53 protein-coding genes (2 of these 53 running past the window's edge) are annotated in these 57486 nt (G+C 63.5%); 39 read left to right on the top strand and 14 right to left on the bottom strand.

What is annotated here, in order from left to right:
• The 5 genes from FJ967_RS07845 to uraH form a co-directional block, all read right to left on the bottom strand.
• On the bottom strand, positions 1-631 hold the 5' portion of the coding sequence (locus FJ967_RS07845) for a PhzF family phenazine biosynthesis protein (RefSeq protein ID WP_140731126.1). Its footprint begins 206 nt before the window's first position; the window shows 631 of its 837 coding nt (coding positions 1-631); the start codon lies at positions 629-631; its stop codon lies beyond the left edge, outside the window.
• An 84-nt stretch (positions 632-715) separates the two neighbouring features.
• Entirely contained in the window at positions 716-1612 is an 897-nt protein-coding gene (gene xdhC, locus FJ967_RS07840; RefSeq protein WP_140731125.1) for a xanthine dehydrogenase accessory protein XdhC, read from the bottom strand.
• 61 nt (positions 1613-1673) lie between these two features.
• The gene (gene xdhB / locus FJ967_RS07835; protein WP_140731124.1) at positions 1674-4037 is read right to left on the bottom strand and encodes a xanthine dehydrogenase molybdopterin binding subunit; all 2364 of its coding nucleotides are present in this window, start codon (positions 4035-4037) and stop codon (positions 1674-1676) included.
• Entirely contained in the window at positions 4037-5518 is a 1482-nt protein-coding gene (gene xdhA / locus FJ967_RS07830) for a xanthine dehydrogenase small subunit (protein ID WP_140731123.1), read from the bottom strand. The genes xdhB and xdhA overlap by 1 nt, the downstream gene beginning before the upstream one ends.
• A gap of 3 nt (positions 5519-5521) precedes the next feature.
• Positions 5522-5896, bottom strand: a complete 375-nt coding sequence (gene uraH / locus FJ967_RS07825; protein ID WP_140731122.1) for a hydroxyisourate hydrolase — start codon at positions 5894-5896, stop codon at positions 5522-5524.
• A gap of 184 nt (positions 5897-6080) precedes the next feature.
• On the opposite strand from uraH, the gene puuE reads away from it, so the two are divergent.
• The 14 genes from puuE to FJ967_RS07755 all read left to right on the top strand — a co-directional run bounded on the left by puuE (position 6081) and on the right by FJ967_RS07755 (position 22243).
• Positions 6081-7499, top strand: a complete 1419-nt coding sequence (gene puuE, locus FJ967_RS07820) for an allantoinase PuuE (RefSeq protein WP_140731121.1) — start codon at positions 6081-6083, stop codon at positions 7497-7499.
• Between the two features lie 12 nt (positions 7500-7511).
• Positions 7512-8375, top strand: coding sequence for a bifunctional allantoicase/(S)-ureidoglycine aminohydrolase (locus tag FJ967_RS07815; RefSeq protein ID WP_140731120.1), 864 nt, complete (start codon positions 7512-7514; stop codon positions 8373-8375).
• Positions 8376-8386: 11 nt separating this feature from the next.
• Positions 8387-8878, top strand: coding sequence for an ureidoglycolate lyase (locus FJ967_RS07810; protein WP_140731159.1), 492 nt, complete (start codon positions 8387-8389; stop codon positions 8876-8878).
• Positions 8879-8888: 10 nt separating this feature from the next.
• Positions 8889-9482 carry a nucleoside deaminase gene (locus tag FJ967_RS07805; protein WP_140731119.1) on the top strand — a complete coding sequence of 198 codons (594 nt, stop codon included), beginning with the start codon at positions 8889-8891 and terminating at the stop codon, positions 9480-9482.
• A 95-nt stretch (positions 9483-9577) separates the two neighbouring features.
• Positions 9578-11563 (top strand): CocE/NonD family hydrolase, encoded by a 1986-nt coding sequence (locus FJ967_RS07800; RefSeq protein WP_140731118.1) that lies wholly within the window; start codon positions 9578-9580, stop codon positions 11561-11563.
• Positions 11564-11717: 154 nt separating this feature from the next.
• Entirely contained in the window at positions 11718-13304 is a 1587-nt protein-coding gene (locus FJ967_RS07795; protein ID WP_140731117.1) for an ABC transporter substrate-binding protein, read from the top strand.
• 16 nt (positions 13305-13320) lie between these two features.
• Positions 13321-14280 (top strand): ABC transporter permease, encoded by a 960-nt coding sequence (locus FJ967_RS07790; RefSeq protein WP_140731116.1) that lies wholly within the window; start codon positions 13321-13323, stop codon positions 14278-14280.
• A gap of 10 nt (positions 14281-14290) precedes the next feature.
• Positions 14291-15115, top strand: coding sequence for an ABC transporter permease (locus FJ967_RS07785; RefSeq protein ID WP_140731115.1), 825 nt, complete (start codon positions 14291-14293; stop codon positions 15113-15115).
• The gene (locus tag FJ967_RS07780; protein WP_140731114.1) at positions 15115-16770 is read left to right on the top strand and encodes an ABC transporter ATP-binding protein; all 1656 of its coding nucleotides are present in this window, start codon (positions 15115-15117) and stop codon (positions 16768-16770) included. The genes FJ967_RS07785 and FJ967_RS07780 overlap by 1 nt, the downstream gene beginning before the upstream one ends.
• A gap of 151 nt (positions 16771-16921) precedes the next feature.
• Positions 16922-18511, top strand: a complete 1590-nt coding sequence (locus FJ967_RS07775; RefSeq protein WP_140731113.1) for an ABC transporter substrate-binding protein — start codon at positions 16922-16924, stop codon at positions 18509-18511.
• Positions 18512-18594: 83 nt separating this feature from the next.
• On the top strand, positions 18595-19434 hold the full coding sequence (locus FJ967_RS07770; protein ID WP_140731112.1) for an alkaline phosphatase family protein: 840 nt from the start codon (positions 18595-18597) through the stop codon (positions 19432-19434).
• Between the two features lie 154 nt (positions 19435-19588).
• Positions 19589-20155: a sigma-70 family RNA polymerase sigma factor gene (locus FJ967_RS07765; protein WP_140731111.1), complete on the top strand. Its 567-nt coding sequence runs from the start codon at positions 19589-19591 to the stop codon at positions 20153-20155.
• Complete coding sequence (locus FJ967_RS07760) at positions 20152-20820, top strand: anti-sigma factor (protein WP_140731110.1); 669 nt, start codon at positions 20152-20154, stop codon at positions 20818-20820. Before FJ967_RS07765 ends, FJ967_RS07760 begins: the two co-directional genes overlap by 4 nt.
• Complete coding sequence (locus FJ967_RS07755; RefSeq protein WP_140731109.1) at positions 20810-22243, top strand: S8 family serine peptidase; 1434 nt, start codon at positions 20810-20812, stop codon at positions 22241-22243. The genes FJ967_RS07760 and FJ967_RS07755 overlap by 11 nt, the downstream gene beginning before the upstream one ends.
• Positions 22244-22254: 11 nt before the next feature.
• On the opposite strand, the gene FJ967_RS07750 is transcribed toward FJ967_RS07755, so the two are convergent.
• The gene (locus tag FJ967_RS07750) at positions 22255-22749 is read right to left on the bottom strand and encodes a hypothetical protein (protein WP_140731108.1); all 495 of its coding nucleotides are present in this window, start codon (positions 22747-22749) and stop codon (positions 22255-22257) included.
• Between the two features lie 162 nt (positions 22750-22911).
• Between FJ967_RS07750 and FJ967_RS07745 the strand changes: the two genes are divergently transcribed.
• Complete coding sequence (locus FJ967_RS07745; RefSeq protein ID WP_140731107.1) at positions 22912-23820, top strand: LysR family transcriptional regulator; 909 nt, start codon at positions 22912-22914, stop codon at positions 23818-23820.
• A 33-nt stretch (positions 23821-23853) separates the two neighbouring features.
• On the top strand, positions 23854-24033 hold the full coding sequence (locus tag FJ967_RS07740; protein ID WP_140731106.1) for a hypothetical protein: 180 nt from the start codon (positions 23854-23856) through the stop codon (positions 24031-24033).
• A gap of 24 nt (positions 24034-24057) precedes the next feature.
• On the opposite strand, the gene FJ967_RS07735 is transcribed toward FJ967_RS07740, so the two are convergent.
• Positions 24058-25080: a substrate-binding domain-containing protein gene (locus FJ967_RS07735; RefSeq protein WP_140731105.1), complete on the bottom strand. Its 1023-nt coding sequence runs from the start codon at positions 25078-25080 to the stop codon at positions 24058-24060.
• Positions 25081-25442: 362 nt separating this feature from the next.
• Here FJ967_RS07735 and FJ967_RS07730 point away from each other — a divergent pair, with 362 nt between their 5' ends.
• From FJ967_RS07730 to ugpC, 5 genes are all read left to right on the top strand, one after another.
• On the top strand, positions 25443-26798 hold the full coding sequence (locus tag FJ967_RS07730; protein WP_140731104.1) for an ABC transporter substrate-binding protein: 1356 nt from the start codon (positions 25443-25445) through the stop codon (positions 26796-26798).
• 184 nt (positions 26799-26982) lie between these two features.
• A complete protein-coding gene (locus FJ967_RS07725) occupies positions 26983-27996 on the top strand; it encodes a sugar ABC transporter permease (protein ID WP_140731103.1) in 1014 nt (337 codons plus the stop codon).
• A gap of 1 nt (position 27997) precedes the next feature.
• Complete coding sequence (locus FJ967_RS07720) at positions 27998-29152, top strand: carbohydrate ABC transporter permease (RefSeq protein WP_140731102.1); 1155 nt, start codon at positions 27998-28000, stop codon at positions 29150-29152.
• A gap of 4 nt (positions 29153-29156) precedes the next feature.
• Positions 29157-30821, top strand: a complete 1665-nt coding sequence (locus FJ967_RS07715; protein WP_140731101.1) for an alpha-glucosidase — start codon at positions 29157-29159, stop codon at positions 30819-30821.
• A gap of 29 nt (positions 30822-30850) precedes the next feature.
• Positions 30851-31963 carry a sn-glycerol-3-phosphate ABC transporter ATP-binding protein UgpC gene (ugpC, locus tag FJ967_RS07710; protein ID WP_140731100.1) on the top strand — a complete coding sequence of 371 codons (1113 nt, stop codon included), beginning with the start codon at positions 30851-30853 and terminating at the stop codon, positions 31961-31963.
• A 69-nt stretch (positions 31964-32032) separates the two neighbouring features.
• On the opposite strand, the gene FJ967_RS07705 is transcribed toward ugpC, so the two are convergent.
• The 3 genes from FJ967_RS07705 to FJ967_RS07695 all read right to left on the bottom strand — a co-directional run bounded on the left by FJ967_RS07705 (position 32033) and on the right by FJ967_RS07695 (position 32812).
• Positions 32033-32269: a DUF680 domain-containing protein gene (locus FJ967_RS07705; RefSeq protein ID WP_140731099.1), complete on the bottom strand. Its 237-nt coding sequence runs from the start codon at positions 32267-32269 to the stop codon at positions 32033-32035.
• Positions 32270-32335: 66 nt separating this feature from the next.
• Positions 32336-32542: a DUF680 domain-containing protein gene (locus tag FJ967_RS07700; protein ID WP_140731098.1), complete on the bottom strand. Its 207-nt coding sequence runs from the start codon at positions 32540-32542 to the stop codon at positions 32336-32338.
• A 72-nt stretch (positions 32543-32614) separates the two neighbouring features.
• Positions 32615-32812: a DUF680 domain-containing protein gene (locus FJ967_RS07695; RefSeq protein WP_140731097.1), complete on the bottom strand. Its 198-nt coding sequence runs from the start codon at positions 32810-32812 to the stop codon at positions 32615-32617.
• 623 nt (positions 32813-33435) lie between these two features.
• Between FJ967_RS07695 and FJ967_RS07690 the strand changes: the two genes are divergently transcribed.
• The 6 genes from FJ967_RS07690 to FJ967_RS07665 are packed head-to-tail and all read left to right on the top strand — an operon-like array spanning position 33436 to position 38616.
• A complete protein-coding gene (locus FJ967_RS07690) occupies positions 33436-33852 on the top strand; it encodes a PqqD family protein (RefSeq protein ID WP_140731096.1) in 417 nt (138 codons plus the stop codon).
• Positions 33853-33893: 41 nt separating this feature from the next.
• Positions 33894-34943, top strand: a complete 1050-nt coding sequence (locus tag FJ967_RS07685; RefSeq protein ID WP_140731095.1) for a serine kinase — start codon at positions 33894-33896, stop codon at positions 34941-34943.
• 14 nt (positions 34944-34957) lie between these two features.
• The gene (locus FJ967_RS07680; RefSeq protein WP_140731094.1) at positions 34958-35692 is read left to right on the top strand and encodes a glycosyltransferase family A protein; all 735 of its coding nucleotides are present in this window, start codon (positions 34958-34960) and stop codon (positions 35690-35692) included.
• Positions 35693-35717: 25 nt separating this feature from the next.
• Complete coding sequence (locus FJ967_RS07675; RefSeq protein ID WP_140731093.1) at positions 35718-36470, top strand: glycosyltransferase family A protein; 753 nt, start codon at positions 35718-35720, stop codon at positions 36468-36470.
• Complete coding sequence (locus tag FJ967_RS07670; protein WP_140731092.1) at positions 36470-37147, top strand: glycosyltransferase family A protein; 678 nt, start codon at positions 36470-36472, stop codon at positions 37145-37147. The genes FJ967_RS07675 and FJ967_RS07670 overlap by 1 nt, the downstream gene beginning before the upstream one ends.
• The gene (locus FJ967_RS07665; RefSeq protein ID WP_140731091.1) at positions 37147-38616 is read left to right on the top strand and encodes a nucleotidyltransferase family protein; all 1470 of its coding nucleotides are present in this window, start codon (positions 37147-37149) and stop codon (positions 38614-38616) included. Before FJ967_RS07670 ends, FJ967_RS07665 begins: the two co-directional genes overlap by 1 nt.
• Positions 38617-38663: 47 nt before the next feature.
• Here FJ967_RS07665 and FJ967_RS07660 read toward each other — a convergent pair whose 3' ends face one another.
• Positions 38664-39290 (bottom strand): alpha-ketoglutarate-dependent dioxygenase AlkB, encoded by a 627-nt coding sequence (locus tag FJ967_RS07660; protein WP_140731090.1) that lies wholly within the window; start codon positions 39288-39290, stop codon positions 38664-38666.
• A 267-nt stretch (positions 39291-39557) separates the two neighbouring features.
• Here FJ967_RS07660 and FJ967_RS07655 point away from each other — a divergent pair, with 267 nt between their 5' ends.
• The gene (locus FJ967_RS07655) at positions 39558-41750 is read left to right on the top strand and encodes a TonB-dependent siderophore receptor (RefSeq protein ID WP_246675209.1); all 2193 of its coding nucleotides are present in this window, start codon (positions 39558-39560) and stop codon (positions 41748-41750) included.
• A gap of 81 nt (positions 41751-41831) precedes the next feature.
• On the opposite strand, the gene lysM is transcribed toward FJ967_RS07655, so the two are convergent.
• From lysM to FJ967_RS07640, 3 genes are all read right to left on the bottom strand, one after another.
• Positions 41832-42293, bottom strand: a complete 462-nt coding sequence (lysM, locus tag FJ967_RS07650; RefSeq protein WP_140731089.1) for a peptidoglycan-binding protein LysM — start codon at positions 42291-42293, stop codon at positions 41832-41834.
• 90 nt (positions 42294-42383) lie between these two features.
• Positions 42384-42821 (bottom strand): alternative ribosome rescue aminoacyl-tRNA hydrolase ArfB, encoded by a 438-nt coding sequence (gene arfB / locus FJ967_RS07645; RefSeq protein ID WP_140731088.1) that lies wholly within the window; start codon positions 42819-42821, stop codon positions 42384-42386.
• 97 nt (positions 42822-42918) lie between these two features.
• A complete protein-coding gene (locus FJ967_RS07640; protein WP_140731087.1) occupies positions 42919-44529 on the bottom strand; it encodes a phosphoenolpyruvate carboxykinase in 1611 nt (536 codons plus the stop codon).
• Positions 44530-44873: 344 nt separating this feature from the next.
• On the opposite strand from FJ967_RS07640, the gene FJ967_RS07635 reads away from it, so the two are divergent.
• The 11 genes from FJ967_RS07635 to FJ967_RS07580 form a co-directional block, all read left to right on the top strand.
• Positions 44874-45575 carry a response regulator transcription factor gene (locus FJ967_RS07635; protein ID WP_010912942.1) on the top strand — a complete coding sequence of 234 codons (702 nt, stop codon included), beginning with the start codon at positions 44874-44876 and terminating at the stop codon, positions 45573-45575.
• Positions 45576-45672: 97 nt separating this feature from the next.
• The gene (locus FJ967_RS07630; RefSeq protein ID WP_140731086.1) at positions 45673-47457 is read left to right on the top strand and encodes a sensor histidine kinase; all 1785 of its coding nucleotides are present in this window, start codon (positions 45673-45675) and stop codon (positions 47455-47457) included.
• A gap of 39 nt (positions 47458-47496) precedes the next feature.
• A complete protein-coding gene (locus tag FJ967_RS07625) occupies positions 47497-47928 on the top strand; it encodes an HPr kinase/phosphorylase (RefSeq protein WP_140731157.1) in 432 nt (143 codons plus the stop codon).
• Between the two features lie 164 nt (positions 47929-48092).
• The gene (locus FJ967_RS07615; protein WP_010912939.1) at positions 48093-48494 is read left to right on the top strand and encodes a PTS sugar transporter subunit IIA; all 402 of its coding nucleotides are present in this window, start codon (positions 48093-48095) and stop codon (positions 48492-48494) included.
• A complete protein-coding gene (locus FJ967_RS07610) occupies positions 48491-48802 on the top strand; it encodes an HPr family phosphocarrier protein (protein WP_140731084.1) in 312 nt (103 codons plus the stop codon). Before FJ967_RS07615 ends, FJ967_RS07610 begins: the two co-directional genes overlap by 4 nt.
• Positions 48803-48934: 132 nt before the next feature.
• Positions 48935-49906, top strand: a complete 972-nt coding sequence (locus tag FJ967_RS07605; protein WP_140731083.1) for a transglutaminase family protein — start codon at positions 48935-48937, stop codon at positions 49904-49906.
• 36 nt (positions 49907-49942) lie between these two features.
• The gene (locus FJ967_RS07600) at positions 49943-50821 is read left to right on the top strand and encodes an RHS repeat-associated core domain-containing protein (protein ID WP_140731082.1); all 879 of its coding nucleotides are present in this window, start codon (positions 49943-49945) and stop codon (positions 50819-50821) included.
• Positions 50822-51690: 869 nt separating this feature from the next.
• The gene (gene ahcY / locus FJ967_RS07595) at positions 51691-53091 is read left to right on the top strand and encodes an adenosylhomocysteinase (protein ID WP_140731081.1); all 1401 of its coding nucleotides are present in this window, start codon (positions 51691-51693) and stop codon (positions 53089-53091) included.
• A 188-nt stretch (positions 53092-53279) separates the two neighbouring features.
• Positions 53280-55835: a PAS domain-containing sensor histidine kinase gene (locus FJ967_RS07590; RefSeq protein WP_140731080.1), complete on the top strand. Its 2556-nt coding sequence runs from the start codon at positions 53280-53282 to the stop codon at positions 55833-55835.
• 8 nt (positions 55836-55843) lie between these two features.
• Positions 55844-57355 (top strand): tRNA (adenosine(37)-N6)-threonylcarbamoyltransferase complex ATPase subunit type 1 TsaE, encoded by a 1512-nt coding sequence (gene tsaE, locus FJ967_RS07585; RefSeq protein WP_140731079.1) that lies wholly within the window; start codon positions 55844-55846, stop codon positions 57353-57355.
• On the top strand, positions 57352-57486 hold the 5' portion of the coding sequence (locus FJ967_RS07580) for a nucleotidyltransferase family protein (RefSeq protein WP_140731078.1). Its footprint extends 594 nt past the window's final position; only the first 135 of its 729 coding nucleotides appear in the window; the start codon lies at positions 57352-57354; its stop codon lies beyond the right edge, outside the window. The genes tsaE and FJ967_RS07580 overlap by 4 nt, the downstream gene beginning before the upstream one ends.

Genomic DNA, 57486 nt, shown 5'->3' with positions numbered 1-57486 from the left:
CACCGGATGCAAAGGGGTTGCGCGTGTGGAACAAGCGCGGCGTTTCGGAATAGGCGAGCAGGATTGTCACCAGCCGCTCACGCCGCATGAGGATCTGTCCGGCCTTCAGATCGTAGCGCATGGCCGCCAGCGCCTCGCGCGAGTTGAGGGCAAGCACAAGGTGGTCGGCACCTCCATGGATCAACGCCGGCGCAATGGCCGGATCGAGATCGGCCGCGGCATAGCCGAACAGGGCCAGCGCCTCGGCAATCAGCGCCGGCGGCGCCGGCTTGCTGCGTGTCGGCGGCGACTGCAACGCGGCGGCAACGTTGGCACCATCACGAAACCCTTCGACCGTGATGCTCGCCTGGTTAAGAGTGAGCGGGAAAACTCCGTCGCCGAACTGCCGGACGAGGGCGGCTCCCAAGGCGATGGTGGCGTGACCGCAGAATGGAACCTCGGTTTCCGGCGAGAAATAGCGGACCCGCCAGTTCTCTCCATCCGGCGCGGCAAAGGCCGTCTCCGAGAACCCGACTTCCGCCGCCAGACGCTGCATTTCGGCAGCGTCGGGCAAGGCATCGCCGATCAGCACTCCGGCAGGATTGCCACCGGTGTCACCATCCGAGAAAGCTGCTATCTTCAGAACGTTCATGTATCCTCGCCTCGTGCCGATACGCCGGGTGGATACCGCAAATGCATCTTTCCTGCGATCGAAAAACGGAGAGATCGACGGTGGCTAGCCAGCCATGACCTTGCGGTGCTGGACCTGATGGCCGGCATTTGACACCGCACTGTGCATGACCAATGCCGTCATGATCTCGGCAGCGGCAAGTGCCGCGATGACAGGCGGGCGCTTGTCCTTGACGGCATCGCCGCCGATGGGCGAGACGAGGCGGGCAAATTCGTCTTCAACACCGTCGGCCGACTTCAAGAACCAGTTCTTGAAGGTGGCTTTCTTGGTCTTCGAGCCGATCATGCCGACATAGGCCGCGTCGTCGCGTTTCAGCGCCTCGGCGACGATCAGGAAATCCAGCGCATGGTCATGGGTCAGGATGGCGAAGGCGGTGCCAGCGGGCGCGTTGCGCACCTCGGCCTCCGGCATCGGCGTCAGCCGCGTCTCGACGGTTTCCGGCATGCCTTCCAGTGCCTCGGCGCGGGTCTCGATGACGACGCCATGGACAGGAAGCAGCGCGATGGCCGAAGCCAGCGACTGGCCGACATGGCCGCCGCCGAAGATATAGACATGCGGCAGGTGGGCTTCCTCGGTCTCGGCCGCCGCGACCAGTTCGGCGGCCAGCGCGGCATCGATCAGGCGGATCAAAACCTCGACCCGTCCGCCGCAGCACTGGCCGATCTCAGGGCCGAGCGGCACATCGAGCGTGGCGCAGACTTCGTTGACCTCGATGCGGGCGCCCCTTGCTTTCGAGGACGAGGGAAGCATCTGCCTGGCCTTGTCGATGGCCATGTATTCGAGCTGGCCACCGCCGATGGTGCCAAGGATCGCTCCTTGCGAGACGAGCATGAAGGCGCCCTTCTCGCGCGGCGTCGAGCCTTTCGTGCCGGCCACTTCGACCAGCGCAAGCCGGGCGGCGGTGCCGAGAAAGGCTTTGAGGCTTTGCACTTTCGAGTTCATCGCTCACGTTCCCGAACAGGGAATATAGGATTTTTCGGCTGGAATTGCACCTTTGGCGGGATCAGCCGCCTGCCCTGGCCTCTTTCTTCAGCCGCTCGATCGCCATCAGCACGCGCTCGGGCGTTGCCGGCGCGTCGAGGCGCGGGCAGATCCTGTGGTCGGCGACGCTCGCCACGGCATCCGACAGCGCGTGCAAAACCGACATGCCGTGCGGCAGCGGCGGCTCACCGACCGCCTTGGAGCGATGGATCGTCGGCTCGTAAGCCTGCGACCAGTCGGTCAGCGCCACGTTGAAGATCTTCGGCCGGTCCGACGCCAGCGGGATCTTGTAGGTCGACGGCGCGTGGGTGCGCAGCCGGCCCTTGTCGTCCCACCATAGTTCTTCCGTCGTCAGCCAGCCCATGCCCTGGATGAAGCCGCCCTCGACCTGGCCGATGTCGATCGCCCGGTTCAGCGAACGGCCGCAATCATGCAGGATGTCGGCGCGCTCGACGACATATTCGCCGGTCAGCGTGTCGACCGAGACTTCGGAGCAGGCCGCGCCATAGGCGTAGTAGTAAAAGGCGTGGCCCTGGCCCTTGCTGCGGTCCCAGTGGATCTTCGGCGTCTTGTAGAAGCCGGCGGCCGACAGCTGCACGCGCGCAATATAGGCCTGCTTGATGAGATCGTTGAAGGAGACCTCCTGGTTGCCGACGCGTACCCGGTTGGGGAGGAACACCACCTGGTCGACGGGCACCTGGTATTTTTCGGCGGCGAAGTCGGTGAGGCGCTGGCGGATCTGGCGCGCCGCATTCTGCGCCGCCATGCCATTGAGGTCGGCGCCCGACGACGCCGCCGTCGGCGCGGTGTTGGGCACCTTGGCTGTTGTGGTGGCGGTGATCTTGACGCGGTCCAGGTCGATCTGGAATTCCTCGGCCACGACCTGCGCCACCTTGAGGTGAAGGCCCTGGCCCATTTCAGTGCCGCCATGGTTCATGTGCACCGAACCGTCGGCATAGACATGGACCAGCGCGCCGGCCTGGTTGGACTCGGTCTTGGTGAAGGAAATGCCGAACTTGACCGGTGTCAGCGCCAGGCCGCGCTTGATGAAGCGGCTGTTGGCGTTGAAGGCCCTGATCTCGCGCCGCCGTCTGGTATAATTGGCGCTCTCCTCCAGTTCCGCCACGATGCGCTGGATGATGCAATCCTCGACCTTCTGGTGATAGGGCGTGACGCAGCGTGCGCCGATCGCCTCCATCGGGTCGTAGAAATTCAGCTTGCGGATCTCGAGCGAATCCTTGCCGACCGCGAAGGCGACCTCGTCGATGACGCGCTCGGCGCCGACCATGCCTTGCGGGCCACCGAAGCCGCGAAAGGCGGTGTTCGACACCGTGTTGGTGTAAAGCGGCGCCGACTTGGCGTGCACATTCGGGTAGAAATAGGCGTTGTCGCAGTGGAACAGCGCACGGTCGCCGACCGGGCCGGACAGGTCGGCGGAGAAGCCGGCATTGAGGGCGAAAAGAAAATCCACGCCGAGGATATGGCCCTCGTCGTCGAAGCCGACCTCGTAGTCGATGGCGAAATCGTGCCGCTTGCCGGTGGCGGTCATGTCCTCGTCGCGGTCGAGCCGGACCTTGACGGCGCGGTGGAGTTTCTTGGCCGCGATGGCGGCGATCGCCGCGCACTGGTTGGCCTGGGTTTCCTTGCCGCCAAAGCCGCCGCCCATGCGGCGGACCTCCACCGTCACCGCATGGCTCGGCACGCCGAGCGCATGGGCGACCAGATGCTGCGTCTCGCTCGGCCCCTGCGTCGAGCAATAAACGATCACTTCGTCATCCTCGCCGGGTATGGCGAGCGACACCTGGCCCTCGAGATAGAAATGGTCCTGGCCACCGAGCTTCATGCGCCCCTTCACCCGACGCGGCGCCGCGGCGATGGCGGCAGCCGCATCGCCGCGACGCAAGGTCAGCGGCGTGGTGACCTGCTTGTCTTTGGCCGGATCGAGAGGCCAGATGCTTATCAAGGCGGGAAGCTCGTCATACTCGATCCTGGCCAGACGCGCCGCGCGGCGCGCGGCCTCGCGCGTCTGCGCGATCACCGCGAAGATCGGCTGGCCGAAGAACTGCACCTTGCCTTCGGCCAACACAGGATCGTCATGCATATTGCTCGGCGAGACATCGTTTTCACCCGGCACGTCGGCATAAGTCAGCACGTCGACGACACCGGGCGCCGCGCGCACCGCCGAGAGATCGACGCTTTTCAGGATGCCATGCGCCACCTTCGATAGGCCAAGCCCGACATGCAGCGTGCCTGCCGGCTCCGGCATGTCGTCGATATAGACGGCGCTGCCGCTGACGTGCTTGTGGGCGGAATCATGCCGCTGGTCGGTGGCGACGCCGCCAACGATCTTCTCAGCCTTGAGGTTCGGCGTGGCGTGCTTGTTCATCATGCCGCCTCGCTGCGTGAGACCTGGAAAGGCGCCTTGTTGCCGGTGGTTTCCACATAGAAACGCAGCAACAGGTTCTTCGCCGCCAAGGCCCGATATTCAGCGGTCGCCCGCATATCGGTGAGCGGCGTGAAATCGTTGGCGTATTCGGCCATCGCGGCTTCGACCGTCGCCTCATTCCAAACCTTGCCGATCAGCGCCTTCTCGACGGCCGACGCCCGCTTCGGCGTCGCCGCCATACCGCCATAGGCGATACGGATATCGGCAACCGTGCCGTCCTTGGCCAAATTCAGATGGAAGGCACCAAGGGTTGCGGTGATATCCTCGTCGCGGCGCTTGGTGACCTTGTAGACGGCGAACCTGGTGTCCTTGGCCGGAACGGGCACATGCACCGCCTCGACGAATTCGCCGGGCTGACGGTCCTGCTTGCCGTAGGCGATGAAGAAATCCTGCAACGGGATCGTGCGCCGCTTCTTGCCCTTGCGCAGCGTCAGCCTTGCGCCGAGCGCGATCAACGGCGGCGGCGTATCGCCGATCGGCGAGCCGTTGGCGACGTTGCCGCCGATGGTGCCCATGTTGCGCACCTGTTCGCCGCCGATGCGGTCGACCAGCGGCCCGAGCGCCGGGATGCGTTTGGACAGCGTCGAAAAGGCCTCGGTGTAGGTGACGCCGGCGCCGATCGATATGACGCCTTTATCTTCCGTGATGGCGCAAAGCCCCGGCAGATTGCCGATGAAGATCACCGGCGAGATGTCGCGCATGTGCTTGGTCACCCACAGGCCGACATCGGTCGATCCCGCGACGACCGTGGCGGCGGGTTCATGCTCGAAGACAGATGCAAAATCGTCGGCATCGGCCGGCACGACCAGCCGCGTCTTGCCGGCGCCGATCTCGACCCTGGCGCCGTCGCGCAACGCCTGCAGCCGTGTCGTAATGTCCCGGCGTTCCGCTGCCAGCGGGTCCTTTGTCGCCTTGCCATAGCTCGATATGGCGTGCGCCGCGCGCATGATCGCCTCATAGCCGGTGCAGCGGCAGAGATTGCCTTGCAGGGCCTTTTCGATGGCGGCGTTCGAGGGGTCCGGCGACTTCATCCACAGTCCGTAGAGCGACATGACGAAGCCCGGCGTGCAGAAGCCGCATTGCGAGCCATGGAAATCGACCATCGCCTGCTGCACCGGATGCAATTTGCCCGGCTCGCCGCGCAGATGCTCGACTGTCACGACATGGGTGCCGTCGAGCGAGCCGAGGAAGCGGATGCAGGCATTGACGCTCTCATAGACCAGTCCCGCGGCCGAAAGCTTGCCGATGAGCACCGTGCATGCGCCGCAATCGCCCTCGGCGCAGCCTTCCTTGGTGCCGCGCAGCGTGCGGTCGAGGCGAAGCCAGTCGAGCAAGGTCGCGTCGGGCGCCACGGACGTCAGCACGACGTCGCTGCCATTGAGGATGAAGCGGATTTCGTTGCGGATGTCGACCTTGGCCATGCCTCAGCTGCCCCTGTAGGTGGAATAACCGTAGGGCGAGATCAGCAATGGTACATGATAATGCACCGCCTCCGCCATGCCGAAGCGGATCGGCACGCTGTCGAGGAACGCCGGTTCGGGCAGCTTCGTGCCCTGGCCGCGCAGATAATCGCCGGCGGCGAACACCAGCTCGTATTCGCCGCTACGGAAATCGGCACCGGCCAGCAGTGGGGCATCGCAGCGGCCATCGGAATTGGTGACGACGGTCTTCAGAAGCGCCTTCGCCGAGCCGTCGATGCGATAAAGCGCGATCGACAGGCCCGCCGCCGGCTTGCCGGTCGCGGTATCCAGCACGTGGGTCGTCAGGCGCCCGCCATCGGCTTTCGACGTTTCTGCCATTGGCCGCCTCCCATCCAGGTACATCAGAACAACAGTGACGAATTGTGCGCCAATTAAAGGCGATGCATAAGTCCCGGTCGAGCGGAGCGCGACAAAAACACTTTCAAAAATTTTGAGGGGAATGCGGGAGCAGCCCTTTCGATATTCTGATCATACTTCCGGTGATGCCGGGCGCGGAGGGACGATGCGTTACACCAGGGACATGCGTGGCTACGGAGCCAATCCGCCCGATCCGAAATGGCCTGGCGGCGCGCATGTCGCCGTACAGTTCGTCGTCAACTACGAAGAGGGTGGCGAGAACTGCGTGCTGCACGGCGACAAGGCCTCGGAGGCCTTCCTGTCGGAAATCGTCGGCGCGGCGCCCTGGGTGGGCCAGCGCCACTGGAACATGGAATCGATCTATGAATATGGTGCGCGCGCCGGCTTCTGGCGGCTGCTGCGACTGTTCAGCGAGGCGCAGGTGCCGGTGACCTGCTACGGCGTCGCCACCGCGCTCGCCCGCTCGCCCGACCAGGTCACGGCCATGCAGGACGCCGGTTGGGAAATCGCCTCGCACGGGTTGCGATGGATCGACTACCGCGACCACGCCGCCGAGGACGAGCGCCGCGACCTCGAAGCGGCGATCAAACTGCATTACGAGGTTACCGGCCAGCGCCCGACCGGCTGGTATACGGGCCGCACATCGGTCAACACGGTGCGGCTGGTGGCCGAGGAGAGCGGCTTCGACTACGTCTCGGACACCTATGACGACGAGTTACCCTATTGGTTCGAGCATGGGGGCGGCACGCAGCTCGTCATTCCCTATACGCTCGACGCCAACGACATGCGCTTCGCCACGCCGCAAGGCTTCAATTCGGGCGACCAGTTCTTCGCCTATCTGAAGGACAGTTTCGACACGCTCTATGCCGAGGGCAAGGCGGGCAGGCCGCGGATGATGAATATCGGCCTTCATTGCCGTCTCGTCGGGCGGCCGGGCCGGGTGGCGGCGCTGAAGCGCTTCGTCGACTATGTGAAATCGCACGACAGGGTCTGGCTGGCGCGGCGCATCGACATCGCCAGGCACTGGCAGGAAAATCATCCGTATCAGCCCGCCGCCCTGCGGCCGTCGAAGATGGAATTCGAGACGTTCGTCCACACCTTCGGCGGGGTGTTCGAACACTCGCCCTGGATCGCGGAGCGGGCATACGAACTGGAGCTCGGCCCGGCGCACGACACGGCCGGCGGGATGCACAATGCGCTGTGCCGCGTCTTCCGCTCGGCAAGCGAGACCGAACGGCTCGGCGTGCTCAACGCCCATCCGGACCTCGCCGGAAAGCTCGCCAAGGCCAAGCGGCTGACGGCGGAATCGACCCGGGAACAGGCGTCGGCCGGCCTCGACGCGCTGACCGACAAGGAACGCGAGCTGTTCTCCAAGCTCAACGCCGCCTACGTCACCACCTTCGGCTTCCCATTCATCATCGCGGTGAAAGGCAAGACCAAGGAGGAAATCCTCGGCGAGTTCGAAGCCCGCATCGGCAACAGCCGCGGCGTCGAATTCGATACCGCCTGCAAACAGGTCGAACGCATCGCGCTGCTTCGGCTGAAAGACATGCTCCCGCAATAGGTTCAAGGCCCCATGGATATGATCAAGACGCCAGAGCGCATTTACTACGCACCGCATGGCGGCCATCCCGGCCAGAACGAGCTTTTGACCGGGCGCGCCGTCTTCACCGAGGCCTATGCGGTTATCCCGAAAGGCGTGATGCAGGACATCGTCACCAGCCCCTTGCCATTCTGGGACGAGACGAGGGCCTGGATCATCGCAAGGCCGCTGTCAGGCTTTGCCGAGACGTTTTCGCAGTACATCGTCGAGGTTCTGCCCGGCGGCGGCAGCGACCGGCCCGAACCCGACGCCGGCGCCGAAGGCGTGCTGTTCGTGGTCGAGGGCGAGCTCACCGTATCGCTCGCCGGCAGAAAGCATGTGCTGGCGCCCGGCGGCTTTGCCTTCCTGCCGCCGGCAAGCGGCTGGACGGTGCGCAACGAGAGCGGTTCCGCCGTCCGCTTCCACTGGATCCGCAAGGCCTATGAGGCCGTCGACGGCCTGGACACACCGGAAGCCTTCTTCTCGAGCGACCAGCAGGTGGCGCCGACGCCGATGGCCGGCACCGAGGGCCGTTGGGCAACGACACGCTTCGTCGATCCCGCCGACATGCGCCACGACATGCATGTCACCATCGTCACGCTGGAGCCGGGCGCCGTCATTCCCTTCGCCGAGACGCATGTGATGGAGCATGGGCTCTACGTGCTGGAGGGCAAGGCGGTCTACCGGCTGAACCAGGACTGGGTCGAGGTCGAGGCCGGCGACTTCATGTGGCTGCGCGCCTTCTGCCCGCAGGCCTGCTATGCCGGCGGCCCCGGAAAATTCCGCTACCTGCTCTACAAGGACGTCAACCGGCACGCCAAGCTCGGCGGGGCTGGCATTGGCGGTCGCGCGCGGTGACCCGCTCCATCCTGGCTCGCATCGTCGCGCGGCCGCTGACCCGCGAGGCGTTTGCCGAATTCGGCGACGTCATCGACATGGGTGGCGACAACCATTACCCGATCAATGCCGGCCGCGCCGAGCGCTACCACGATCTGGCGACCGCGGAGGCCACGGGCCCCAATGCCCGGGTGCTGATCTCGATGGTGCGCGGCACGCCTTACGAGATGCCGTTGAAGCTGACCATGGTCGAGCGCCACCCCTTCGGCAGCCAGGCCTTCATCCCGCTGTCGCCGCGCCCGTTCCTGGTCGTCGTCTGCCATGACGGCACCGACGGACCGGGCGAGCCGCATGCCTTCATCACCGCGCCTGGGCAAGGCATCAACTATTCCCGCAATCTCTGGCACGGCGTGCTGACGCCGATCGGCGAGGCGCAGGACTTTTTGATCGTCGACCGTGGCGGCGACGGCTCGAACCTCGAGGAGTTTTACTTCTCGCACCCTTACGAGATCCTCCTTCCCTGAAAGCCTCTCCATGACCGACGTTTCGCTGATCGACCGCCTGCTCGACGTCATCGAGCACGACATCGTGCCTAAGACGGCCGAAGGCGTTGCCCATGGCAACAAGCTTTTCGGCGCCGCCATCCTGCGCAAGAGCGACCGCTCGCTGGTGCTGGCCGAAACCAACAACGAGATGGAAAATCCGCTCTGGCATGGCGAGGTGCACTGCCTGAAACGCTTTTACGAGATGCCCAAGGCTGAACGCGTCGACACCAAGGACGCCATCTTCATCGCCACGCACGAACCCTGCTCGCTCTGCCTGTCGGCGATCACCTGGACCGGTTTCGACAATTTCTACTATCTGTTCAGCCATGAGGACTCCCGAGACAGCTTCGCTATCCCGCATGATCTGAAAATCCTGAAAGAGGTCTTCACTCTCGATCCCGGCGGCTACAATGCCGAGAATGCCTATTGGAAGAGCTTTTCCATCCGCCGGCTGGTGCGGGCTTTGCCGGATGGCGAACGCGGGCGGCTGGAAGCGCGCATCGGCAGGATTTCCGAGCGCTACGACGAGCTCTCCGGCGTCTACCAGGACAGCAAGGCGGATAACGAGATTCCGTTGAACTGATCGACGAACTGCGGTAGCGGCCAAGTCGCATATTCCGCTGCTCCAGTCGCGAATGGCGATTGAAAGTCGCCTCGGCACGGGGCGTTATGCCTGCCATGAAAACCATCACCGAATTTCCCCGCAAGGTCGTCGAATTTCCCGATATGGGCATCGTCATGCCGGACGGCTGCCGGCTGTCGGCCAGGGTGTGGATGCCGGACGATGCAGGCGATGATCCGGTGCCCGTCATCCTTGAGCACCTGCCCTACCGCAAGCGCGACGGCACCATCTTTCGCGACCAGCTGACGCATCCCTATTTCGCCGGCCATGGCTATGCCTCGATCCGCGTCGACATGCGCGGCAATGGCGATTCCGAAGGGCTGATGGACGACGAATATTCCGAGCAGGAGCTTCAGGACGCCTGCGATGTCATCGCCTGGGCGGCAGCGCAGCCCTGGTGCAACGGCAATGTCGGCATGATGGGCATTTCCTGGGGCGGCTTCAACTGCCTGCAGGTGGCGGCCAAGCAGCCGCCGGCGCTCAAGGCGGTGATCAGCCTGTGCTCGACCGTCGACCGCTATGCCGACGACATCCACTACAAGGGCGGTTGCCTGCTGCTTGAGAATTTCGGCTGGGCCTCGACCATGCTGTCTTACTCGTCGCGCCCGCCGGATCCGCTGATTGCCGGCGACAACAGATGGCGCGATCTGTGGATGGCCCGGCTGGAGAACCAGCCTTTCCTGTTGCCGCTCTGGCTCCGCCACCAGCATCGCGACGCCTATTGGAAACGCGGCTCGATCTGCGAAGATTTTCCCGCCGTCAAGGCGGCGGTGCTGTCGATCGGCGGCTGGCACGACGGCTATCGCAACACGATTTCGCACCTCGTCACCAACATCGAGGCACCGGTCAAGGGCATCGTCGGACCCTGGATCCACAAATATCCGCATTATGCCGGACCCAAGCCCGCCATCGGCTTCCTGCAGGAAGCGCTACGCTGGTGGGACCACTGGCTGAAGGGCGCCGAGACCGGCGTCGAGGCCGATCCCGACTATCGCGCGTATGTGATGGACAGCGTACGTCCCGCCCGCTGGCATCCGGAACGGCCCGGCCGCTGGATAGCGGAGCAGGAGTGGCCGTCGTCCAACATAGTGATTGAAGCGATCGAACTCATTTCTGCCGAGGCCGGGCCTTCAACCGTGGCCTCGCCACAGACCTGCGGCCTTGCCGGCGGCGAATACTTTCCTTTCACCTTCGGGCCGGAACTGCCCGGCGATCAGCGCCCTGACGACGGGCTGTCCGTGTGTTTCGACCAAGCTGAGCTCAGCAAGCCGATCGAGATCGTCGGCGCGCCGGAGCTTGAAATCCAGCTCGCCTCCGATCGGCCCCAGGCCAAACTCGCGGTCCGGCTTTGCGACGTGCATCCCGACGGTGCCTCGGAACTCATCTCCTATGGCGTGCTCAATCTGACACACCGCCACTCGCATGAGTTCCCCGAATCGCTGGTCCCCGGAGAGACGGTTTCGGCGCGCGTCGTGCTCGATCAATGCGCCTACCGCGTGCCGGCCGGCCATCGTCTGCGCGTCGCCGTTTCGACCGCCTACTGGCCGGCCATCTGGCCCTCGCCGGAGCCGGTGCGACTGACCTTGTCGGCGGCCACGCTATCGGTGCCGTTGCGCCCGCTGGCAACAGGCGACGAAGCCGTTTTCGGAGAACCGGAAGGCGCGACGCCCTGGGCGACCGAAACGATTCGGCCCGCCAATTCAGAACGCCATGTCGACCATGACGAAAAGACTGGGATTGTCACGCTGTCGATCACGGACGACTTCGGCGAAGTGCGCGATCTCGAGCATGGCCTGGTCAATGGCAGCGTCGTGCGCGAGACATGGACGATCCATCCCGACAATCCATTGTCGGCCTCCGGCAGGACGCACTGGACACAGACCCTGTCGCGAAATGGATGGTCGGTGCGAACCGAAACCGTCGCCGAGATGCGATCGGACGCGCAAAACTTCATCGTCAGCGCCAGAATCGAGGCTTACGAGGGTGAAAACCTCGTCTTCGAGCGCAATTTCGACGAAACAGTCCCACGCTCGCTGGTCTGAGTTCCCATACTATTGGTCCAAATGCGACGCGCCATTTACGCCACGGCATGTCGCATTCGGTCTTGCTTACCGCTTTCCCTTGCGGTCATTATTCCCCTCAACAACAAGCAAGAAAATCGACCGCAGAGTCGAACCAACAGAGTGAGGAACTCAAATGTCAAACGAACTGGAATTCCTTAGCCGGCGCGTTGCGTCGGGCAAATTGAGCCGTCGCGATTTCCTTGGCCGGGCGGCGGCGCTCGGCATAACCGCGCCCTTCGCGAACGCGCTGCTTTCGAGTGCAGCGCGCGCGGCCGGCCCGGTCAAGGGCGGCACGCTGAAAGCCGGCCTGGTCGGCGGCGAGTCCACCAACAGCCTCGATCCGGCGCTGATGATGACGCAGGTGCCGTTCGCCTTCGGCAAGTGCTGGGGCGAAATGATCGTCGAGCTGTCGCCGGACGGCAAGCTCGAGAACCGCATCGCCGAGGACATCGGCTCGTCCAAGGACGCCAAGACCTGGACGCTGAAAATCCGCGACGGCGTCGAATTCCACAACGGCAAGACGGTGACCGCAGAAGACGTGGCCGCGACGCTGGAACGCCATTCGGACGAGAAGTCGAAGTCCGGCGCGCTCGGCTACATGAAGGGCATCGAGACCATCAAGGCCAGCGGCAAGGAAGTGGTACTGACGCTGAAGGAGGCCAATGCCGACCTTCCCTACCTGCTCAGCGACTACCACCTGATCGTCCAGCCGAACGGCGGCAAGGACAAGCCGGATGCGGGCATCTCGGCCGGCCCCTACGTCGTCAAGACCAACGAGCCCGGCGTGCGCCATGGCGGCGAGCGCTTCGCCAATTACTGGCAGGGCGACAAGATGGGCCACGCCGACCAGATCGAGGTCATCGTCATCAACGACGCCACGGCCCGCACGGCGGCCCTGCAGGGCGGCCAGGTCAACATGATCAACCGCGTCGAGCCGAAGATCGTCGACCTGATCAAGCGCGTGCCGGGGGTCACCATCCGCAACCACGCCGGCCCCGGCCACTACGTGTTCATCATGCATTGCAACACGGCGCCGTTCGACAACAACGACCTCAGAATGGCACTGAAGCTCGCCATCGACCGCGAGGAGATGCTGACCAAGGTGCTGCGCGGCTACGGCTCGCTCGGCAACGACTTTCCGATCAACTCGGCCTACCCGCTGTTCACAGAGATCGAGCAGCGCAAATACGATCCCGACAAGGCCAAGTTCCATTACAAGAAGTCCGGTCATGACGGCACCGTGCTGCTCAGGACCTCGGACGTCGCCTTCCCGGGTGCCGTCGATGCGTCGCAGCTCTTCCAGCAGAGCGCGGCAAAGGCCGGTATCAAGATCGAGCTCAAGCGCGAGCCCGGCGACGGCTACTGGAACGAGGTCTGGAACAAGCAGCCCTTCTGCGCCTCTTATTGGGGTGGCCGCTCGACGCAGGACCAGATGTACTCTACCGCCTATCTGTCGACCGCCGACTGGAACGACACGCGTTTCAAGCGCCCGGACTTCGACAAGATGGTGCTGGCGGCTCGTGCGGAACTCGACGAGGCCAAGCGCAAGCAGATGTATCACGACATGGCTGTCCTGGTGCGCGACGAGGGCGGCCTGATCCTGCCGATGTTCAACCAGTTCATCGACGCGACCGGCGCCAAGGTCGATGGCTGGGTCGACGATCCGCATCAGGAGCTGATGAACGGTTACGCCCTGGCGAAGTGCTGGCTGCAGGCCTGAGTCCGGCTTTGCAGAGATGTCTTCACCCATCCTGAAACTAGTTGCCCAGCGCATTGCGCTGGGCATCCTCCTTCTGCTGGCCATCTCGGTCCTGATCTTCGCCGGCACGCAGATTCTGCCCGGCGACGTCGCGCAAGCCATTCTGGGACAATCGGCGACACCGGAGTCGCTCGCCAATCTGCGCGAGCAGCTTGGGCTGAACGACCCCGCCTATGTCAGGTATTTCCACTGGCTCGGCGGCGTTCTGACCGGAGACCTCGGCACGGCCATGTCGAGCGGGCAAGATATCGCGACCTCGATCAAGGGCCGGCTGTGGAATACGCTGTTCCTCGCCTTCTGGGCGGCGATCGTGGCCATTCCGCTGGCGATCACGCTTGGCTTGATCGCGGTGCGCTACCGCAATGGCTGGGTGGACAAGCTGATCTCCGGGCTGGCGCTCGCCTCGACCTCCTTCCCAGAATTCTTCATCGGCTATCTCCTGGTCTATTTCTTCGCGGTGAAATGGCAGATCTTCCCGGCGATCTCGACCGTCTATGACGGTATGCCTTTCGGCGAGCGCATGCAGGCCATCGCGCTGCCGGCGACGGCGCTGACGCTGGTGGTGCTGGCGCACATGATGCGCATGACCCGGGCGGCGATCCTCAACGTCATGCAGTCGGCCTATGTCGAGACGGCGGAACTCAAGGGGCTTTCGGCCTTTTCGGTGATCCGCAAGCACGCTTTTCCCAATGCCATCGCGCCGATCATCAACGTCGTCATGCTCAACCTTGCCTATCTCATCGTCGGCGTCGTCGTGGTCGAGGTGATCTTCGTCTATCCAGGCATGGGACAGTATCTGGTCGACCATGTCACCAAGCGCGACGTGCCGGTGGTGCAGGCGGTCGGCCTGATCTTCGCTGCCGTCTACATCAGCCTCAACATCATCGCGGATATCGCGGCTATCGTCGCCAATCCGCGTCTGCGACACCCAAAGTGAGGGGGCGGGCATGCTCGACATAAGACGCATCCCCATTCCCGCCCTGATCGGCCTGGTGCTGACGGCGCTGTTCGTGCTGGCCGCGATCTTCGCTCCGTGGATTTCGCCCCATGACAATGCCGAGATCGTCGGCGACGTCTGGGAGCCTATGTCGGCCGCGCATTGGCTGGGCACCGACAATCTCGGCCGCGATCTGTTGTCGCGCATGATCTACGGCGCCCGCATAACCCTGTTCATCGCCGTGCTCGCCACCGCGCTGTCCTTCTCGCTCGGGGCGATACTGGGCTTTTCGGCCGCGGTGTTCGGCGGCTGGTTCGACACCATCCTGTCGCGCCTCGTCGACCTGCTGATGTCGATCCCGACGCTGATCATGGGCCTGGTCGTGCTCTCCGTGCTGCCGACCAATCTGGTGACGCTGATCCTGGTGATGGGGATACTCGATTCGACGCGCGTCTATCGCCTGGCGCGCGCGGTCGCTGTCGACATCAACGTCATGGACTATGTCGAAGCCGCCAAGCTGCGCGGCGAAGGCAGCAGATGGATCATTTTCCGCGAGATCCTGCCCAATGCGCTGTCGCCGCTGGTCTCCGAACTCGGCCTGCGTTTCATCTATGCTGTGCTGTTCCTGTCGACGCTGTCCTTCCTCGGCCTTGGCGTGCAACCGCCGGATGCGGACTGGGGCGGCATGGTCAAGGAGAACAAGGACGGCATCGTCTTCGGCATCGCGGCGGCACTCATCCCCGCCGGGGCGATCGCGGCACTCGCGATCTCCGTCAATCTTGTCGCCGACTGGGTGTTGAACCGCACGACGAGCCTGAAGGGAGGACGCGGCTGATGGCTGACGGCAAGGCAAACTCCACCCCTCTGCTCGATATCCGCAATCTGCGCATCGAGGCGACGGTCTATCCGCCCGGCGAGGCGCCAAAGACCATCACGCTGGTCCATGACGTGTCGCTGACGCTCGAAAAGGGCAAGGTGCTCGGCCTGATCGGCGAATCCGGCGCCGGCAAATCGACCATCGGCCTTTCGTCGATGGGCTACGGCCGCGGCGGTGTGCGCATCACCGGCGGCGAGGTCATCCTCAACGGCCGCGACATCCTCAAGGGCGGCAAGGACGGTTTCCGCAAGCTGCGCGGCCGCGAGGTCTGCTACGTCGCGCAGTCGGCGGCGGCGGCCTTCAATCCGGCGCACAAGCTGATGGACCAGGTGGTGGAAGCCACGCTTCTGCACGGCACCGCGACGCGGGCGGAGGCCGAGAAGCGAGCCATCGCTTTGTTCAAGAAACTCAGCCTGCCGAACCCCGAAACCATCGGCGACCGCTTCCCGCACCAGGTTTCGGGCGGCCAGCTGCAACGCGTCATGACGGCGATGGCGCTGTGTTCCGAACCCGATCTGATCGTCTTCGACGAGCCGACCACGGCGCTCGACGTGACGACGCAGATCGACGTTCTGGCCGCGATCAAGGACGCCATCCGCGACACGCATGTGGCCGCGCTCTACATCACCCACGACCTTGCCGTCGTTGCCCAGGTCTCGGACGAGATCATGGTGCTGCGCCATGGCAGGCTGGTCGAATGGGGCGGCACCCGCCAGATCATCAAGGAGCCACGCCAGGAATACACCAACGCGCTGGTCTCGGTGCATGAGATCGAACACCAGGAGCAGAACCCCGGCGCAACGCCGTTCCTGTCGGTCAAGAACGTCACCGCCGCCTATGGCGGCGGCCAGGTCAAGGTGCTCAAGAACGTCTCGGTCGACATCTATCCGGGCCAGACGCTGGCCGTGGTCGGCGAGTCGGGCTCCGGCAAGTCGACGCTGGCGCGCGCCATCACCGGGCTTTTGCCGCCGGAGCAAGGCAGCGTCGTCTTCGACGGCCGCACGCTCGGCAACAGGCTTGCCGACCGGCCGAAGGAGGATCTGCGCCAGTTGCAGATGATCTACCAGATGGCCGACGTGGCGATGAACCCACGCCAGACCGTCGGCACCATCATCGGCAGGCCGCTCGAATTCTATTTCGGCATCCGCGGGCGCGAGCGCGACCGGCGCGTCGCCGAACTGCTCGATGAGATCGAGATGGGCAAGGGCTTCGTCGACCGCTACCCGGCCGAGCTTTCGGGAGGCCAGAAGCAGCGCGTCTGCATCGCGCGTTCGCTCGCGGCCAAGCCCAAGCTGATCATCTGCGACGAGGTGACATCGGCCCTCGACCCGCTGGTGGCCAACGGCATCCTCAAGCTGCTGCTCAATCTGCAGCAGCATGAAAAAGTCGCCTATCTCTTCATCACCCACGACCTGGCGACGGTGAAGTCGATCGCCGATTCGATCGCGGTGATGTATCGCGGCGAGGTGGTGCGCTACGGCTCCAAGAGCAAGGTGCTCACACCGCCCTTCGACGCCTATACCGACCTGTTGCTGTCGTCCGTTCCGGAAATGGAGATCGGCTGGCTGGAGAAGGCTATCAAGGGGCGGCGCATGGCCAGCGCGGGGAACTAGCAATAGCAGCCAGCAGTCCGCCAGCCAGGAAAGATAGCGGTCGTCATCCGCGTGCAACACTAGGGCGCCACACGTCCTTCGGACGGGCGTCGCCGATGTGACATGACGCTGTTTTTTTGAAGACGCTGTTTTTTTCAACAAGGGGTAGAACATGAAGACTGAACTCGACCATCTTGCCGAGCTCGCCGGCCGGGGCCGGATATCGCGTCGCGACTTTCTTGGCCGCACCGCGGCACTTGGTGTGTCCGCCGCGCTGGCAACGACATTGGCCGGAAAAGCCTTCGCGCAGACCCCGGTCAGGGGCGGCATCCTCAAGGCCGGCCTGCAGGGCGGCGAATCCACCAACAGCCTCGACCCGGCATTGAACCTCAGCCAGGTAACCTTCAGTTTCTGCAAGCAGTGGGGCGAGTTCCTCGTCCGCCTCAAGCCGGATGGCGGCGTCGAAAATCTCATCGCCGAGGAGATCGGTGCTTCGTCCGATGCCAAGACCTGGACGATCAAGGTTCGCGACGGCATCGAATTCCACAATGGCAAGACCGTCGGCGCTGAAGACGTCGCCGCCACCATCGAACGCCATGCCGACGAGAAGTCCAAGTCGGGCGCGCTCGGCATCCTCAAGAACATCAAGGGCGTCAAGGCAAGCGGTAAGGAAGTTATCGTCACGCTCGGCGACGCGGACGCTGACTTCCCCTATCTGATGGCCGACTACCACCTCGTCATCCAGCCGAATGGCGGCAAGGACAATCCCAATGCCGGCATCAGCGCGGGCCCGTACAAGGTGACCGTCAACCAGCCGGGCGTGCGCCATGGCGGCGAGCGTTTCGCCAATTACTGGCGTGGCGACAAGGCCGGGCATGCCGACCAAGTCGAGATCGTCGTCATCAACGACGCGACGGCGCGGCTGGCAGCGTTGCAGGGAGGCCAGGTTCACCTCATCAACCGGGTCGAGCCGAAAGTGGTCGATCTGGTCAAGCGCATTGCGGGCGTCAGCATCGAGAACGTGTCGGGGCGCGGCTATTACCCGTTCAACATGTTCTGCGACACCGCCCCCTTCGACAATAACGACCTGCGCATGGCGCTGAAGCTGGCCATGGACCGCGACGAGTTGCTGGAGAAGATCCTGCGCGGCTATGGCTCGGTCGGCAACGACTTCCCGATCAACGAAGCCTACCCGCTGTTTTCGGCCGACATCGAACAGCGCAAATTCGATCCGGAGAAGGCCGCGGCCGCCTACAAAAAGTCAGGCCATAGCGGCTCGATCCTGCTGCGCACATCGGATGTCGCCTTCCCGGGCGCCGTCGATGCCGCCCAGCTCTATCAGCAGAGCGCGGCCAAGGCCGGCATCAAGATCGAGATCAAGCGCGAACCCGGCGACGGCTACTGGTCCGAAGTCTGGAACAAGCAGCCCTTCTCGCTCTCCTACTGGGGCGGACGCGCGACGCAGGACCAGATGTACTCCACCGGTTATGTCTCCACCGCCGACTGGAACGACACGCGCTTCAAGCGGCCTGAGTTCGACAAGATGCTGTTCACGGCGCGTGCCGAGCTCGACCAGGCCAAGCGCAAGGCGATCTATCACGACATGGCCGTGCTGATGCGCGACGAAGGCGGGCTGATCGTGCCCTTCTTCAATCAGTTCATCGACGCCGCGGCCACCAACAAGATCAGCGGTTGGGTCAAGAACCCGAACGGCGAAATGATGGACGGCTACGCTCTCGCCGAGTGCTGGCTGAACGCCTGATGGCCGCCTGCCACTGAGAAGCGCCGCGTGTCCGTGCGACACGCGGCGCACTCGTTTCAACCGTCAACCGCATGGAGCCACCCGTGGCGCTCAACACCAAGCTGCTGCTGATCATCCTCGACGGCGTACCCTACCGCAACTGGCGCCGGCTGATGGGCAATCTCGAAGGCTGGGTGCAGTCGGGCGAGGCGCGGGTGTGGAAGATGCGCTCGGTGCTGCCGTCGACCTCGGCCTGCTGCTATGCCTCGATCCATACCGGCGTACCGCCACAGGTGCATGGCATTTTGTCGAACGAGAACCGCTTTCGAGTCGAGCAGCCTGACATCTTCTCGGAGGTCAGCAAGGCCGGCGGCAAGACCGGCGCGGTGACGCATTCCTACTGGTCGGAATTCTTCCGCTCCTATCCCTTCGATCTGGTCGAGGACATGGAATATGACGAGCCGAGCGGGCCCATAACGCACGGCCGCTTCCACACCATGACCGGCTACAATGCCCGCAACCAGATGACGCCGAGCGACGTCGACCTGTTCGCGACGCTGACCATGCTGACCAGACGCCACGGCATCGACTACGGGATCCTGCACACCTGCACGCTGGACTCGATGGGCCATCGCTTCGGCCATGACTGTCACGAGATGGACCATGCCTGCTACGCCATGGACGGCATGCTGGCGGGCTTCCTGCCCGGCTGGATCGAGGCCGGCTACGAGATCATGGTCACCGCCGACCACGGCCAGACCGACCGTGGCCACCATGGCGGCCACGATGACGAGATGCAGGATTTTGCCCTGTATTATTTCGGACGGGGCAAAGGGCCGGAGGAGGATGTGCTGCTCGACCAGTTGCAGCTCGCGCCGACGGTTTTGAGCCGGCTCGGGGTGACGATACCCGAGACGATGAAGGCGAAGCCGTTTCTGGTCTAGCTTCCCGCTCTCTGCGCGAGGGGAGAGGGAAAAAGCGCGCCTACTGGCCACGTCCCCACTCTTCGGTTAGCCTCCGCGAATTCCTTGGCGGAGGATGAACCTTTTTGGACCGATCGGCGACAGAGCAGACAGGAGCCAGGCGGCTCAACCGGCCATGACGGCGGCGACGGACACCGATCGCGCGCTTGTCGACCGGGTCGCGAAGGGCGACCGGGCTGCCGTGCGGCTCCTGTTCATGCGTCACCACGCGCGGGTCTACCGCTTCGTGGCGCGCCAGACGGGATCGGAAATGATGGCTGACGATATCGCGAACGAGGTGTTCCTCGAACTGTGGCGCCAGGCGCCGGGCTTCGAGGGACGCTCGGAAGTCTCGACATGGCTGCTCGGCATCGCCCGCTTCAAGGCGCTCTCGCTGCTGCGCAAGAAGAAGGAAGACTGGATCGACGACGAGGCCGCCGCCGCGGTGCCCGACAGCGCCGACACGCCCGAAGTCGTCACCATGAAAGAGGACAAGGCCGCCGCCTTGCGCCGCCTCATCGACGCCCTGCCGGAAGAGCACCGCACGGTGATCGACCTCGCCTATTATCAGGGACAGTCGGTGACCGAGATCGGCGAGGTGCTCGACATCCCGGTCGCGACCGTGAAGACCCGGATGTTCTACGCCCGCAAGAAACTCGGCGAGGCCTTGAAGGCCGCCGGTTACGACAGGGGGTGGCCATGAGCGCCGCTGAAAAGATGTCGCGCCGCGACGAAATGGAAACGCTGCTGCCGTTCTACCTGAACGGTTCGCTGGAAGGCTCCGACCTCGAAGCCGTCGAGGAATGGCTGGCCAGCGATCCGGCGGCGCTTGCCGCGTTGGGTGAGGCGGAAGCCGAGTTTTCCGGCACGTCGGCGGCCAACGAGGCGATCCGCCCACCGGCCGATGCGCTCAGCCGCTTCGCCAAGGCGCTCGACGCGGAGGCCGGACCGGCACGCGCGCCGGCCAGCGCGTCCTGGCTGGCGCAGGCCTGGGGCCGCTTCATGGCGGTTCCGGTCGGCGTCGCCTGGGCGACGGCCGCGGTGCTGCTTGCCCTGATCGCAGTCCAGTCGCTGGTGCAGCCCGGCAGCAAGGGCGGCAATTTCGAGATCGCCGGCGCTGAAGACGATCTGGCGAAGATGCCGTTCGCGCTGGTCAAGTTCAAAGCGGATGCGAAGATGGCCGACATTGCCGTCTTCCTCGACGCCAACAAGCTCAAGATCGTCGGCGGACCGACCGCCGACGGCGTCTTCAAGCTCGCCATTCCGGCGACCACGGCCGCCGACTACGAGAAGGCGCGTGGCCTTATTGCCGCCCAGCCTTTCGCGGAAACTGTGATCGAGGGAAGGAAACCGGCTGATGGCGGCTGAGGCGGTCATTCGATTTGCGGCGATCCTGTCGGCAGTGATGGCGATCACCGCCGTGCCGTCGTCGGCGCAGAACAACGACGCCAATCCCGACCGGACGAAAATCGATTGCAACAACGGAGCCAATGCGACGGCGGCCGACTGCGTCAAGGACGGCGGCGGCAGCAAGGACGGATCGGGGCCGGCCCAGGCCGGCGCGGTGTTTCTGCCTGCCCTGATCGTCGACCTGTTCCCCAACCCCGCTCCCGCGCCGGTGCCGACGCCACGGCCGGAACCCGCGACGCCGCCTGGCGGCAACCAGGCCAGCCCGCCGGCCAATGGGCCGATCGTCTCGCCGACCGATCTCATCGCCGTCCTGCCGCCGCGCGCCGTCACCGGCGAGTTCGTGCCCGACGAGGTGCTGGTGACCGTCGATGGCGACGCCGGCGCCGTGCAGCAGATCGCCTCTTCTTTCGGGCTTGAAGTGCGCTCGCAGCGCCAGTCCCGACTGCTCGGCTCCACGCTGGTGCGCTTCGGCATTCCCGATGGCCGCCCGGTCGGCGTGGTGCTGGCGCAACTTGCAGCCGACGGCCGCACGCGGCGCCGCGAGCCCAATCACATCTATTCGCTGCAGCAGGCGGCCGGCATCGTCAACTATGCCTTCGACCGCATCGCGCTCGACGCCAGGCAGGCTAGCGGCGAGAACGTGCGGGTCGCCGTCATCGACACCGGCATCGATGACAGCAATCCGGCACTGACCGGCGTCATCGCCGGACAGTTCGATGCCATGCCTGACGTGCCGGTCGAAAAGCGTGATCACGGCACCTCCGTCGACGGCCTGATTGCCGGCGTCGGCGCATTGGAGGGCATGGCGCCGGGGGCGAAAATCTACCACGCCCGCGCCTTCGAGGGCGGCAAGTCGACCATGGACGTCATCCTGTCGGCACTCGACTGGGCGGCGGAGCAGAATGTCAGCATCATCAATATGAGCTTCGTCGGTCCCAGGAACGACCTGCTCGGCACCGCCTGCCGCAATGCGCGCTCGCTCGGCATGGTGCTGGTGGCGGCGGCCGGCAACAACGGCCCGAAGGCACCCTATGGCTATCCCGCCGCCTTCGACGGCGTCATTGCGGTGACGGCCACCGATGCCAAGGACGCGCTGATGCCGCAGGCCAATCGCGGCGCCTACGTCTTCATCTCGGCGCCGGGCGTCGATATGGTGGCGCCGAGCGGAGCGGGTTCCGATGTCGTCACCGGGACCTCGTTTGCCGCGGCGATCGTGAGCGGCGCCATCGCCAATCTCATCCATGCCGACCCGAACCGCTCGGCCGACGACATCGAGAAGGCACTTGCCGCGACGGCCCGGGATCTGGGCCCCAAGGGCCGGGACAATGATTTCGGCTATGGGCTGCTCGACACCAAGGCGGCCGAGGCGGCGAAGCAATAGAATGCGACGGCTCAGGCGACGCTTTGCCGGGGGCGGAGCAGGAGCCAGAACGCGGCGATGTGTGTGATCATCAGCAGCGGCACGTAGATGATCGGGATCGCATAGGTGGCGCCCAACTGTTCCGCGTGCTCTGGAAGGCCAGCCTGGATGGCGTGGTAATAGTCGGCGATGAGGTCGACCATGCCTGTCAGATTGAAGGCCACGACGAATGTCCAGAAGAGTTGACGAAACCTGACCGTGAGCAGCGCCAGGATAGCCAGCAAGCCGGTGACGAAGTCTCCATAGGCGGCGAACGCGGCGAAGCCGGCAGGCAGGTTGGGGCCGACGACGCCCGGAAGCAGGAAGACAAGCCCGAAGAAGCGGAAGCTGTGCAGCGTGGCAATGGCGCGTTGAGCGGCCACCCGATCCATCGAGCTCAGCCAGGGCAGGCCATAGACGCCGAAGCAAAGCAGCCATGCGACATAGCCGAGACCGAGCTGAATCTGGAACAGTATCTGTGTCGTCATCTGGTTTCCTCGCAACAGGTGGTCGCGCGGTTTCACGCGCTTCGATCGCTGGATCTTTGTTTTTCGCAATTCCGGGCGGAAAACCGCTACGCGCTTTTTCTGGATTTGCTCTAGCTAAGCCTGCTTCCAAAGTTCGACTATCCGCTGTAATCAGAACAACCCATGAAGCAGAGCTACACAATCCGCCACGGCGCGCTGGATGGCGTCGAGGTGTTCTTGGCCGTCGCCAGGCACCGGAACTTCCGTCGTGCCGCCGCCGATCTGGGGGTGACGCCGTCCGCGGTGAGCCAGGCAGTGCGCGCGATGGAAGCGCGCCTGGGCGCGGCGCTCTTTACCCGCACGACGCGCAGCGTCGGCCTGACCGAGGCCGGCCGACGCTTCCTCGACCGCGCCGGCCCGGCCTTCGAGGAGATCATGGCCGCGGGCGAGGCCGCCCGCGATGTCGGCCAGCGGCCAACCGGGCTTCTCCGCCTGTCGGTGCCCCGCGCCGTCGTGCCGCTGATCCTGGAGCCGATGATCGCCTCGTTCTGCCGGGCCTATCCCGAGGTCGAACTGGAGATCGCCGCCAGCGACGAGATGGTCGATCTGGCGGCCGGCGGGTTCGATGCCGGCATCCGGCTCGGCCAGTTCATCGCGCCCGACATGGTCGCGGTGCGGCTCACGCCGCCCTTTTCCTTCGTGGTCGTCGGCTGCCCGGACTATCTCGAGCGCCACGGCAAGCCCGATCGCGTCAGCGATCTCGGCAAACATGCCTGCCTTCGCCTGCGCCGCGGCAACGGCGCGATCGCGCCCTGGTCCTTCACCGACGGCAACGGCGCGATCGAAGCGGCGGTTTCAGGGCCGCTGATCGCCCACGACTATCCGACCTTGCTGGGAGCTGCGATCCAGGGCGTCGGCCTGGCGCAGGTGCCCCGCCCCGTCGCCGCCGCCGCGATCAGCCAAGGGAGCCTCGAGGCGGTGCTGGAGGCCTTCGCCGGCGCGACGCCGGGCGTCTTTCTCTATCATCCCGGCAGGCGTCAGGTTCTGCCGAAGCTGCGTGCCTTCATCGATCATCTCAAGGCCGGAGATTGAGACAGAGGCCATTGCTATTGACCGGTTCTCCCGATGATCGAGGCGATGTCGGCGATCTGCGCCTCGGCCAACACGCGCTTTGGAATCATGGGAAGCGGCGCGTGGGACGAGACCAACAAGCACAGCACGCATGGCGAAAATCAAGTGGCCCATGGTTCCAACACCGGGCATTGGTCAATCTGGGGCGAACCCGGCCCCGGGGCTGGACCTTGAACGGTCAGCCCGGTGACTGAACAGTCAGCCTGGTGCTCCCGCCACCGAACCCCTGACCACCAGGTCGACCGGCCAGACCTCGCCGCGCGCACCCTCCTCCAACCCCGATATCCTAGCCGCCAGCCGCTCGGCAACGCGGGCACCGGCCAGCCGGATCGACGAGCGCGTTGTCGACAGCGGCACGGAAAAATTCTCCGGCTTCAGCCAGGGGAAGACGTCGTCATGAGCAATCAGCGAGATGTCGCCAGGGATGGAAAGGCCAAGATCGCGCGCGGCGCGCACGACGCCGAGCGCCATGATCAGGCTGGAGCAGGCGATTGCCGTCGGCGCGTCGTCCTGCTCGAGCAGGCGCCTGGCGGCACGATAGCCGTTCTCTTCGGTCATGACGACGGAAGAGACATGGCGATCGTCCAATGTCAGGCCGCTCGCCGCCAGCGCCCGGCGCATGCCGCGCTCGCGATGAATGGCGAAGGTTTCCCTGTCGTCGCCGTTGATCAGCGCCAGCCGCCGGTGGCCGAGTTGGACGAGCAGCCGGGCCGCCTCGTGGAATGCACCCTCATTGTCGATGTCGAGATAGGGATAGTCGAAACCGGAGCCCTCGCTGCGGCCGTGGACGATGAAGGGAATGCCGAGCGTGTTGACCAGCGCCACGCGCCGGTCGACCGGTCTTGGCGAGGAGATGTAGACGGCATCGACCTGCCGGTTGGCGACGATACGCCGGTAGGTCGTCTCCTGGTCGTCGGCGTCGGCCGGCGACAGCACCAGGTCGAGCTCGTGGGCGCGGGCATAGTCGCCCAGGCCGGAGAGGAATTCGACGAAATGCGGGTCGATGTCGACGGCCGCGCCCGTCGGCAGGACGTAGCCGATCATTCCGGACTTGCCCGTGGCCAGCCGGCGCGCGCTCGGATTGGGGCGATAGCCGTGGCGTTTGGCGGCGTCCATGACGCGCCTGCGGGTTTCCTCGTTGACTTCAGGGTAGCCGTTCAGCGCCCGGCTTACCGTGGTCTGCGAAAGCGCCAGCATATGCGCGAGTTGCTTGAGGTTCACGAGAGGCCTCCATGCCTCAAAGCGCTTTTAAATTGAATCGACCCAAGCGCCTTCAGGGACGCGGCCATATGGCGGAGACCATAAGCGCGCCGGAGCCAGGTTTGAAACAAAAATTGCTGTGCACTGCCAAAAAAGCATGTTGCGGCGCACTTTTCAGGCCTTGAGTGCGCTCATTTAAATCGATTAGCTCGCCTCACCTCTTGACTCTCGATCGATTCAATGGCGAGATCGGGAAAGCCAAAGCGCTTTGGAAGACTCTTCGAAAGGTTGCGGTTCCCTTGCGACTGAGTCACAGTCCTGCGGCGTCGGCGGACGGAATGGAGGTTCCGTCCGGTGTGTGTGACCCACTGGGAGGAATACCGATGAAGAAAATGCTTTTGCTGGGTGTTGCGTCTGCCGCATTCGCCCTGAGCGCCCCCGCGCAGGCCGAGCTGAAGTTCAAGCCCGGCGAGGATTCGAAATTTCACTGGGCCAATTACGAAGACCTCAAGAAGGTCGACCTCAAGGGCGAGACGCTGACCATCTTCGGACCATGGCGCGGCGAGGACGAGACGCTGGTCCGGTCGGTACTCGATTATTTCTCCGAGGCCACCGGCGCCGAGATCAAATATTCCTCGTCCGAGAATTACGAGCAGCAGATCGTCATCGACACCCAGGCCGGCAGCCCGCCCAACATCGCCGTCCTGCCGCAGCCGGGCCTGATCCAGGACCTTGCTTCCAAGGGCGTGCTGACCCCGCTGGGCGACGACGTCGCGGCGTGGGTGAAGGAGAATTACGCCGCCGGCGATTCCTGGGCCAAGCTCGGCACCTACAACGGCAAGGACGGCAAGCCCGGCTTCTACGCGCTGCCCTACAAGATCGACGTCAAGGGCCTGGTCTGGTACTCGCCCGACAATTTCGAGGAAGCCGGCTACAAGGTGCCGAAGACGCAGGAAGAACTCGCCGAACTCGAGAAGAAGATCATCGCCGATGGCGGCAAGCCCTGGTGCATCGGGCTTGGTTCGGGCGGAGCGACGGGCTGGCCGGCGACCGACTGGGTCGAGGACATCATGCTGCGTACGCAGCCACCCGAAGTCTACGACAAGTGGGTGAAGAACGAGATCCCGTTCACCGACCCGGCCGTGGTCAACGCCATCGACATCTTCGGCAAGATCGCCACCGACGACAAGATGGTCGACGGCGGCGCCAAGGCGGTCGCGGCGACCGACTTCCGCGACAGTCCCAAGGGCCTCTTCACCGTGCCGCCGAAATGCTACATGCACCATCAGGCGTCATTCATCCCGTCTTTCTTCCCGGAGGGCGTGAAGCTCGGCCAGGACGCGGACTTCTTCCCCTACCCGCCCTACGCCTCCAAGCCGGAATTGGGCACGCCGCTGGAAGTGGCCGGGACGCTGGTGATGATCACCAAGGATTCCAAGGCGTCGCGTGAGTTCATCAAGTTCCTGCAGATGCCGCTCGCGCATGAATTGTGGATGGCGCAGAAGAGCTTCGTCACGCCCTTCAAGGCGGCCAACAAGGATGCCTATGGCAGCGACGCGCTGAAGAAACAGGGCGAGATCCTGGTCGGGGCCACGACGGTGCGCTTCGACGGGTCCGACCTGATGCCCGGCAAGGTCGGCGCCGGCTCTTTCTGGACCGGTATGATCGATCTGGTCGGCGGCAAGTCCGCGCAGGACGTCGCCGCCGACATCCAGAAGAGCTGGGACGCAATCAAGTAGGCAGCGGCGCGGCCTGGAGCGGTCCAGGACTTTCCGATCCTCCACCTGGATCCGGGCCACGGCCCGGATCCGACCGGCGGTGCACGCCGGAAGCCTTCGCGTTTCGATTGTTCCGAACAACTGAAAGTCGGTGCATCCGATCGCCAGCACTCGCCTGGCCGGTCATGCGCAGGGAGAGGGACCCATGGCGGCTCAGATTTTCTCGGCAATATTCGTCATCATCATCGGCGTCGGCGGCTGTGTCGCCTATTTCTGGGGCGCCAACAAACTGCTGGACCTGATCTTCCCCTCGCGCGGAGTGTCCGGAACGGCCGCCGTCAACAATCTGCGCCGGCAGGGACTGGTGCGACCCTGGCTGTTCGTAGGCCCGGCACTGATCATCCTGACCATCTACCTGATCTATCCGGTGATCGCGACGCTGTGGCTGTCCTTCTTCGACCGTGGCGGCACGAATTTCGTGGGAGCCGCCAACTACGAATGGGCGTTGCGCGATCCGGACCTGCGAAACGCGATCCTGAACAACATATTGTGGCTGGCGGTGGTGCCGGCGGCCTGTACCTTCCTTGGCCTGATCATCGCAGTGCTCACCGACAAGATATGGTGGGGCACGATCGCCAAGAGCCTGATCTTCCTGCCGCTGGCCATCTCCTTCGTCGGCGCCAGCGTGATCTGGAAATTCATTTACGAATATCGTGGCGAGGGCCAGATCCAGATCGGCCTGCTCAATGCCATCATCCAGTATTTCGGCGGCCAGCCGCAGGTGTGGATATCGCTGCCGTTCTGGAACAATTTCTTCCTGATGGTCATCCTGATCTGGATCCAGACCGGCTTCGCGATGGTCATCCTGTCCTCGGCGCTGCGCGGCATCCCCGAAGAAACGCTGGAAGCCGCCGTCATAGACGGCGCGAATCCGTTCCAGATCTTCTGGAAGATCATGGTGCCGCAGATCTGGGGTACGATCGCGGTGGTGTGGACCACCATCACCATCCTGGTGCTGAAAGTGTTCGACATCGTGCTGACCATGACCAACGGTCAGTGGAACAGCCAGGTGCTGGCCAATCTGATGTTCGACTGGATGTTCCGCGGCGGCGGCGATTTCGGCCGTGGCGCCACCATCGCCATCATCATCATGATCGCCGTCATCCCGATCATGATCTGGAACATCCGCCAGGCCAACAAAGAGACGGGAGGGCACTGAGATGGCCGTCGCGACCGGAAATTCCTTCGCCAGCCGTTTCGGCGTCCATATAGCGGTGCTGGTCTTCGTGGTGATCTGGACCATCCCCACGCTCGGCATCCTCGTCTCGTCGCTGCGCGACAAGGACCAGATCATCGCCTCGGGCTGGTGGAACTCCTTTGCCAGTTCCAGCCAGACGGAGGCCGGGAGGCTGCCGCCCGCCTCGGCGCAGACCCAGAAGGACGGCAAATACGTCATCGAGGGCAACATCTTCGGCGATGGCGCCAAGCGGGCGATCAGCGCCTTCGGCGTCAAGGCGGCGGCACCGACACAATATCCCGCCGGCACATCGGTCGATCTCGGTGATGGCGTGAGCCTGCAGCTCAACGCCGACGGCAGCTTCGTGCTTGCCTCGCCCAAGGCCTTCGAAGGCGACCGGGGCCAGCGCGTCTACTACGCCTCGTCGGCGCCGCCGAAATTCACCACCGACAATTACAAGACCGTGATGTTTTCCGAAGGCATCGGCCGTTCCTTCATGAACTCGCTGACGGTCACCATCCCGGCGACCGTGATCCCGATCCTGATCGCGGCTTTCGCTGCTTACGCGCTGGCCTGGATGCGCTTTCCCGGACGCGCCTTGCTGATAGCGGTGATCATCGGCCTGCTGGTGGTGCCGCTGCAGATGTCGCTCATCCCGCTGCTCAGGCTCTACAATGGCGTCGGCACTTTCTTCGGCGTGCCGTCCAAGACCTATCTCGGCATCTGGCTGGCGCATACAGGCTTCGGCCTGCCTTTCGCCATCTACCTGTTGCGCAGCTATATTGCCGGTCTGCCGCGCGAGATCATGGAATCGGCCCGCATCGACGGCGCCAGCGATTTCGAGATCTTCGTCAAGATCGTGTTGCCGCTGTCCTTCCCCGTGCTTGCCTCCTTCGCCATCTTCCAATTCCTCTGGGTATGGAACGATCTGCTGGTGGCAATGGTTTTCCTCGGAACAGCGCCCGACCAGATCGTGCTGACGGCCAAGCTCAATGCGCTGCTCGGCTCGCGCGGCGGCAATTGGGAGATCCTGACGACATCGGCCTTCATCACCATCATCGTGCCGCTGATCGTCTTCTTCTCGCTGCAGCGCTATTTCGTCCGCGGGCTGCTGGCCGGCTCGGTGAAAGGAGGTTGAGACCATGCAATCGGCTTTGAAGGCGACTTCGAAACCAGATCCCGCCGTCGACCGCGACTGGTGGCGGGGCGCGGTGATCTACCAGATCTATCCGCGCAGCTATCAGGATTCCAATGGCGACGGCATCGGCGATCTCAAGGGTATCATCGGCAGGCTGCCCTACATCGCGGCTCTCGGCGCGGATGCGATCTGGATCTCGCCGTTCTTCAAGTCGCCGATGAAGGATTTCGGCTACGACGTCTCGGACTATTGCGATGTCGATCCGATGTTCGGCACGCTGGCCGATTTCGACGCGCTGACGGCGGAAGCGCACCGGCTGGGCCTCAAGGTGATGATCGACGAGGTGCTGTCACACACCGCCGACATCCACCCCTGGTTCAAGGAAAGCCGCTCGAATCGCGGCAATGCCAAAGCGGACTGGTATGTCTGGGCGGACGCCAGACCCGACGGCACGCCGCCCAACAACTGGCTGTCGATCTTCGGCGGCTCGGCCTGGCAGTGGGACACCAGCCGCCAGCAATATTACCTGCACAATTTCCTGGCCGAGCAGCCCGACCTCAATTTCCATAACCGTGACGTCCAGGACGCGCTGCTCGACGTCACCCGCTTCTGGCTGGAACGCGGCGTCGACGGCTTCCGCCTGGACACTATCAATTTCTACTTCCACAGCCAGGGCCTGGAAAACAATCCGCCTCTGCCGCCGGAAGAGCGCAACGACCAGACGGCGCCGGCGGTCAACCCCTACAACTACCAGGACCATCTCTACGACAAGAGCCGGCCGGAAAACCTCGGCTTCCTCGAACGCTTCCGTGCCTTGCTCGACGAATATCCGGCAACCGCCGCGGTCGGCGAGGTCGGCGATTCGCAGCGCGGGCTGGAAGTGGTGGCGGCCTACACCGCCGGCGGCAAGCGCGTGCATATGTGCTACTCCTTCGACTTCCTGGCGCCGGAAAAGATCAGCGCCGCCAAGGTCCGTTCGGTGCTTGAAGCTTTCGGCAGGGTGGCCAGCGACGGCTGGTCGTGCTGGGCGTTTTCCAACCACGACGTGATGCGCCCGGCCTCGCGCTGGGCCGCCGGCGAAGCCGATCCGACCGCTTATCTCAAGGTGATCTCGGCCCTGCTGATGTCGCTGCGTGGCTCGGTCTGCATCTATCAGGGCGAGGAACTCGGGCTTGGCGAGGCCGATCTGCGCTTCGAAGACCTGCAGGACCCCTACGGCATCCGCTTCTGGCCTGAGTTCAAGGGACGTGACGGGTGCCGCACGCCCATGGTCTGGGATGGCAAGGCCAGCAATGGCGGTTTCTCCAAGGCCAAGCCATGGCTGCCAGTGCCGGCAAAACACCTGGCGCAGGCGGTCAGTGTCCAGCAAGGCGAACAGGCCTCGCTGCTCGAGCACTACCGGCGCTTCCTGACCTTCCGCCGCGCCCATCCGGCGCTGGCCAAGGGCGATATCAGCTTCATCGAGAGCGAGGGCAATACGGTCGCGTTCACTCGCCGGGCGGGCAATGAGGAGATTGTCTGCGTCTTCAATCTGGGTGCTGCGCCGGCGAAGGTTGACCTCGGCGGCCGATCCCTGCAACCTTTGCCGGGGCATGGATTTTCCGGTCAGGCGAGCACCGGTTCGGTCGAGCTCGACGGTTACGGCGCCTGGTTCGGGCGCATAGGCTAAACATCTGAGGAATCACTGGGAGGAAACCAATGGCCGATGTCAATTTGAGGCAGGTGAAGAAGTCCTACGGCAATCTCAACATTCTCCACGGCATCGACCTCGATATCAAATCGGGCGAGTTCATCGTCTTCGTCGGTCCGTCCGGCTGCGGCAAGTCGACCTTGCTGCGCTCGATCGCCGGGCTCGAGGAAATCACGTCGGGTGAGCTCAAGATCGACGGCGAACTGGTCAATGACGTGCCGCCGTCGAAGCGCGGCATTGCCATGGTGTTCCAGTCCTACGCGCTTTATCCGCACATGACCGTCTACGACAACATGGCGTTCTCGATGAAGATCGGCAAGGAGAACAAGGCCGAGATCGACCGGCGCGTGCGCCAGGCGGCGGAGATCCTGCAACTGACCAAATATCTGGACCGCCTGCCCAAGGCGATGTCGGGCGGCCAGCGCCAGCGCGTCGCCATCGGCCGCGCCATCGTACGCAATCCCAAGGTGTTCCTGTTCGACGAACCGCTATCGAACCTTGACGCCGCGTTGCGCGTCGCCACGCGTATCGAGATCGCCAAGCTCAAGGAATCGATGCCCAACACGACCATGATCTATGTCACCCACGACCAGGTCGAGGCGATGACGCTTGCCGACCGCATCGTGGTGCTGAAGGAGGGCCACATCGAACAGGTCGGCACGCCGATGGAGCTCTACAAGAAGCCCGGCAACCTCTTCGTCGCCCAGTTCATCGGCTCGCCGGCCATGAACATCCTGCCGGCGACGGTCGACAAGACAGGCAATCCGACCGTCATCAGCCATGTCGGCGGCCGCAAGGCGACGGTGCCGATCGCAACGCCTGCTGCGGCAAAGGGAACGACGGTCAGCTTCGGCGTGCGGCCGGAGGATTTGTCGGTCGCCACAGGCACGGAGTATCTGTTCGAGGGGCTGGTCGACTATGTCGAGCAGCTCGGCGAGGTCCAGCTGGTCTATGTCGACATCGGCCGCGCCGACCTGCCGCTGGTGACCAAATTGCCCGGCAATGTCGAGGTCAAGCGCGGGGCGAAGCTGCGGCTGACGGCAGATGCCGGCGACTTGCACATCTTCGATACGGACGGGCGGTCTTTCGCGCTGCATGAAGCGGAAGCAAAGGCCGCTTAAGGCATAAACAGGCCTGACAACAAAACGGCGGGCAAGGCCCGCCGTTCTTTTCTGGATCGAGTCCGGCTGTTAGTGGCCGAAGAGGTTCCGGTCGCTGCCTTGGGGCGCAGACTTCTGCACGTCGCCCGACGAGTTGAGCAACTTGTAGACTGGCGAGCCGTTTTCACGGATCGAACCCGTGCGCGAGTTGTCAACCGAAGTCGCGGCCGGCAGGTTGGCGCTATTGGCGTTGAAGTTGTCGCTACCGGCGAAAGCGCTGCCGGAGAGAGCCAGAACGGCGGCGGCGGCGATGAGAATCTTGTTCATTTCAAATAATCCTGATTTCTTGAATTTTGTGGGAAGCGGGCAAGCCCGCTACCCACGGATGGACCGTTAGTGGCCGAAGAGGTTTCGATCGCTGCCCTGCTGGACAGGCGCCTGGGTGGCCGGAGCCGACTTGCCGATCGACGCGGTGGCCGCGTTGTCGGTCGACGTGATGGCGGCCTGGTTGGCACCGTTCGAACCGTAGTTGTCGCTGCCGGCGAAAGCGCTGCCGGAGAGAGCCAGGACGGCGGCGGCGGCAATGAGGATCTTGTTCATTTTAGGTACTCCTGAATTCTTGGCGTCCACCGGCGCGGCAGGATCGTCCTGCCGCCGGCCGGGGATCGATTGTTAGTTGTTGCCGAAGAGGTTGCGGTCGGCACCGTGGACTGGCGTCTGGGCAGCCGGTTCCGACTTCTTGACCGAAGCGGTGTAGGTGCTGTCGGTGGCCGTGGCAGCAGCGGCGTTCGAACCGTAATGATCGCTACCAGCGAAGGCGCTGCCGGAAATGGCCAGAAGGGCGGCGGCAGTGAGAACAATCTTTTTCATTTTTGATACTCCAGTATTTTTCCGTCCGTCTAGCGGCGTGTCTTGGGATTAAAATCGCGTCGTTCGGACAGCCCCGATGTGGGAAAGCCCCCTGACTGTTTCCAATCACGAAGTTGTTCAGCGTGGACCATGAATCCACCCCTTGAAATTAGACCAGAGCTGTCCAGTTCGGTTATTTTCCGTAGCTATATCAGCTAGTTACTGGAAACCAGCGCCTCGATCACCAACTGTATCGGAGGCTCGGCGTTCACACCGTCCTGCACGCACCGTCAACAGAAACGAACCGTTCGGTTCGATTTTAGATCATGCTAATAGTCACTTTTCGTAACCGTTGACCTTTTTCAATGCGGCCGGAGGTCAAGAAACGACGCGCAAAGCGGTCCACAATTGGGGCGGTCGGAGCCGGTCCATCGCCAGGGGTGATGCTTCGGACGCATGTCGCCGGCGAGACCGTGCTGAAGACGGCACGCGCGTCAGGCGTGCGGATACAAGCCGTCTGTGGAGCTTTGCCGGTCCGGCTTTGGCTTGCCAAGGCGAAATCGAGTGTTTACAGCCCTTACCAAGGGGTAGCGATCGCACGGTCGGCCGGTGGCCAACGGGATCGCAGTGCGGGGCCAGGAACAATGCGTCAGCCCGACGTCTACGCAGTGGCGAGCAAGGACATTGTGTTTGAGTCCTTCGACGGCGACGCCGTGGTGCTCGATCTTTCGACGGGAAAATATTTCGGCTTCTCCGATTCGGGCAGCGGCGTGTGGCAGGCGCTTTCATCGGGTGTTTCCGCCGCTGCGCTCGCCGAGACTGGGGCGATAGCGTCGGCGGAACTGGCGACCTTCATTGCGCGGCTGCTCGAATTCGGGCTGCTCGCACCCGCCGACACGGCGCCCAACCCGCTTCCGGGCGATCTCATCTCGCAGCTTGCCGCCGCGCGCGAGCCGCTCAGCGTCGACGTGCATGACGATCTCGCCGATCTCATCGTCGTGGATCCGATCCATGAGGTCGACGAGCCTCTCGGCTGGCCGGCGGTCAAGCAGGCGAACTGATTGACCTTTCATCGCGCGACCACTGGACACTGAGACTGCCCATGCCGCGCGTCACACTCGAAACCCTGCCAGACTACGCCCGCTATCTCATCGGCGCCGCGGAAAGCGCGGCGGCGGCGTTTCCGGTGACGCGCAAGTCGCGCTTGCCCCGACTGGACATCACCACCCATCTCAGCCCCGGCACGCTGGCGGATGCGCTTTGCCATGGCTTCGTCGAGGCCCGCGATGACGAGGCCGCCACGGTCGGCTGCCGGATTTTCGTCGCTCACCCGGGCATCGCCGACATGCCGATGCCGGCGCAATGGGGCGACGCCCACTATACCGAGCACGGCTTTGCGACACGGCTCGCCGAGGCGGGCTTGCGCGGCCATTTCTATCACGACCTGGATTTTTGGCAGGTCTACGATCCGCAGCGCCGGGTCGGCGTGCAACTGATGACGACGGCCGATGCCTTCCCGCCGTGGGAACCGGCCGCGCCGCTGCGCCCTTTCCTGCATTGGGAATATGCGGCGCGCGGCATGCGGCTTACCCATGCCGGGACGCTTGGCCTCGAGGGCAAGGGCATTCTGCTTGCCGGCTCGGGCGGTGCGGGAAAATCGGGAACGGTGGCGGCGGGCCTGCTCAACGGGCTGGACAGCGTCGGTGACGATTATGTCCTGGTCGACCTCGAGCGGGGCGTGAGTGCAAGACCGCTGTTTTCGACGCTGAAGCAGGATCCGCAAGGCTTTGCGCGGCTGGGGCTGAAGCAGCGGCTCACCGGGCATGGGCCGCTCAACTGGCAAGGCAAATACACGTTTCACATTGCCGACATCGCGCCCCGGCAGGTGCCTGCGAGGCTGGACATCATTGCGTTGATGGTGCCACATATCAGTGGCGGCAAGGCAAGTTCGATCGCGCCGGCTTCGCGCCGGGACGCCATGTTGGCGCTGGCACCGTCGGGCATCATGCAGATGCCCGGCGAGCGTGAGAGCGGCTTCCGCTTGTTCGGCGACCTTACTCGCCTGCTGCCGTGCTACCGGCTGTCCCTGGGGAGCGATCCCGAGGAGATCGCCGGGACGGTCTCGAATTTCCTCGCGCGGGGCATTTCGTGAAATTGAGCGTGATCATGCCTGTCTACAACCGCGAGCGCTACGTCGTTTCGGCATTGCGATCGCTGGTGCGGCAGCGCGATGCCACCGATCTCGATATCATCGTCATCGATGACGGCTCGACCGACGGCTCGGCCGAAGCGGTTCGCTCCTTCATGGGCGAGAGCGCTTGCATCCGGCTGTTCCACCAATCCAATATGGGTGTCGCCAAGGCGCGCAATGCCGGGCTGCGGCAATTGCCCCCGGGCTGCGAGTTTGTTTCGTTCCTGGATTCCGACGACATCTCGGTGGCCGGGCGCTTCAAGGCCGATCTTGCCTGCTTCGTCGCCAAACCCGGTCTGGAATTGACGTATTCGCTGATGACACTGGCCGACAGGATCGATGATGAGACGCTGGAGCCCACGGCCGATAGCCGCACCATGACGCTTCGTGGAATTTCGCTGGGTACCGCGGTGTTCAGGAGAGAACTCATCGAGCGCACGGGCCAGTTCGACGAGGCATTCGAGCAGTCCGAGGACACCGACTATCTGCTTCGTATCTTTGAAACGGGTCCGAACTATGCGTTGCTGGACACTGTGGCGATCTACTATCGCCGCCATGGCGCCAATGCCACCAGGGAGCATGGCGACAGGCTGCGCAACCATTTGCGTGCGATCCACAAGTCGATGCGACGACGCAAGGCCGACCCGTCGCTGCGCGAGGCTCCTGGCATCTTCGAGCTCAAGAGCCCCGCCAATTGGCAGATGATGTGATGCCGGAACGGTGCTGGAGTTGCCGATGCGGCTGAGCGTGATCATGCCCGTCCACAACCGCGAGACCTTTGTCGGCGCGGCGCTGCGCTCGCTGCTCCGGCAACGCGATGCCGCCGATCTCGACATCATCGTCATCGATGACGGTTCGACCGACGGATCGGCGCAAGCGGTGCGCTCGATGATGGACGAAACCCCCTGCATCCGGCTGTTCCAGCAGGAGAACGCTGGCGTGACCCGGGCGCGCAACAGCGGGCTCAGGCAGCTGACGCCGGAGACCGAACTGGTGTCCTTTCTCGATTCGGACGACATCTCGCCAGCCGGTCGTTTCAGCGCCGATGTGGAGCTTTTCCGAAAAGACGCCGGCCTCGAGCTGACCTATTCCAACATGATGCTGGTCGACAAGATCGACGACAGCGCCCTGGAACCCGCCCCCGACAGCCGGAGCATCACCGTCCGCGGCATTCATCTGTCGTCCGCGATCTTCTCGCGCCGGCTGGTCGAACGGATCGGCGGCTTCGACGAGGATTTCATCCAGGCCGAAGACACCGATTATCTGCTGCGCGGTTTCGAGATCGGTCCGCGATATGTACTCCCCGACACGCTGGCGCTTTACTACAGGCGGCACGCCGGGAACATGACAAGACAGGAAGATGTCCAATCGCGCGAGTTCATGCGCGCCATCTATAAATCCATGAAACGTCGCAAGGTCGATCCATCGCTCAAGCCGATCGAAGGTATTTTCGAATTGAAGAAACTGGCGGACTGGCGGTTCCTGTGATGAGCGAATACGGCGTCGTCATTCCGGCATTCAACGCGGCCTCGACCATAGCCGAGACGCTGGCCTCGGTGATGGCGCAATCCCTGAAGCCACGCGACATCGTCGTCGTCGACGACGGCTCGAGCGACGATCTGGCCGGGGTGATCGCGGCGCTGGACATGCCGGTGCGCCTGCTGCGGCAGGACAATGCCGGCCCCGGCAGCGCCACGACGCGAGGCATCGCGGCACTGTCGACACCGTTCATCGCCACGCTCGATGCGGACGATCTGTGGCTCCCCGACAAGATCGAGCGGCAGCTGGCGCATTTCGCCGGCTCGCCCGCGACATCGGCGGTCTTCTGCCATCTGCGCACCTTCCGCAGCGAGCGGCCGGACGATTTGGGCCCTGAGTCGGTGCCCGGCTGGTCGCGCAGCACGATGCTGATCCGCCGTGAGGTCGCAAGCGCCGTAGGCCCGATAACCGATCCGCCCGGCGGCCGCGGGGAGATGATCGACTGGATCGCCCGCGCCCGGGAGGCGGGCCTTGCCCTCGACATGATGGATGCGGTGCTGGCGCTGCGCCGCATCAGGCCCGGCAGCCTGTCCTACGGGCGCGATGCGGCGCGCGATCGCGGCTACCTGGAAGTGGCGCGGTTTGCCATGCTGCGACGGGCCCGGTCCAAGGCCGGCACGAGCTGATGGCGGGCATTCGGCGCATCGGCCGGCGTTTCCCGGACTATGGCTGGTCATGGCCGACCGGCGGACTCGACCAGTTGCTCAAGGCCGTCCTGCTGTCCGATGAAGACGCCGCCCGCGCCAAGGCAGCGGGCTGGCTGGACGAAAACGATATCGACCATGTCTCCTTCAGGGAGCATCGACTGCTGGCCGCCATCTGCGACAGGTTCGGCCGGAAATTGGCCGGCCATGCCGCCTATCCGCGTCTTGTCGGGCTGCAAAAGATGCTGTGGACCAAGTCGCGCATGGCGATGCGCGAGGCCGAACCGGCGCTGCAGGCGATGACCGAGGCCGGGTGCCTGGTGATGCTGATCAAGGGCGCCAGCCGCATCGCCCTGAACGCGTCGGCGCAACGTGGCCGGGTGGCGCACGACATCGACATACTGGTGCGGCCACGGGACATGCCGGCGGCGTTCGACGTGCTGCGCGAGCGCGACTGGCAGATCGCCACCGGTGTCAGCCCGCAATATCTGAGGACAAGGCTGGCGTCGCTGCGCTCGATGAACTTCTTCAAGGGCAATTATGGTGACATAGACCTACACCAGCTTGCCTATGACGGTTCGCAGCAAAGCGACGAGGACGACGAGGCGATCTGGCGGCGAGCGGCGGCGGCCGAATTCAGCGGCGTCGGCGTGCTGGTGCCGTCGCCAGCCGACCGCATCGCGCTCGCCATCGCGCATGGCGGACTCGACGCGCACACGCACAGCGACTGGCTGGTCGATTGCGCCGTCGCCATTCGCGCCGGCGACATCGACTGGGACGTGTTCCTCGATGTCGTCGCCAGGCGCGGCCTTGCCGTTGCCGCGGCCGTCGCGCTCTCCTACCTTGCGCTCGACATCGGCGTGGCGGTTCCGGACAAGGTGCTGGCGCGCGTGGTTGACATGGCCGACCGCAGCAGCCTTTCGCGCTGGTCGGCGGTGCTGCAGGCCAAGCCGCGAACCGATTTCGGCAGGCTGGCCTGGCTGTCGCGGGGCTTTGCCAAGCAGTTGCGATTGAGACGCAAGAGCGGACGGTTGCGGCAGGAGCCGCCGGCAAGAGCGTGGCGCGGGAGGCCGGCACGCCGCGCACCGCCGGAAGAACCCTCGCCGCCGGTCTTCTCGCAGACCATAGCCTGCCCGCGGATTGCGGGGGAGATGATGCTGGACATCACGGTCAGGATCAGCGTCCCGCCGGTCCGGCGCCGCATCGAAATGGAGATCAACCGGGACAACGACCATGTCGCGCGCCTGCGCGCGATGGCCATCAGCCGGTCCGGTGGCCAAAGGCTGCTGCGCTTTCGCGGCAAGGTGACGTTCGACGGCCAACAGCATGCCCTGACGCTGGAGGCACGGCCGTCGCGACAGTTCCGCCAATGGGACGATCAGGCGACGGTCGCCACCTATGGCGCATTGCCCTTCCATCTGGTTTCGGCGACCTTTTCGCCACTGCGCTGAGATATAGCCGCCCCCGAACTGCCGGTGCGGAGCGGAGCGCGCGTGGCCTATGCGGCCTCGCCGGGCTTCGTCACGCGCCGCAGCGTCAGATTGATCCTGCCGCCGTTCTTGAGCAGCGCCGAGGTCGAAGGATAGATGCGGTCGACGCCATGGAAGGCAAGGCGGCCCTCGCCGCCGAGCACCACGACATCGCCGCTTTTCAGCCTGAACGATTTGGTTGCGCCGTCGCGCGTCGTCTGGCCGACCCTGAACAGGCAATCGTCACCCAGCGAGACGGAGACGACGGGTGCCGAGAAATCGGCCTCGTCGCGATCCTGATGCAGGCCCATCTTTGCGTCGGGCGTGTAGAAATTGATCAGGCAGGCCTCCGGCGGATTCGGATAGCCCGACACCTGCCGCCACAAGTCGAGCAGACTGTCGGGGATGCGCGGCCATGACGTCCCGGTCACCGGATGGGTCGGCTGGTAGCGATAGCCCCGCTCCTTGTCGGTGACCCAGCCGAGCGGGCCGCAATTGGTCATGCGCACGCTCATTTCCTTGCCGGTGCGCGGCATCGCCGGCACGAACAGCGGCGCTTGCTGGACGATGCCCCTCACCTCCTCGACCAGTGCTTCCTGGACCGCGCGTGACAGGTGGGCCGGCATGTGGCGGACGCCCTTGGGCAGAACGAGCATGGAGTGGCTCACCTTGCGAATGTTCGGAGATGCAGGATGACACCATCGCATGCCGAGCGCGACCCGAAAGCCATCGTCGATTTTTACTGAGACGGCCCAACCGGCAATGCGCGGTGAATTCGTCTCGCCAAATTGGCCGAAGGCGGTTGACGAATAAAGATGACTACCATAGTCAAGATTTTGAACTTGAGTGTTTTGTACAACAATTTCGCGCTGGCGTCGGGAGGAGGCAGCGGGGAACGAACGGCGAGAGAGGGTTGAATAGAAGTGGCTTTCCTTCAAGGCTTTGAAGCGCTCAAGCGCGGTCGTATCCGGTTCCGGCGAGGGCTTGTCGTCACGACGTGTCTGTCGACGCTGCTTGGAGCCGGATATGCATCGGCGCAACAGGCCGGTCCCCAGGCATCGGGTGGCACCACCGTGCTCGAGCCGATCACCGTCAACGGCAAGGCAGGCGGCGACACTTCCCGCGAAGACGACAAGACGGTGGCTGCCAAGCGCAGCGCCGGCGCGACCAAGACGGACACCCCGCTCATCGAAACCCCGCGCTCCGTCTCGGTGGTGACGCGCAAGGAGATCGAGGAGCGCGGCGCGCAGGACATCATCGAGGCGGTGCGCTATTCCGCAGGCGTCAGCACCGGCGCCTATGGCTTCGACCCGCGCTTCGACCAGATCTATATCAGAGGCTACGACGCGACCACGCTCGGCGATTACAAGGACGGCATCCGCCAGCCCTACATCAATTACGGCACGTTCCGCACCGACCCCTATTCGCTGGAGCGGGTCGAGGTGATCAAGGGCCCGGTCTCCGTGCTCTATGGCGCGGGAACGCCGGCCGGCATCATCAACAAGGTGCCCAAGCTGCCGACCGAGGACCGGATCAGGGAAGTCGAACTGCTCTATGGCACGAAGGACAGGGCGCAGGCCGCGTTCGATTTCGGCGGCCCGGTCACCGAGGGCAGCGACGAATTCTTGTACAGGATCGTCGGCCTGGCGCGAAACGGCGACACCAATTTCGACATTGCCGACGATCGTTATTTCCTGCAGCCGTCGTTCACCTGGAACCCGGACGCCGCCACCTCCTTCACCGTCTACGGACTGGTGCAGGCCGACGAGACCGATTCCAATGTCGGCGCGATAAAGGACCCGTCGTCGGGGAAGATTCTTGCCTTCCGCGAAAGCGATCCCGATTACGACTACCAGAAGATCCGGCAACAGCAGATCGGCTACAAGTTCGAACATGATTTCGGCGACGGCATCACGGTACGACAGAACGTGCGGTATTCCCATCTCGACCTGAGGTCGCGTTATCTCGCGGTCTCCGGTTGGACCGGCACGATCGCGCATCGCTATGCGACTGCGATTCGCGACGAAATGAACGTCTTCCAGGCCGACAACCAGGTCGAGGCCAAGTTCGACACCGGCGCGATGGCCCACACGCTGCTTCTCGGCCTCGACTACACAAACCTGACCTCGTCCTTCGGCTACGGGTTCGATGCGGCCGATCCGGCTTACGATTTCGACATCGCCAACCCGACCTATGGCGTCTCCGGCCCGACGCCGGGCACCACCTTCTCGGCCTCCGACGCGGATCTGCGCCAGACCGGCGTCTATGCGCTGGACCAGGTCGAGCTGGACAGATGGCGATTCACGCTTGGCGGGCGCCAGACCTTTGTCGAACAGACGCGCGATTATGCCACCGGCGCCTCCGACGGGTTGAACAAGAACGCCTTCAGCATGCAGGCCGGCGCCCTCTATCTGTTCGACAACGGCGTCGCGCCCTTCGCCAGCTACGCGACCTCGTTCGAGCCGGTCACCAATCAATCCGCCGCGGGCGGCGTTCTCCAGCCTACGAAAGGCGAGCAGTTCGAACTGGGCGTCAAATACCAGCCGCCAGGAACCGACATTCTGCTGTCGGCGGTCGCCTATCATCTGGTCGAGAAGAACAAGCCGGTGATCGTCAACGCGAATCTCGGCACCTACCGGGCCCTGGGCGAGGTCACCAGCAACGGCCTTGAGCTGGAGGCGCGTGCCGCTCTCACGGACGGGCTGGATGTGATCGCCGCCTATAACTACAACCACGCCGAGATCACCGGTGCTGCTCCCGACTCGGCGGAGCTCGGCAAGGTTCCCGCCGTCACGCCCGAGCATGTCGCGAGCCTCTGGGCCAATTACAAATTCGACGAGGGCAGTGCCGCCCCGGGCCTTTCGGTGGGCGCGGGCGTGCGGTTGCAGAGCGCCACCTATACCGACACCACCAACACCGCCAAGAACGACGCCGCGATCTATCTCGATGCCTCGGCGTCCTATGATTTCGGCGCCGTCGACGAGAAATTCGAAGGCGTCAGCGCCGCCTTCGCCATCCGCAACATCGCCGACGAACGCGCCACGGTGTGCAATTCAGGCTATTGCTATCTGGGTCAGGGCCGCAACATCACGGCGTCGCTGAAGCGCAGCTGGTAAGAACCGAAAACGCCGCGCGCCCTTTCGGACGCGCGGCGTTTTTTGATCTGGCCGTCTCGAACGGCGTGGCCCGTGCCCAGGTCAGGGGATACGCAGGACCTGGCCCGGGTAGATCTTGTCGGGATGGGTCAGCATCGGCCTGTTGGCCTCGAAGATGGCCGTGTTCTTGGCGCCCTGGCCCTTGCCGTAGCTCTTTTCGGCGATCTTCCAGAGATTATCGCCCTTCTGGACGGTATAGAAGGTCGGCTCCTTGGCGGGGGCGGCCGTGCCGGAAGCCGGCGCGACCTGCAATTCGTCAGCCTGCACCTTGGAAACGCCCAACGTGTTGCCGACGGCGATAACCGCCTTTTCGAAGATCGACTGGTCCTTGACCACGCCCTTCAGCACCGCGGTATCGCCCTGGATGACGACTTGCACGCCATCGGTGCCGAGCTTGTGCGAATCGAGTTCCTTCTTGAGGGTGTCTGCGGTGGGTGCGGCTTCCTCGTCGCCGCCTATGCCGAGCTTCTTGCCGACGTTCTTGACGAAATCGAACATACCCATCTCTAGGTCTCCATTGCTGTGGCAATGGGGAAACCTCGCATCCGCAACGCAAAATTGAAAGCGGTTTTGCGCGCACGACTGGCGTGTTGCTTAATCGTTTTCTACCCGGCCGCGCAGTTTCTTCACCGTCGACCGGCCGGCCTTGGTCTTGAGGCGCCGCTCCACCGCCCCTTTCGAGGGCTTCGTCTTCTTGCGCGGCGGCGGCGGCGGTTCGGCGGCCTTGGCCACCAGCGCGGTCAGCCGCGCCCGCGCGTCGGCGCGGTTCTGCTCCTGCGTCCGGAAGCGCCCGGCCTCGATGACGATGACGCCGTCCTTGGTGGCGCGCTGGCCGGCAAGCTTGATCGCACGGGCGCGCACGCGATCCGACAGGCCCGCCGCGTTCTGCGCGTCGAAGCGCAACTGCACCGCCGTCGCCACCTTGTTGACGTTCTGGCCGCCTGGGCCGGACGAGCGGATGAAATCCTCGTGCAGATCGCCCGGATGGATCACGGCCTCGCCTGATATGATGATGTCGTCGTCGATCGGCATGGCGCAGTCATGGCGCGGCAGACCGAAAAAGAAAAGGCCCGATCGAAACCGGGCCTTCACTGGTACCGGGCAGCAATGACGCCAGGCGAGCCGGCGATTATTCCGCCGCTTCCTGCATGCGGGGCGCGGCCCCCAGCACCACGGCGTCGACATGGCTTTCGAATTTCTCGAAGTTGACGGCGAACATGCCGACCAGCCGCGCCGCCTGACGGTCGTAGGCAGCCTTGTCAGCCCAGGTCGAGCGCGGATCGAGAATGGCGCTGTCGACCCCGGGTACCGCCTCCGGCACCTCGAAGCCGAAATTGGTGTCGGTGCGGAATTTTGCCATCTTCAAAGAACCGTCGAGGGCCGCCGCCAGCAAGGCACGCGTCGCCTTGATCGGCATGCGCTTGCCGGTGCCGTAAGCGCCGCCGGTCCAGCCGGTATTGACCAGCCAGCAATCGGCGCCATGGCGGGCAATGAGCTCGCGCAGCAGATTGCCGTATTGCGACGGGTGGCGCGGCATGAAGGGCGCGCCGAAACAGGTCGAGAAGGTCGCTTCCGGCTCGGTCACGCCCTTTTCGGTCCCGGCGACTTTCGCCGTATAGCCGGAGAGGAAGTGATACATCGCCTGCGCCGGTGTCAGCCTGGCGATCGGCGGCATCACGCCGAAAGCATCAGCGGTCAGCATGATGATGTTCTTCGGGTGACTGGCGCGCCCGGTCTTCGAGGCATTGGGGATGAAATCGAGCGGGTAGGCGCAGCGCGTGTTTTCCGTCAGCCTGCCATCGTTGAAGTCCGGCACGCCGTCGGCGTCGAGCACGACATTTTCCAGCACCGTGCCGAAGCGCTGCGTGGTGGCGAAGATTTCCGGCTCGGCTTCCGCCGACAGCCTGATCGTCTTGGCGTAGCAGCCGCCTTCGAAATTGAAGATACCGTGCGGCCCCCAGCCATGCTCGTCATCACCGACCAGCGTGCGCGACGGATCGGCCGAGAGCGTGGTCTTGCCGGTGCCCGACAGGCCGAAGAAGATGGCGGCATCGCCAGCCGGCCCTTCATTGGCGGAGCAATGCATCGGCATCACGCCCTTTTCCGGCAACAAGTAGTTCAGCATCGTGAACACCGACTTCTTCATCTCGCCGGCATAGGAGGTGCCGCCGATCAGCACTATTCTGCGCGTCAGGTCGACGGCGATCATGGTCTCGGTGCGGCTGCCGTGGCGGGCGGGATCGGCGCGGAAGGACGGCAGATCGATGATCGTCATTTCCGGCACGAACGTCTCGAGTTCGGCCGCCCGCGGGCGGATGAGCAGGTTGCGGATGAACAGCGAGTGCCAGGCGAACTCGGCGATGACCCGGGTGGGCAGCTTGAGGTCCTCATCGGCGCCGCCGACCAGGTCCTGCACAAAAAGGTCCTTGTCCGCGGCATGGGCGAGGAAATCGGCGAGCAGCGTGTCGAACTGAGCCGGCGAAATCGCCTTGTTGTTGTCCCACCAGACATGCGGTTCGGTGGCGCCGTCGCGCACGACGAACTTGTCCTTGGGCGAGCGGCCGGTGTGCTGGCCGGTCTCGGCGACAAGCGCGCCCTGCGCGGTCAGCCGTGCCTCGCCCCGCCGGATCGCCTCCTCATAAAGGGCAGCCGCGCCGAAATTGTAGCGCACCACGCCCGAGGTTTTCAGACCGATACGGTCGATCGCGCAGGCAGGATTGCGTTTGCCGACTTCCGACATTGGGGACCCTTCTCAAGATTTGCCGCATCTTTGCCGGCAGGTTTCCGGCATGCCCGCTTTATGGGCCGAGACGGTCAGAACCAGAAAAGCCAAATGATATCAAATCATTAATCGATTTAAATATTTTGAAAGTTGTTTAAATCGTTTATATATGCAAAAATTTTCACGGTTGCCCAAAGGATTGGCCGTGTCCGTTCGTCCAATCCGTGTCGAGGTAGGATTGTGGCCGCCGGCATGCCGCTCGTGACAGCGGACAAGCCCTATGCCACATTTTGTACCTAATTTGTCCTGCAAAAGCCCCTTCTCTACGACAGAAGGGACAGCTCATGAGGGAGCCGCTTGAAATGGCAACAATCGCGCTTGTCGATGACGACCGCAACATTCTGACGTCGGTGTCGATCGCCCTCGAATCCGAGGGATATCGTGTCGAGACCTATACGGATGGTGCGTCCGCGCTGGAAGGCCTGGCGGCGCGGCCGCCGAATCTCGCCATCCTCGACATCAAGATGCCGCGCATGGACGGCATGGAGCTTCTGCGCCGGATGCGCCAGAAGTCCGACCTGCCGGTGATCTTCCTGACCTCCAAGGACGACGAGATCGACGAATTGTTCGGTCTCAAGATGGGCGCCGACGACTTCATCCGCAAACCGTTCTCGCAGCGCCTGCTGGTCGAGCGGGTACGCGCCGTCTTGCGCCGCGCCAGCGCCCGCGAAGCCGCGGCAAAAGCGCCCAGCCAGCAGGCCCGCTCGCTCGAACGCGGTCAACTCGTCATGGACCAGGAGCGCCATACCTGCACCTGGAAGGGCGAACCGGTGACGCTTACCGTCACCGAATTCCTGATCCTGCATTCGCTGGCGCAACGCCCCGGCGTTGTAAAAAGCCGTGATGCGCTGATGGATTCGGCCTATGATGAACAGGTCTATGTCGACGACCGCACGATCGACAGCCACATCAAGCGGCTGCGCAAGAAGTTCAAGGCTGTCGACGACGACTTCGAAATGATCGAAACCCTTTACGGAGTCGGATACCGGTTCCGAGAGGCGTGAATAGGGAATAGGCAGTAGGGATTGGGCCGTAGGGAATCTCAGCCATCTCTATTCCCTATTGCCTACTGCCTACTCACTAAACAGGGCCTGCTATTCGATGGCAGTTGAAGCACAGCGAACAAGACCGGCGGGCGCTGCCAGGCGGCCGTCGCGCATCATGCCGTCCTTCGTGTCGAAATTCACGGTGCCGATGCGCCGCTTCCTCGGCCATCACATCTTCTCCAGCCTGACGCGGCGCATCCTCTTCCTCAATCTCGCCGGCCTGGCGGTGCTGGTCACCGGCATTCTCTACCTCAACACCTTCCGCGACGGGCTGATCGACGCGCGCGTCGAAAGCCTGATGACGCAGGGCGAGATCATAGCCGGCGCCATCGCGGCATCGGCGACGGTCGAGACGGATTCGATCAGCATCGATCCGGAAAAGCTGCTCGAGCTGCAGGCCGGCGAAAGCCTGGGGCCCGGCTCGGACCAGCTCGACAATCTGGATTTCCCGATCAACCCCGAGCGCGTGGCGCCGGTGCTGCGGCGGCTGATCTCGCCGACCCGGACGCGGGCCCGCATCTATGATCGCGACGCCAACCTGCTGCTCGATTCGCGCCATCTCTATTCGCGCGGCCAGATCCTGCGCTACGACCTGCCGCCGGTCGACGAGGAAGAGCCGGACCTTGTCGAGCGGGTCCAGAAATTCATCTTCGATTTCTTCCGCAACACCGACCTGCCCGTCTATCACGAGCAGCCCGGCGGCAATGGCGCCGCCTTCCCCGAAGTGGTCAAGGCGCTGACCGGCAGCCCGTCGACCATCGTGCGCGTCTCGGAACAAGGCGAACAGATCGTCTCGGTCGCGGTGCCGATCCAGCGTTTTCGCGCCGTTCTGGGCGTGCTGATGCTGTCGACCGAAGGCGGCGACATCGACAAGATCGTCGCCGCGGAGCGCAAGGCGATCCTGCGCGTGTTCGGCATCGCCGCGCTCGTCACCGCCATTCTGTCGATGCTGCTCGCCTCCACCATCGCGAACCCGTTGCGCCGCCTGTCGGCTGCGGCGGTGCGGGTCAGGCGCGGCGTCAAGAGCCGCGAGGAGATACCCGACTTTTCCGACCGGCAGGACGAGATCGGCAATCTGTCGGTCGCCGTGCGCGACATGACCAACGCGCTCTATGCCCGCATCGAGGCGATCGAAAGTTTCGCCGCCGACGTGTCGCACGAGCTGAAGAACCCGCTGACTTCGCTGCGCAGCGCGGTCGAAACCTTGCCGCTGGCCAAGAATGACAATTCGCGCGGCCGGTTGATGGAGATCATCCAGCACGACGTCAAACGGCTGGACCGCCTCATCACCGACATTTCCGATGCCTCCCGCCTCGATGCCGAACTGGCGCGCGAGGATGCAGGCACCGTCGACCTGAAGAAATTCATTACCGATCTCGTCGCCGTTTCGCGTGAAACGACGCGCAACAAGAAGGCGGTCGAGATAGAGCTCAAGGTTGCCAAGCTGCCGCAGGGCGCCAAGGGCTATGTCGTCCTCGGCCACGATCTGCGCATCGGCCAGGTCATCACCAACCTGATCGAGAATGCGCGCTCCTTCGTCCCCGAGGATCATGGCCATATCAGCCTGTCGCTGGCGCGCGCCGGCAAATTCAACATCCTCACCGTCGACGACAACGGACCCGGCATCCGCGCCGACAACATCGACCGCATCTTCGAACGCTTCTATACTGATCGGCCCGCCGGCGAGGCCTTCGGCCAGAATTCGGGCCTTGGCCTGTCGATCTCCAGGCAGATCGTCGAGGCCCATGGCGGCACGCTGACCGCCGAGAACATCCCCGGCACCAAGCCCGGCGAGATCAAGGGCGCGCGCTTCGTCGTGACGCTGCCGGCGGAGGGATGATTGCCAACCGTCGAGAATTGCGACGTGCGGCCTGAGAATATGCACGCGACGGCACTGCTTATCGGTGAGCGCGGCATCTTCATCACCGGCGCGTCCGGTTCGGGCAAGACGACGCTGGCGCTGACGCTCATCGACCATTGCCGCCAGCGCGGTCTGTTCGCGCGGCTCGTCGGCGACGATCAGCTCTTCGTCGAGGCGCATGCGGGGAGGCTGGTGTGCTGTGCGCCTGCTGCAATAGCGGGGCTGGCCGAGGTGCACGGCCTTGGTCCAAAACGGCTGCCGTTCGAGCCTGCCTGTGTCGTAGACCTGCATCTTCGCCTGCTCCCGGCCGAGGCCGTCGCCCGTCTGCAGGAGGACGCCAGCGACGACATCGCCGGCTGCGCGGTGGCGCGCATCGATCTGGCCGAGCGCAATGTCCAGGCTGCCTTGCCCGCCGTGATGGCACGGCTGTCGATCATGCCATTTCTATGATCCGCGCGGTATTTTTTGCTGCAATGCGTCAAAATGGCATGGGCCGGCGCAATTTTGGGCTTGTCAACGGGCCGCGCGTCGACAAGATAGCGCTCCCGCCGCCTGGAATGGCTGGCGAACATAAAATGCGCCTGTGAAGCGGCGATGACGGGAGCCACCAAAGAATGATCGGACTCGTGCTTGTAACGCACGGTCAACTGGCCACCGAGTTCCGACATGCCGTCGAACATGTCGTCGGGCCACAAGACAATTTCGAAACCGTGGCGATCGGGGCCGACGACGATATGGAGCAGCGTCGCCGCGACATCGTCGACGCCGTCGCCCGTGTCGACACCGGCGCGGGCGTCATCGTGCTGACCGACATGTTCGGCGGCACGCCGTCCAATCTGGCCATCTCGGTGATGGAGTCCGGGCGCACCGAGGTGATCGCCGGCATGAACCTGCCGATGCTGATCAAGCTGTCGTCAATCCGCAAGGGCGACAACATGGCTGCCGCCTTGGACGAGGCGCAGGCCGCCGGCCGCAAATACATCAATGTCGCCAGCCAGCTTTTGAGCAGCAAATGAGCACGATGTCGTCGGAAAAGGACCACATCGCCAAGGATCCGATCACCAGGGAATTTCCGATCGTCAACCAGCGCGGCCTGCATGCGCGCGCCTCGGCCAAGTTCGTCCAGCTTGCCAGCGGCTTCAACGCTTCGGTCCATGTCGAGAAGGATGGCGTCCAGGTCGGCGGCACCTCGATCATGGGCCTGATGATGCTGGCCGCCAGCCCGGGATACTCGATCCGGGTCACCGCCAGCGGCCCGGAGGCGCTTGAGGTCATGGACGCGCTGGAGCAGCTTGTGGCGTCGCGCTTCGGCGAGGAATGCTGACAGCCTAGACCCGGCCCCCGATAAGGTTGCGCTGTCATCCACAACTTTCAGCGCCTAGCTTTCGGGCGACTCTATCTCCGGTTGGGCAAATAAAGGTATCAATCCAGCACTTGCGTTCAGAGGCGAGTGCGCATGATTACACGGCTAATAGCTGGATTCATCTTTGCATTGCTGCTCGGCCTGACTGTTGGCCGCCCGGCTGCTGCTGACCAATTGCCGCCCCCCGCAACTTTCGTGCGCAGCCTGCTTGATGCACCGGAAAGCGAGATGGACTTTGCCCGCGCCAAGCTGGCGGTCGACAAGTTTGTTGACCCTTCGACTGATGAAGCAGGCACGCTTGCTCAAATTGACGGGATGGTAGCGACGGTCAACAAGATGCTCGGCACACTCCCGCCGGATGCCGCTTCAACCAGCATGGAAAAGATGAAGGCCCTGCGCACGTTTCTCTACGAGGGCGGCTGGTGGAACAATGGCAGGCCGTTTCAGTACGATCTTTCCGACCCCTACGGCCAGCAACCTGGCGCACAGCTGCTTTCCAACTATCTCGCGACCCGAAAGGGCAATTGCGTCTCCATGCCGACGCTGTTTCTCATATTGGGGAAACGTCTCGGCCTCGATGTGACGCTCTCGACAGCCCCGCTGCATGTGTTCGTGAAATTCACCGACGATGCGACCGGCAAGACCTGGAATCTCGAAACCACGAGCAGCGCGGGCTTTACGCGCGATGAGTGGTATCGACAAAAGTTACCGATGACCGATGTGGCCATCACCAACGGCGTCTACCTCAAGACGCTTTCACGCCGGGAAGCGCTGTCGATTATCGCCACGCCTGTTCTCGACAATCTTATCACCACCGGCCGCTATGACGAAGCCATCGCTTTGGCCGACGTGCTGATCGATGCCTATCCCGCCAACGCCTATATATTGGTGAAGAAGGGCACGGCCTACTATCGGCTGCTCGATGCCAACATCATCAAGAAATATCCGAAGCAAAACGACGTCCCGGCCGACAAGATCGCTTATGCGAACGATCTCTACCGAGCCAACCAGGATGCTTTCGCCAAGGCCGAAGCGCTCGGATGGCGGCAACCGAAACTGAATTAGTCACCAAGGACGATTTGAGAGGGCAAGGGGGAGTTGATGATGAGATTCGGCGGTGGCGGGATACTTCAACACATACTGGCGGCCGTACTAGCCATCTCGATGGTGGTTTCCAACACCGCTGGAGCCTATGCTTCATCGGCATATGGCCCGCACTTACTGCCGCAGCAGCAGGCGCGCCACGATGTCCAGTCGGTCCGCTTCATTTCGCCCGATACCCTAGATCCGGCAACGCCGGGTGTCGGGACCAACAGATATTCCTATTCCGGCAACGACCCGGTTAACAAAAGCGATCCGAACGGCCACGTGATGATGAGCCCTAGAGCTAGCGATCCGTTGGGCACCGACCCGACTGGACGTCTTGGTGGATGGGAACGTGGCGGTATTGGGGGAGGCAGTTTTGGCGGTTTCGGAATTGGGGCAGCGCTTGGGGGAATGCTTGCCGGTCTGCTAGGTACGAGCAACCCCGCCAGCATGTCCGTAAAAGGCAATGACAATGCGGGCGGCAGCAAAACGCCCACAGGACCTGACGTTTCGGGGACAGCCGCAACACCACCCGATCCAGACAAAGATGATGGTGCCGATCAAAAGAAGACGGGCAAGGATTTCACCAGATCTCTGACTGCCGAAGATTTGGGGATTAAAGGCGATTTAAAACAATTAAAGGGCACAGTTACGATGAAGGACGGCGTCATGACCGTTAAAGTGGATATGATTGAGGGAAAAATAACAACTCCATTTAGCGTTTTTTCAAGCTTAAGATCTTATGCAAACTCCGTTGGAGCAACTTCTTTGCGTGTTGAAGCAAACATCGCCGATGACAACCTCGACTCTATTTTGACAAATAGATATAATATGACAACAGAGAAAATCGGCGATAGATATGTAAATACAATCAACATTCCTTTGAATAAGTAGGACGACGATGACAGCCAGGTCACGATCTCACCGAATACTATCGAAGCTGCAAAGCTACGAAACTGTGTCAGCGTCTTCTTCCGTACAAGGGACAGGTGACAGTCCCAGCGAGCTTGGAACTCTAATCGGTGTATACACCGCAGACCAGAAGACGGGAAATATATTCTTTTTTGAACGCGGTTTGCGATGCGCCAAATGGAACGAACCGTTCATTCTTTACAGCCAAATCTCTGATGTGACGCTTCCTAACGCCAAAGACAGCGAATACTTGGAAATCCATATGTCTACCGCAGCAGGCAAGTATCAAATAATTCCTAAAATAAAGAATGATATATTCCCAATAATGAGATTTTTAATTAGAGTTCGAGACGACATAAAAAATGGTGCAAAATTTTAATGCCTCTTAGCCGACGATCGAACTGTTTAAGCATCTGACCGAACATTCCGAGTCTAGAAAGACGGGCGGCGCGCCAAGAGATTTAAAGTCGCCCCGGGAGTTTCTATTAGGAGAAGAAATGGAAGCGTTGCGAGAGGACGGATTTTTTAACGCCGCATAGTATGCGAAACTGGATCGGTTTGACCTGGTGTGCGTAGGGCCACTCCGGACGCAGAGGTGTTCCATCCGACCGGTGAACGGCACGCGAAATTACGGGGACAGTGCACTTTTATCGGGCCGGTCTGGGCTGGCGTTTAATTCTCGGGCTAACGCGCACTCAGGACATGCAGGAATAAAGATTTCTTTATATCCCATTGTCGTCCCGACGCCGATCTGCTAGTCAGGCCGGCAATTCGCGCCCTTCGACGCGCCGACCGGCGCGGGCGCATCCGCAACCAATTCGCAAGCACATCAAATCGCACGGAGCACTGCCATGACGGGTAGCAAGGATTATGTGGTCGCCGACATCTCGCTTGCCGGCTGGGGCCGCAAGGAGCTGGACATCGCCGAAACCGAAATGCCGGGCCTGATGGCCTGCCGCGAGGAATTCGGCGCCAAGAAGCCGCTCAAGGGCGCGCGCATCACCGGCTCGCTGCACATGACCATCCAGACCGCGGTGCTGATCGAGACGCTGAAGGCGCTCGGCGCCGACATCCGCTGGGCCTCCTGCAACATCTTCTCGACCCAGGACCACGCCGCCGCCGCGATCGCCGAGGCCGGCATTCCGGTCTTCGCCGTCAAGGGCGAGAGCCTCGAACAGTACTGGGACTACACCGACCGGATCTTCCAGTGGGCCGATGGCGGCCTCTCCAACATGATCCTCGATGATGGTGGCGACGCCACCATGTACATCCTGATCGGCGCCCGCGCCGAAGCCGGCGAGGACGTGTTGTCCAACCCGCAGAGCGAGGAAGAGGAATATTTCTACGCCCAGGTCAAGAAGCGCCTCAAGGCTTCGCCCGGCTTCTTCGCCAAGCAGAAGGAAGCCATCCGCGGCGTCACCGAGGAGACCACGACCGGCGTCAACCGCCTCTACCAGTTGCAGAAGAAGGGCCTGCTGCCGTTCCCTGCGATCAACGTCAACGACTCGGTAACCAAGTCGAAGTTCGACAACAAGTATGGCTGTAAGGAATCGCTGGTCGACGGCATCCGCCGCGGCACCGACACGATGATGGCCGGCAAGGTCGCGGTCGTCTGCGGCTATGGCGACGTCGGCAAGGGCTCGTCGGCTTCGCTCAAGGGCGCCGGCGCCCGCGTCAAGGTCACCGAGGTCGATCCGATCTGCGCGCTGCAGGCGGCGATGGACGGGTTTGAAGTGGTCACGCTGGAAGACGCGGCGCCGACCGCCGACATCGTCATCACCACCACCGGCAACAAGGATGTCGTCACCCTCGACCACATGCGCTCGATGAAGGACATGGTGATCGTCGGCAATATCGGCCATTTCGACAACGAGATCCAGGTGGCGTCGCTGCGCAATCTGAAATGGACCAACGTCAAGCCGCAGGTCGACATGATCACCTTCCCGGACGGCAAGCGCATGATCCTGCTGTCGGAAGGCCGCCTGCTCAATCTCGGCAACGCCACCGGCCATCCGAGCTTCGTCATGTCGGCGTCCTTCACCAACCAGGTGCTGGCGCAGATCGAGCTGTTCAGCAAGGGCGAGCAGTATCAGAACCAGGTCTATGTGCTGCCCAAGCATCTCGACGAGAAGGTCGCACGCCTGCATCTCGACAAGCTCGGCGCCCGCCTGACCGAACTGTCGGGTGAGCAGGCAGCCTATATCGGCGTCACGCCGCAGGGTCCGTTCAAGCCGGAACACTACCGCTATTAACCAAATCCAAATTTTCTACCAGATATTGATGCCGGGCGATTGACTTTTCGCCCGGCTTTATTTTTGCGCCGAATGATTCTTCACGCCGATTCCGGCAGGCGCTATTGTTGTGATTCGCGGGTCCGGGGACGAGGGTCGGCGTACGCATCAGGGCGGTCTTGCATTCAGGCGGCGAAGAGGACCAAGACATGCCGGGGGATAACCCGCTTCGCGCGGGACAGGCCGTTTCCGGCGGCCATCAGGATTCGGAGACCACTGGCTCCGCCACGCATGGCGGGCGCCGCTCCTGGCGTGGCCGCGCGGGATTGCTGCTTGCCGGCTCCGCGCTGGCTAGCCCGCTGTTGGGAGCCGCCGCACGCGCCCAGGGCGCCGAGGTGGCGGCAGCCAGCCTTTCGATCAGCACCATCGAGGTCATGCAACTGGCTGTCTTTGCCGGGGTGATGGGAGCGGCATTCCTGTCGGCCATCGTCCTCATCCGCGAACGCGCGCGCACCTCGGCCGAAAATGTCGAGCTGAGAAGCCGCGTCGCCGATATCAGCGCCGCGCTGCGGCGCTCGGAAGCGCTGCTCAACCTGCGCGACCAGCGTGTGGTCGTCTGGGCATCGGAAAACAAGAAACCGGAACTCATCGGCACGTTGCCGACCGAAAGCGGCGCGCCGGAGGAGCGGGCCGCTTTCCTCGCCTTTGGCCGCTGGCTGCTGCCGCGCTCGGCGGCGGCGCTCGAACATGCCGTGGCGGCTTTGCGCGAGAAAGGCAGGCCGTTCGATCTGGTGATGGAATCGCAGACCGGCGCTCCGTTGGAAGCGCATGGCCGCAAGAGCGCGGCTCACGTGCTGGTACGTTTTGTCTCGCTTTCCGAGACGCAGCGCAGCCAGGCCCGGCTCAAGATCGACAACCAGCGGCTGGCCGCCGACCACGACACGATGATCGGCCTGCTCGAGGCCCTGAAGATGCCGGCATGGCTGCGTGACGAGCATGGCCGCCTGAAATGGGTCAACCGCGCCTATGCCGACGCGGTCGAGGCGGAGGGCGCCGAAGCGGCCGTGCGCGACGCCAAGGAGTTCCTCGGCGGCCAGGCCCGCGACGCCATCGCCACGCAGCACAGATCGCATCCGGTGTTCGAGCAGTCGCTTTCCACTGTGATCGAAGGCGATCGCCGCGTGTTTGCCGTGACCGATTTTGCCGGTCCCGACGGTTCGGCCGGCCTGGCCTGCGACACCAGTGCCATCGAGGCCATCCGCGGCGAATATGAGCGGACCGTTCGCAGCCATGCCGACACGCTCGACCAGCTCAACACCGCGGTCGCCATCTTCGACACCGACGAGAAGCTGCGCTTCTTCAACCAGGCTTTTCAGAAACTGTGGGGCCTCGACAGCGGCTTCCTGCACAGCGCGCCCGACAACGCGCTTCTGCTCGACCGGTTGCGCAGCGAGGGCAAGATCGCCGAACAGCCCGAATGGCGCCGCTGGAAGGAAGGCCTGCTTTCCGCCTACCGCGCGGTCGAATCGCAGGAACATTGGTGGCATCTGCCGGACGGCAAGACGATCCGCGTCGTTGCCAATCCGCAGCCCAAGGGCGGCGTCACCTGGGTGTTCGAGAACCTGACCGAGAAGATGGATCTGGAAAGCCGCTACCGCACCGCGGTTCGGGTCCAGGGCGAGACGCTCGACAATCTCGCCGAGGGCGTCGCGGTGTTCGGTCCCGATGGCCGGCTGCGGCTGTCGAACCCGGCTTTCGCCACGCTGTGGGGCGTGGACACGGAAGCCGCCAAGCCCGGCGTGCACGTATCGACCATACGCGATCTCTGCGACCGGCAAGCCGTCGAAAGCCCTTGGCCCGGCTTCGTCGCCGCCATCACCGGTTTCGACGACGAGCGCCGCGACCGCCACGGCCAGACCGAGCTCAACAATGGCAATGTGCTGCGTTACGCGGTGATTCCGCTGCCCAACGGGCAAGTGATGATGACCTTCGTCGACGTCACCGACAGCGTCCATATCGAGCGCGCGCTCAAGGACAGGAACGAGGCGCTGGAGAAATCAGACCAGCTCAAGAACGAATTCGTCCAGCACGTGTCCTACGAACTGCGTTCGCCGCTGACCAACATCATCGGCTTCACCGAGTTGCTGTCGCTGCCGGCGACCGGCTCGCTGACGCAGAAACAGCGCGAATATGTCGAGCATGTCGGCTCGTCTTCCTCGGTGCTCTTGACCATCGTCAACGACATACTCGACCTGGCGACCGTCGATGCCGGCATCATGCAGCTCGACATTTCCGAGGTGCATGTCGACCGTACCATCGCGGCAGCCGCCGAACTGGTCGCCGACCGGCTGGAGGAGCATTCGATCCGGCTCGCGGTCGATGCAGCCGCCGCGCCGAAGACCTTCCATGGCGACGAAACCCGCATTCGCCAGATCCTCTACAATCTGCTGAGCAACGCCGCCAACTACGCGCCGGAGGCCAGCACCATCCGGCTGACGTGCCGCCAGCTGGCGGACGGGGTCGAATTCTCGGTTCACGACGATGGGCCGGGCATGCCGCCCGATGTGCTGGATTCGGTGTTCCGCCGCTTCGAGCCGCGCGCCAATGGCGGCCGCCGGCGCGGCGCCGGGCTCGGCCTGTCGATCGTCAAGAGCTTTGTCGAACTGCATGGCGGCGCCGTTCGCATCGAAACCGGCAAGGACAAGGGCACGACAGTCATCTGCACCTTTCCCGACATGCCGGGCATTCGCGCCGCGGCCGAGTAGCGCGCTCGATGGCGGAACCGGTGCTGGAGCGTCTGCTCGCCGACGAGACACAAACAGCGCGGCTGGGCGAAGACCTGGCGCTGGCGTTGCGTGTCGGCGACGTGCTGGCGCTCAAGGGCGATCTCGGCGCCGGCAAGTCGACGCTCGCAAGAGCGCTCATCCGGACGCTGGCCGACGATGCCGGCCTCGAAGTGCCTAGCCCGACCTTCACCCTGGTGCAGAGCTACGACACCCGCATCCCGGTCCATCATTTCGATCTCTACCGCCTGTCCTCGCCGGACGAGCTCGACGAACTCGGCTTCGAGGAGGCGCTGATGCAAGGCGCCGCCCTGGTCGAATGGCCCGAACGGGCGGACGGCTATCTGCCCGAGACGACAGTGCTGGTCGAACTCGTCCAGCATGGCGAGGGCCGGCTGGCGCGGCTGTCGGGGCATGGCCCTGCTTTCGAGCGTGTCGCACGCTCGCTGGCCATGCGCGGCTTCCTCGACGGCGCCGGATGGGGGCAGGCGCGGCGCCGGCATTTCATCGGCGACGCCTCGGCCCGCTCCTATGAGATCGTCTCGCTTGCCGGGCAGGCGCCGCGCGTGCTGATGAACTCGCCACGGCTGGTGCTCGGCCCTGCCGTGCGCGACGGCAAGCCTTACGCCGTGATCGCCCACACCGCGCAGTCGGTGTCGGCCTTCGTCGCCATCGACCGCGCATTGCTGGCCGCCGGGGTCGCGGTGCCCAGGATCGACGCTCAGGACCTCGACCAGGGTTTCCTTCTGCTCGAACACCTCGGCTCCGAAGGCTTCCTCGACGGCAATGGCGAGCCGGTCGCCGAACGCTACGAGGCGGCGGCCGAACTGCTGGCCATGATGCACTCCAAGAGCTGGTCTCGGCACATGGAGGCGGCTCCCGGCGTCGTTCACGACGTACCGCCCTTCGATCGCGACGCCATGCTGATCGAGGCGGAGTTGCTGATCGACTGGTACGTACCGGCCATATCGGGCGGCCCGCCGAGCAGCGCTCTGCGTTCCGGCTACCATAGTGTGTGGAATGCGCTCCTCGACCGGCTGCAGGACAGCGAGTACACGCTGATGCTGCGCGACTTCCACTCGCCCAACATCATCTGGCGCGGCCAGCGCTCCGGCCTCGACAGGCTCGGCATCGTCGACGTGCAGGACGCGCTGATCGGGCCCTCGGCCTATGACGTCGCCTCGCTGGCCATGGACGCCCGCGTCACCATTGCGCCGGCAATCGAAAAACAGACACGGGATGCCTATATCGCCGCGCGTCATGCGGCGGGAGGCTTCGATGAAGCCGGCTTTCTCGAATCCTATGCAATCATGGCCGCGCAACGCAATTCCAAGATACTCGGGATCTTCGTGCGCCTCGAAAAACGCGACGGCAAACCCTATTATCTCAGGCATCTGCCGCGCATCCGCGATTATCTGAGGCGGGCGCTGTCGCATCCCGCGCTCGCCGACCTCAGGGATTTCTACAACGCGCACGGGCTGCTGGAGGAACGAGCGCTGTGACGACAAGACCTGACACCGCCATCGTCCTTGCCGCAGGGCTCGGCAAGCGCATGCGGCCGATCACCGACACGATCCCGAAGCCGATGGTCAGGATCGCCGGCAAGACGCTGCTCGACTGGAGCCTCGACAGC

The sequence above is a fragment of the Mesorhizobium sp. B2-3-4 genome (genome assembly GCF_006442315.1).
In the GTDB taxonomy this organism is placed as follows: Bacteria; Pseudomonadota; Alphaproteobacteria; order Rhizobiales; family Rhizobiaceae; genus Mesorhizobium.
This window is presented reverse-complemented; position numbering and strand designations above follow the sequence as displayed.

Bases quoted from the DNA above. Each gene is read 5' to 3' on its own strand.
- FJ967_RS07640 (WP_140731087.1), bottom strand. From the start codon at position 44,529: ATGTCGGAAGTCGGCAAACGCAATCCTGCCTGCGCGATCGACCGTATC.
- FJ967_RS07690 (WP_140731096.1), top strand. From the start codon at position 33,436: ATGCGTCAGCCCGACGTCTACGCAGTGGCGAGCAAGGACATTGTGTTT.
- FJ967_RS07795 (WP_140731117.1), top strand. From the start codon at position 11,718: ATGTCAAACGAACTGGAATTCCTTAGCCGGCGCGTTGCGTCGGGCAAA.
- ahcY (WP_140731081.1), top strand. From the start codon at position 51,691: ATGACGGGTAGCAAGGATTATGTGGTCGCCGACATCTCGCTTGCCGGC.
- FJ967_RS07815 (WP_140731120.1), top strand. From the start codon at position 7,512: ATGGATATGATCAAGACGCCAGAGCGCATTTACTACGCACCGCATGGC.
- FJ967_RS07790 (WP_140731116.1), top strand. From the start codon at position 13,321: ATGTCTTCACCCATCCTGAAACTAGTTGCCCAGCGCATTGCGCTGGGC.
- arfB (WP_140731088.1), bottom strand. From the start codon at position 42,821: ATGCCGATCGACGACGACATCATCATATCAGGCGAGGCCGTGATCCAT.
- FJ967_RS07695 (WP_140731097.1), bottom strand. From the start codon at position 32,812: ATGAAAAAGATTGTTCTCACTGCCGCCGCCCTTCTGGCCATTTCCGGC.
- FJ967_RS07600 (WP_140731082.1), top strand. From the start codon at position 49,943: ATGATGAGATTCGGCGGTGGCGGGATACTTCAACACATACTGGCGGCC.
- FJ967_RS07760 (WP_140731110.1), top strand. From the start codon at position 20,152: ATGAGCGCCGCTGAAAAGATGTCGCGCCGCGACGAAATGGAAACGCTG.
- FJ967_RS07630 (WP_140731086.1), top strand. From the start codon at position 45,673: ATGGCAGTTGAAGCACAGCGAACAAGACCGGCGGGCGCTGCCAGGCGG.
- FJ967_RS07725 (WP_140731103.1), top strand. From the start codon at position 26,983: ATGGCGGCTCAGATTTTCTCGGCAATATTCGTCATCATCATCGGCGTC.
- FJ967_RS07730 (WP_140731104.1), top strand. From the start codon at position 25,443: ATGAAGAAAATGCTTTTGCTGGGTGTTGCGTCTGCCGCATTCGCCCTG.
- FJ967_RS07675 (WP_140731093.1), top strand. From the start codon at position 35,718: ATGCGGCTGAGCGTGATCATGCCCGTCCACAACCGCGAGACCTTTGTC.
- tsaE (WP_140731079.1), top strand. From the start codon at position 55,844: ATGGCGGAACCGGTGCTGGAGCGTCTGCTCGCCGACGAGACACAAACA.
- FJ967_RS07755 (WP_140731109.1), top strand. From the start codon at position 20,810: ATGGCGGCTGAGGCGGTCATTCGATTTGCGGCGATCCTGTCGGCAGTG.
- ugpC (WP_140731100.1), top strand. From the start codon at position 30,851: ATGGCCGATGTCAATTTGAGGCAGGTGAAGAAGTCCTACGGCAATCTC.
- FJ967_RS07715 (WP_140731101.1), top strand. From the start codon at position 29,157: ATGCAATCGGCTTTGAAGGCGACTTCGAAACCAGATCCCGCCGTCGAC.
- puuE (WP_140731121.1), top strand. From the start codon at position 6,081: ATGCGTTACACCAGGGACATGCGTGGCTACGGAGCCAATCCGCCCGAT.
- FJ967_RS07680 (WP_140731094.1), top strand. From the start codon at position 34,958: ATGCCTGTCTACAACCGCGAGCGCTACGTCGTTTCGGCATTGCGATCG.
- FJ967_RS07665 (WP_140731091.1), top strand. From the start codon at position 37,147: ATGGCGGGCATTCGGCGCATCGGCCGGCGTTTCCCGGACTATGGCTGG.
- lysM (WP_140731089.1), bottom strand. From the start codon at position 42,293: ATGGGTATGTTCGATTTCGTCAAGAACGTCGGCAAGAAGCTCGGCATA.
- FJ967_RS07615 (WP_010912939.1), top strand. From the start codon at position 48,093: ATGATCGGACTCGTGCTTGTAACGCACGGTCAACTGGCCACCGAGTTC.
- FJ967_RS07660 (WP_140731090.1), bottom strand. From the start codon at position 39,290: ATGCTCGTTCTGCCCAAGGGCGTCCGCCACATGCCGGCCCACCTGTCA.
- FJ967_RS07685 (WP_140731095.1), top strand. From the start codon at position 33,894: ATGCCGCGCGTCACACTCGAAACCCTGCCAGACTACGCCCGCTATCTC.
- FJ967_RS07590 (WP_140731080.1), top strand. From the start codon at position 53,280: ATGCCGGGGGATAACCCGCTTCGCGCGGGACAGGCCGTTTCCGGCGGC.
- FJ967_RS07750 (WP_140731108.1), bottom strand. From the start codon at position 22,749: ATGACGACACAGATACTGTTCCAGATTCAGCTCGGTCTCGGCTATGTC.
- FJ967_RS07785 (WP_140731115.1), top strand. From the start codon at position 14,291: ATGCTCGACATAAGACGCATCCCCATTCCCGCCCTGATCGGCCTGGTG.
- FJ967_RS07635 (WP_010912942.1), top strand. From the start codon at position 44,874: ATGGCAACAATCGCGCTTGTCGATGACGACCGCAACATTCTGACGTCG.
- FJ967_RS07740 (WP_140731106.1), top strand. From the start codon at position 23,854: ATGATCGAGGCGATGTCGGCGATCTGCGCCTCGGCCAACACGCGCTTT.
- xdhA (WP_140731123.1), bottom strand. From the start codon at position 5,518: ATGGCCAAGGTCGACATCCGCAACGAAATCCGCTTCATCCTCAATGGC.
- FJ967_RS07765 (WP_140731111.1), top strand. From the start codon at position 19,589: ATGACGGCGGCGACGGACACCGATCGCGCGCTTGTCGACCGGGTCGCG.
- FJ967_RS07605 (WP_140731083.1), top strand. From the start codon at position 48,935: ATGATTACACGGCTAATAGCTGGATTCATCTTTGCATTGCTGCTCGGC.
- xdhB (WP_140731124.1), bottom strand. From the start codon at position 4,037: ATGAACAAGCACGCCACGCCGAACCTCAAGGCTGAGAAGATCGTTGGC.
- FJ967_RS07610 (WP_140731084.1), top strand. From the start codon at position 48,491: ATGAGCACGATGTCGTCGGAAAAGGACCACATCGCCAAGGATCCGATC.
- xdhC (WP_140731125.1), bottom strand. From the start codon at position 1,612: ATGAACTCGAAAGTGCAAAGCCTCAAAGCCTTTCTCGGCACCGCCGCC.
- FJ967_RS07805 (WP_140731119.1), top strand. From the start codon at position 8,889: ATGACCGACGTTTCGCTGATCGACCGCCTGCTCGACGTCATCGAGCAC.
- FJ967_RS07670 (WP_140731092.1), top strand. From the start codon at position 36,470: ATGAGCGAATACGGCGTCGTCATTCCGGCATTCAACGCGGCCTCGACC.
- FJ967_RS07625 (WP_140731157.1), top strand. From the start codon at position 47,497: ATGCACGCGACGGCACTGCTTATCGGTGAGCGCGGCATCTTCATCACC.
- FJ967_RS07745 (WP_140731107.1), top strand. From the start codon at position 22,912: ATGAAGCAGAGCTACACAATCCGCCACGGCGCGCTGGATGGCGTCGAG.
- FJ967_RS07720 (WP_140731102.1), top strand. From the start codon at position 27,998: ATGGCCGTCGCGACCGGAAATTCCTTCGCCAGCCGTTTCGGCGTCCAT.
- FJ967_RS07705 (WP_140731099.1), bottom strand. From the start codon at position 32,269: ATGAACAAGATTCTCATCGCCGCCGCCGCCGTTCTGGCTCTCTCCGGC.
- FJ967_RS07780 (WP_140731114.1), top strand. From the start codon at position 15,115: ATGGCTGACGGCAAGGCAAACTCCACCCCTCTGCTCGATATCCGCAAT.
- FJ967_RS07700 (WP_140731098.1), bottom strand. From the start codon at position 32,542: ATGAACAAGATCCTCATTGCCGCCGCCGCCGTCCTGGCTCTCTCCGGC.
- uraH (WP_140731122.1), bottom strand. From the start codon at position 5,896: ATGGCAGAAACGTCGAAAGCCGATGGCGGGCGCCTGACGACCCACGTG.
- FJ967_RS07800 (WP_140731118.1), top strand. From the start codon at position 9,578: ATGAAAACCATCACCGAATTTCCCCGCAAGGTCGTCGAATTTCCCGAT.
- FJ967_RS07775 (WP_140731113.1), top strand. From the start codon at position 16,922: ATGAAGACTGAACTCGACCATCTTGCCGAGCTCGCCGGCCGGGGCCGG.